Origin of the sequence: Mycobacterium sp. DL440 (genome assembly GCF_011745145.1) — a bacterium.
In the GTDB taxonomy this organism is placed as follows: Bacteria; Actinomycetota; Actinomycetes; order Mycobacteriales; family Mycobacteriaceae; genus Mycobacterium.
On record NZ_CP050191.1, the window covers coordinates 5,870,975 to 5,927,658 of the forward strand.

Sequence of the window (56,684 nt, forward strand, 5' to 3'; positions counted from 1 at the left end):
CACCGATCAACTGGCGGACCTGGCGCCGAAGCTGACCGCATTGCTCCCGCAGACGATCGCGTCGATGGAAACCAGCCGAGACCTCTCGCTGGCGTCGTACAACTCGCAGAAGGCACTGATCGACCAGATGCAGGCGATGAACGACACCGCGCTGTCAATGGGTGCGGCCTTCGACGACGCCAAGAACGACGACCTGTTCTATCTGCCCCCGGAAGCCTTCACGAACCCCGATTTCGAGCGCGGCCTCAAGATGTTCCTGTCGCCGGACGGTAAGTCCGCCCGCATGTTCATCACCCACCAGACCGACCCGGCGACGGTGGACGGGATCGCACGAGTGGAGTCCGAGCGCAAGGCTGCGCAGGAGGCCCTGAAGATGTCGTCGCTGTCGGACGCCAAGATCTATCTCGGCGGTGTCGCGGCGACCTACAAGGACATGTCCGACGGCGCCCGTTACGACCTGATGATCGCGGTGGTGTCGGCGCTGACGCTGATTTTCATGATCATGCTCATTCTGACGCGCAGTGCGGTGGCCGCGTTGACCATCGTGCTGACGGCCGGCAGTTCGATCGCCGCGTCGTTCGGCATCTCAGTGTTGCTGTGGCAGGACCTGTTCGGGATGCCAGTGCACTGGCTGGTCATGCTGATGTCGGTGATCATCCTGCTGGCGGTCGGATCTGACTACAACCTGCTGCTGGTATCCCGGTTCCAGGACGAGATCCACGCGGGCCTGAAGACCGGCATCATCCGGTCCATGGCCGGCACCGGTGGAGTGGTCACCTCGGCCGGGCTGGTGTTCGCGGCCACGATGGCCGGCATGATGGCGAGCCAGCTGATTGTGCTGGCGCAGATGGGCTCGACCATCGCGATCGGCCTGCTGATCGACACGTTCATCGTGCGGTCACTGCTGATGCCGTCGATCGCCACCCTGCTGGGTAGGTGGTTCTGGTGGCCACAGGTGGTGTATCCCCGCGGGGACAACCACTTCCGCAAGCCGGCGTCGCGGCGCCCGCCCCGGTCGGATGATGAGGACACGGCGGCCATCCCGGTGACCACCGGCTAGATTCAAGCGTCACCAGTTCGTCAGTGGCCCACCAGCATCGGTCATATCGGCCAATTGTCCAGGGAATTCGGGCGATTGAGGGGCGCCGCGGCGGGCAGCGGTCGTGGCCGCGGGGTGGTGATGGCATCCAGGATCAGGACCACGTAGCGGCGCCACCCGTCGCTGCCGAGGTCCATCGTCCACAGCACGCTGTTGAGCATCGCAACGATCCGCGGCAGATCCTCGGCGACAAGGTCGCCGCGAACGAGGCCGTCCTGCTGCGCTCGGTTCGTGAGTTCCTGCATGGCGGCTTCGAGGCGGTCCGCGATGTTGGCGAGCGCGTCGGCGCGCCTGGCCGCAGCCAGGATGTTGTGCTCGGCGGCGCCGAGTGCAGTGGCGGCCTCGATCAGTTCGGTCAGCCCGCGTAGCGGATCCTTCCGGGTGAGAGCTTTTTCGATTGCAGGCGAAAGGTTTTCATCGATGCTCTGATCGAGCGCGGCTCGCAGGAGATCAGCTTTCGTCGGGAACCTGCGGTACAGAGTTCGTTCACCGACTCCGGCGCGGCCGGCGATCGTCTCGATTTGCGCATCGGGGCCGAGCTCGGCAAACACTTCACGAGCGGCCCGCAGGATGCGGTCGGCATTGCGTGCCGCATCGGTGCGCAGCGGGCGTTCGGCTGTCGACATGGCCTCAGCCTATCTGACAGTTGACTGTCAGATCAGCTCGATCTAACCTCGCAGAAATTGGCAGTCGACTGTCAGTTGACGCCCCAAGACTGTGAGGATCGCCGATGACCCTGCCTCGTCCTGACGTGTCGGTGGAAGCCGGACTTCCCGCGATCCCCGCTCCACGCGCCGACGGATGCCCATTGGCACCCGCCCCTGTGTTCGCCCGATGGCGGGAGGCCGAAGGGCTGCAGGCCGCGGTCTGGAAAGGCAAGCCGGTATGGATGATCAGTCGCTACCAGGACATCCGGGCGGCGCTTGTCGACGAACGACTCAGTGCCAACACGGGGCTGTACGGCGTTCCGACCGAGAGCGGCGAGATTGCCCTGATCTTCCCGCGCCTGGACGATCCCGAGCATCAGCGGCTGCGTCGAATGTTGACCAGGGACTTCACTTTTCGGCGCGCAGAGGCAATGCGGCCGCAGATTCAGGAGTTGGTCGACGGCTTCCTCGACGAGATGATCACCGGTGGTCCGCCGGCAGACCTCGTGAGCAAGTTCGCGCTGCCGGTGCCGTCGATGGTCATTTGTTTGCTCCTGGGGGTGCCGTACGAGGATCATGAGTTCTTCCAGAAGCAGAGTGCCGCCGGACTCGACTCGAACGCATCCGAGGAGGAGCGCACACAAGCCCAACTGGCGTTGTTCACCTACATGTTCGACCTGGTGGCCCGCAAGGAGCGGGAACCGGGTGACGATCTGATGAGTCGGCTGATTGCCGACCATGTCGCCACGGGTGAACTCAACCGCGAAACCGCCGCCATGAACGGCCAGATGTTGTTGGCCGCCGGCCACGAAACCACCGCAGGCATGATCGCTCTGGGCGCGCTGACGCTGTTGCAGCATCCCGACGCTGCCGCGCGCCTGCGGGAGACCGATGACCCGGCCGTGATGGCCGGCATCGTCGAGGAGTTGATGCGTTATCTGTCGATAGTGCACAGCCTCGTCGACCGCGTCGCGCTGGAGGATGTCGTCATCGGCGGCCAGCTCGTCCGGGCCGGTGACACGGTTCTCATGAACCTGCCTGCGGGCAACTTCGATACCGGGTTCGTCGATCAGCCCGATGCCTTCGACGTAAATCGCAACAGCCGAGGGCATCTCGGCTTCGGTTACGGCGTGCATCAGTGCCTCGGCCAGAACCTCGCGCGCGCCGAACTGCAGATCGCCCTGACCGCGTTGGTGCGCAAACTGCCCGGAATGCGATTGGTGGTCGAGCCGGAAGAGTTGAGATTCCACAACGACAAGGAGATTTACGGTGTTGTGGAGCTGCCGGTCGCCTGGTGACTGCCGGAGCACTCCTATTGCTGCCGCGACGTGGACGGATCGTATTTACAAATGACGACGAAAGTGTCACGGTGTGCTGATGGACTTCTCCTATGTCGAGCTCGCCGAGGAGGACGCGGCCTTCCGTGACGAGCTGCGCGCCTTCCTGGCCCGCGTCGTCACCGACGAGGTGATCCAGCGTGACCGCGAGACCGGCGAGAACTTCGACGAGGCAGTGCATCTGGCCCTGGGCAAGGCCGGGTATCTGGCCGGCGACTACCAGGCCGAAACCGACGGCGGATTCAGCGCGGTCCGGCGCCGCATCTGGGAACTGGAGATCGGTCGCGCGCACACCCCCTGGTTCCACTGGGGAACGACCGCCATGGTCGCCCACACCGTGGAGAAGTTCGCCTCGGCCGAGCTTCTCGACGAGGTACTGCCGGGTGTGTTGGACGGGCGGCTGCGGCTGTGTCTGGGCTACACCGAACCTGAAGGCGGGTCCGATGTCGCGACCTGCAAGACCCGCGCGGTGCGGGACGGGGACAGCTGGATCATTAACGGCTCCAAGATGTTCACCTCGAATGCGCACAACGCCCAGTACGTGTTCCTGCTGACCAATACAGATCCGTCCGCCGCCAAGCACAAGAGCCTGACGATGTTCCTGGTGCCGCTGGATTCCCCCGGCGTCGAGATCCAGCCGATCCGCACCGTCGACGGAGACCGCACCAACATCACCTATTACAGCGACGTCCGGGTCGGCGACCGCTACCGCGTGGGTGAGGTGAACGGTGGCTGGACGGTCCTGCGCGGTGCCCTCGAACTCGAACACGGCACCTTCGAACGCGAGACGCGCGGTCTGCAGAAGCTCGCCACCATGACCGAGCACATCAACTTGATGGCCGAGGCGGTGGACCATGTCGCGGCCGTCGCCCCCGATGACGCGGCGTCGCGCTACCGGCTGGGCCGGGGCGTCGCCCGGCTGGAAGCCGCCCTGAGCAGTCCCGACATGTACGGCCGCGTCGCGATCGCCCAGACCATGCGCGACGTGTCCCCGGACCTCATGGACCTCCTCGGATCGGCCGGTGCGCTGCCGGTCGGCGCGACCGGGGCGGCCGACGACGGGGGCGCCGAGTACATCTTCCGGCTGGCCGGCCCGACCGGCATCTACGGCGGAACCCTCGAGGTGTTCCGCAACATGATCGCCCAGCAGGCGCTGGGGCTGGGCCGGCCGAACTACTCGCCGGCAAAGTGAGTGATACCGCGTCGGTACTGTGGCCGGGTGCATCCCTTCGATAAGGCCCTGGAGCTCGAACCGTCCGGCGACGATCTCCTGCGCGGGCGGACGATCCCGGAGTGGGCCAACATGGTGGGTCCGTTCGGCGGCATCACCGCGGCCGCCGTGCTGCGGGCGGTTGAGCTGCACCCGAAACGGCACGGCCAGCCGATTGCCCTGACCGTCAACTATCTCGCCCCGATCGTCGACGGCGAGTTCGACATCGTGACAAGGGTCGTCAAGACCAACCGATCCAATCAGCACTGGATCGTCGAACTCAGCCAGGACGGCGACGTCAAGACCACCGCGACGGCCATTTTCGGGCTGCGCCGCGACACCTGGGCCGACACCGAGGTCACACCACCGCCGGCCCCGGCGCCCGAGGACATCGTGCCGTCGGCCCCGCCGTTCGGTGTGGTGTGGTTCGACAACTACGACATGCGTTTCGTCGACGGAGCCATTCCTGACGTCGGTGCGCCTTCCGACTCGTCGACTACGACGTTGTGGGTGCGTAACAATCCTGCCCGGCCAATGGATTTCGCAGCGTTGGCCGCGGTGAGCGATATCTTCTATCCGAGAGTGTTCCTGCGCCACGGCCAGTTCGTACCGGCCGGAACGGTGTCGATCACGACGTATTTCCATGCCGTCGACACGCAGCTCACGGCTCAGGGCGACGACTTCGTGCTCGCCACGGCACGGGCACAGCGGTTTTCGAGCGGTTACTTCGATCAGACCGCGAACCTGTGGGGCCGTGACGCCACCCTGCTGGCCACGAGTCACCAGATCGTCTATTTCAAGGGCTGACGGTCCTCCGGGACCGATTGCAGAGCGATCCACGCACTCACCCGGGTCTGCGGATCGTCGAGCTTCCCGGGCAGCACCGCCTCGATGGCGGCGAGCCGGTTGCGCACCGTGTTGCGGTGCAGGCCGAGTTCTTCGGCGACCTTGAGCCGGGATCCGTGGTGGCGCAGGAAACAACGCAGAGTTTCCAGCTGCTCGGAATCGAGCCCGCGCAACCAGGATTCGGCGAAAGCCGCGGCGTTCTCGGGATCGATCAGACCGAGGGGACCGTTGTCGATCACCCGGTCCCACACCACTGCGCCGGACACCTCGGTGGCCTGGGCCAGCGCCAGTCCGGCCGTGCGGTACCCCGTTCCGCCGTCACCGGGTGCCACCGAGTTCCCGACGCCGACCTGCAATCCCTCGCCGGCCAGGCGGGAGCCGGTCGCTTCGGCGCGTGCAGGTTCGACGACAGCGCACAGCTCGCCGGCGTACAGCCCGGCGAGGATGCCGCGCCGGTCCAGCGCGGCCGCTGCGTTCTCGATGGCGGAGCCGTCCCCGGTAGCTCGCAGGAAGCGGATGTGCCTCGGCAGCTCGGACGGCGGATGATCCACCTCCAATACCAATTGTGCGGTGCGGTAATCGCTTTCAGCGAGCAGCTCCAGGGCCCGGCTGCGAAGGCGCTGTCGGGTCGTGGCGCGGCTGCGGTCCTGCTCGTCGATGAGCCCCAGCAGGGCCACCGCGGTCGTCACGGCCTGGCGCTGTCCTTCGGTGGCCCTGGCCGGCGCCAACGCCGCCAGGTATGCCGATGCCCGGCCGCTCAGCCCGATCGGGTGGACCGACACCGAGAGCGTCGGATTGGACTGTGCTGCAGCCGAACGCAATCCGTGAGCCTGCAACCGTTTGACGTCGTCGGCGACCTCATCGAGCGGAAACTCGGCGCGGCGGGTACCAACCGGACCCGTCACGACCCGTCCGTCGGGATTCATCAGGCACGTCGCGCCGTCGAGCGCCGCGGCCAGCGCCGTGATGACCGCGACGGCAGGGTCCGGCTTGGCCGCAGCCGAGATGAGCTTGCGCTGCGTCTGCAGTGACTCGCGTGTCGCGGTGGACTCCTGTTCCTCCAGGAGATGCGCGACGTGCCGGCTGATCGCGACGAAGGTGGTGCGGCGTGGCACCTCGAACAGATTCACCTGGTGTCTGAGGCAGGCGGCTGCGAGTGCCGCCGGAGTCTCGGCGTGGGTGAGTCCGACGGCGAACCCCACGGCCGCCACGCCGGCGTCGCCGAGTCGGTGCACGTAGCCATCCCACTGGTCGTGCCAGGCGCCGGTTTCGAGGCCGGTGGTCAGCAGGATCTCCCCGCCTTCGAGGAATGGCCCCGGATCGGCAAGTTCACTCGTGGCCACCCAGCGGACTGGTGCATCGCGGCGAGGAACCTCGACGGCGAGCAACCCGAGCGTGCGCACATCCAGGACATCGCCGACCAGAACCATGTGTGCCAGTTTTGCACATTATCTGTTTGTTCATATGTGCGTTCCCGACCTGCCGATGAGGCCCGCGGTTCCCTAGCGTGATCACAAACAACCGCCAGCAGCAGGAGGAACACGTGACCATCGCCGAGATCGCGGGTGCGGCCGTCGCCCAGGAACGCCGGCTCGTCACTGCCATTCCGGGCCCGGTTTCCCAGGAGCTGCAGGCGCGCAAGACCGCTGCGGTGGCCGGCGGCGTCGGAACTACGCTGCCCGTCTACGTGGTGGCCGCAGGCGGCGGAATCCTCGTCGACGCCGACGGCAACCAGCTCATCGACTTCGGCTCCGGCATCGCCGTGACCACCGTGGGCAACAGTGCGCCCGCCGTGGTGGAGGCCGTCACCCAGCAGGTAGCCGCGTTCACCCACACGTGCTTCATGGTCACGCCCTACGAGGGCTACGTGCGGGTGGCCGAGGAACTCAACCGGCTCACCCCCGGCGACCACGACAAGCGCAGTGTGCTGTTCAACTCCGGCGCCGAAGCCGTCGAGAACGCCGTCAAGATCGCGCGGGCCTACACCCGCAGGCAGGCTGTCGTGGTGTTCGACCACGCCTACCACGGCCGGACCAACCTCACCATGGCGATGACCGCCAAGAACCAGCCCTACAAGAACGGTTTCGGGCCGTTCGCCGGTGAGGTGTACCGGGTGCCGACATCGTTCCCGTTCCGTGACGGCGAGACCGACGGCGCCGCTGCGGCCGCCCGCGCCCTGGACCTCATCGACAAGCAGGTCGGCGCCGACAACGTCGCCGCCGTCGTGATCGAGCCCATTCAGGGTGAAGGCGGATTCATCGTTCCCGCACCGGGATTCCTGCGCGCACTGCAGAACTGGTGTACCGACAACGGCGCGGTTTTCGTCGCCGACGAGGTGCAGTCGGGCTTCGCCCGCACCGGCGCGATGTTCGCCGTCGAGCACGACGATGTCGTGCCCGATCTGATCGTCACCGCCAAGGGCATCGCGGGTGGCCTGCCGCTGTCGGCGGTCACCGGCCGCGCCGAGATCATGGACGCGCCGCATGCCAGCGGGCTCGGCGGTACCTACGGCGGCAATCCGATCTCGTGTGCCGCTGCCCTCGCGGTCATCGACACCATCGAGCGGGAGGGACTGCTGGCCCGCGCGGTGGAGATCGAGAAGACCATGGTCGGCCGCCTCGACGCGATCGCCGCCGAAGACTCCCGGATCGGCGAGGTCCGCGGCCGCGGCGCCATGATCGCCGTCGAACTGGTCAAGGCTGGCACCACCGAGCCCGACGCCGACCTGGCTAAGCAGGTTTCTGCCGCCGCCCACGCCCAGGGCCTGGTGGTGCTGACCTGCGGGACCTACGGCAACGTGCTGCGGTTCCTGCCGCCGCTGTCCATGCCCGATCACCTGCTCGAAGAGGGGCTGGACATCCTGGCCGCCATCTTCGCCGAGACCCGCTGACCGCTCGCCCGTTCGATCCCTGGGAGACCTGAGTGAACACGCAGAATGCGATCGCCGAACTCGACGCCAAGCACGGCATCCTCATCGACGGGCAAGCCCGTGGTGCCGCCACGACGTTCGAGGTGCATGACCCGGCCACCGGCCGAACCATCGCCGAGGTCGCCAACGGCACGGTGGCCGATGGCCGCTCGGCCGTCGACGCTGCGCACCGGGCCTTCGGTGACTGGGCCAGGACCAGCCCGCGGCAGCGCAGCGACATCCTGCGCCGCGTGTTCGAGCTGATGGTCGCCGACACCGAGCGGCTGGCCGCCCTGATCTGTGCGGAGAACGGCAAGTCGCAGGCCGACGCCCGTGCCGAGGTGGGTTATGCCGCCGAGTTCTTCCGCTGGTTCTCCGAGGAGGCGGTGCGGACCGACGGCGCCTACGGTGTCAGCCCCGCGGGTGGCACCCGAACGTTGGTGACGCACAAGCCGGTCGGGGTTGCCGCGCTGGTGACGCCCTGGAACTTCCCGGCAGCGATGGCGACCCGCAAGATCGCCCCGGCGCTGGCCGCGGGATGCACCGTCGTCCTCAAGCCGGCCGCCGAGACGCCCCTGACGGCGTTGGCGATCGCCGGGATCCTGTCGGCCGCGGGCGTCCCCGACGGTGTGGTCAACATGGTGCCCACCACCGATGCCGCCGCCGTGGTCGAGAACTGGTTGAGCGATGACCGGGTCCGCAAGGTGTCCTTCACCGGTTCCACCGGCGTCGGCCGGGTGCTGCTCAAGCAGGCCGCCGACCGGATCGTCAACGCGAGCATGGAACTCGGCGGCAACGCCCCGTTCGTCGTCACCGGCGACGCCGACGTCGAAGCGGCCGTCGCGGGTGCGATGGTCGCCAAGTTCCGCGGCGGCGGTCAGGCTTGCACCGCGGCCAACCGGTTCTACGTACATGCTTCGGTCGCCGACCAGTTCGTCGCCGGTTTGGGCGCCGAGGTCGCGGCGCTGAGGGTAGGCCCCGCCTCAGATCCGGCATCGCAGGTCGGCCCCCTGGTGAGCGAGCGCGCCGCGCAGCGGGTGGCGGCCGCGATCGATGCCGCGGTAGCCGACGGCGCCGTGGTCGCCGCGACGGCCGATGTGCCGGCCGAGGGCTGGTTCGTCGCCCCCACGCTGTTGACCGGAGTTGCCCCGGATGCCGCGATCCTGGCCGACGAGATCTTCGGACCTGTCGCTCCGGTGGTGGTGTGGGAAGACGAGGCGGACCTCCTGCGTTGGGCTAACGACACCGAATACGGCTTGGCCGCATACGTTTACGCCGGTCGGCTGCAGGATGCGGTGCGGCTCGCGGAATCCTTCGACGCCGGCATGGTCGGCATCAACCGGGGCGTCGTGTCCGACCCGTCGACCCCGTTCGGCGGGATGAAGCAGAGCGGTCTCGGTCGCGAAGGCGCACGTGTTGGCCTTGAGGAGTTTCAGGAGACGCAGTACTTCAGCGTGGCCTTCGACTGAGCGGTCCGCTCAGAACGGCGCCGAGTGCTGCATCAGGCTCAACATCAGCACGACCATGCACAACAGTGAACTGAACATGATCAGCCCCATGACGACGACCACGAACCACGACGCGCAGCGCTGCTTGCCGCGTGCCAGCTTCGCTATCCGCGCATCGTGCATGAGTTCGTCTGCGACGAAGGCGAATTGGACGCGTTCCAACTCGGCATCGGCAGCAGGGACCCCGGAGGAGATTTCACGAAGGCGGGCCGCGGCGATGCCCACGCCGACCCGGTCGAACCGCCGACTCATCTGACGCGCCTGTCTGCGGGAGAGGCGGTGATCGAGCGCATCTAACGAATGCGGCCGCTGTCCCCATCCGCGGCCGTGCGCGTTTGACGGGGTCGTCATAACCCATTGAGTCTACGAGCGTCGCGGGTCGTGAGGAAGCCTGCGCGCGTGGATTGTTCACGTCTGCAATTACTTGGTTCACCGGATAACCCGGTGCACGTCCTCGGTCACGTCGCCGCCCTCCTGGGCGATCCACGGTCCTTCGATCGACGGATCGATGATCCCGGCCTCCAGCCACGTGTACCGACTGCCGAGCACGTCATGCGCCAACGTTCGGTCAGAATCGTCGCTGTTGTCCCAGAGTTCGGTGAACAGCCGCTCAGCCCGCACCCGGGATTGGCGGCAGAACGCGTCGGCGAGCTCGACCGCGGAGTCCGGCGCGTCGTTGTGGGCCCGGACGCAGGCCGCCGTCATTGCGAACAGTTCCGCCCCGATATCCACGATCCGGCCCAGGAAGCGCTGCTTGTGTTCCAACTTGCCCTGCCATCGGGACATCGCATAGAACGTGCTGCGGGCGAGCTTGCGGCTGGCCCGTTCGACATAGCGCAGGTGTTCGCCGAGCACTCCGAATTCGGTGAATGATGTTGGTAGTTGACCTTTTCCGGTGACCAGTGTGGGTAGCCAGCGCGCATAGAACTTGCCGGCCTGCGCGGCTGCTCTCGCTTTGTGCTTGAAGTCGGCGTCGGGGTCGATGATGTCGCCGGCCACCGACAGGTGGGCGTCCACCGCCTCGCGGGCCAGCATCAGATGCATGATCTCGGTGGAACCTTCGAAGATGCGGTTGATCCGCATGTCACGCAAAACCTGCTCGACGGGCACGCCACGCTCGCCGCGGGCCGCCAGCGATTCGGCGGTCTCGAAGCCACGACCGCCGCGGATCTGCACCAGCTCGTCGGCGATCAGCCAGGTCATTTCCGAGCCGTAAAGCTTGGCCAGCGCGGCCTCGATCCGGATATCGGTGCGGCCGGCGTCGGCGAGCTCACTGGCCAGCTCGACCATCGACTCGATTCCGTAGGCGGTGGCCGCGATGAACGCCACCTTGCCGGCCACCGCGTCGTGCTCACCCACCGGCCGGCCCCATTGGACGCGCTCCTTCGACCATTCCCTGGCGATCTTCAGACACCACTTCGCCGTGCCGGTACACACCGCCGGAAGCGACAACCGTCCGACGTTGAGCGTGGTCAGGGCGATCTTAAGGCCTTCGCCTTCGCGCCCGATACGGTTCGCCGCAGGCACCCGCACGTCGGTCAGCTTGGTCAGGCCGTTCTCGATTCCGCGTAGCCCCATGAATGCATTGCGGTTGGTGACGACGATGCCAGGGGTATCCGCGTCGACGACGAACGCGGTGATGCCACCCTTGTGCCCGTCGCTCGCGGGCACCTGGGCCATCACCACCAGCAGGTCGGCGATGACTCCGTTGGTGGTCCACAGTTTGACCCCGTTGAGCAGGTAGTCGTCGCCGTCGGGGGTGGCTGTGGCGTGCAACCGGGCCGGGTCACTGCCCACATCGGGCTCGGTGAGCAGGAATGCGCTGATCTCCCGCGTGCACCGAGGCAGCCAGGTCTGCTTCTGCTCGGCCGTCCCGAACATCGACACCGGCTGCGGTACGCCGATCGACTGGTGTGCGGACAACAATGCGCCCAGTGCGGGATGGACCGAGCCGACCAGGGCGAGCGCCTTGTTGTAGTAGACCTGCGACAGACCGAGCCCGTCGTACTCGGTGGAGATTTTCATGCCAAACGTGCCGAGTGCCTTCAATCCCTGGATGACCTTGTCGGGGATCTGCGCATCGCGTTCGATGACCGCGGCGTCGATCTGGGTCTCGCAGAACTGCCGGAGCTTGGACAGGAATGCCTCACCCCGCTCCGTCGCCTCGGCCGGACCGCGCGGGTGCGGATGGACCAGGTCCAGCCGCAGTCTGCCGAGGAACAGTTCCTTGCCGAAGCTGGGCTGGTGCCACTGCGCTTCCCGCGCATCCTCGGCGACCTGCCTGGCCTGTCGTTCGTTGACTTCTCCGGTGGCGGTCATCGCCTGCCTCCATACGTCGGACCCGGTGGTGGCATACCCGCGCAAAATTTCGCCGAAACGGCATTCCAGCAGGCTGCCTCTCGCACTTCTTCTGCCGGAATGCCGTTTCGGCGGGGAAGGAATCGTCTGATTACACTTACCGTAAGTGCAACAGTGAGGAGCCGCGTTGATCAAGGTCATGCAGGGCGTGCGAGTGCTCGAGGTCGCGCAGTTCACCTTCGTACCGGCGGCGGGGGCCATCCTCGCCGACTGGGGTGCCGACGTCATCAAGGTCGAGCACCCCGTGCGCGGGGACACCCAGCGTGGGTTCATCAACATGGGCGGGTTCCAACTCGACCCGAACCGGCATCCGCTCATCGAGCACCCCAACCGCGGCAAGCGCAGCGTCGGTATCGACGTCTCGACCCCCGGCGGGCAGGAGGTGCTGTACGAGATCGCGAAGACGGCAGATGTCTTCCTGACCAATTACCTTCCCGCCCAACGGCAGAAGAACAAGTTCGATGTCGAGCACATCCGGGCGGTGAATCCGAACATCATCTACGCCCGCGGCAGCGCGTACGGCGACAAGGGTTCGGAGCGTGATACCGGCGGCTTCGACGGCACCGCTTTCTGGACCCGCAGCGGTGTCGGTCATGCGCTCACCCCCGAGGCAATCAACGGTGCACTGTCCCAGGGCATTCCGGCGTTCGGCGATTCGATCGGCGGGATGAACATCGCCGGGGGTATTTCCGCAGCCCTGTTCCACCGCGAGCGGACCGGAGAAACCTCCGAGATCGACGTGTCGCTGCTGAGCACGGCGTGGTGGGCGGCCGGCGCCAGCGTCACCCAGGGCATGGAGACCGGTGAGACGATGCGCTCGCTGATGCCCGATGACGCGACCTCGGTGAACCCGTTCATGGCCAATTACCGGACTTCCGACGGCGGCACCATCAACCTGTGCATCGTCAGCCCGACCGGCTACATCCGCGACGCCTTCGAACATCTCGGTCTGCCCGAGCTGGCCGATGACCCGCGGTTCTCCGATGTGCTGCCGCTGATCGAAAACGCCTCGGAGGGCGTCGAACTCATCGCACAGGCGATCGGCAGCAAGCCGTTCGAGTACTGGCGTCAGCATCTCAAGACGATGAAGGGCCAGTGGGCGCCGTTCCAGAGCCTGGTCGACCTCGCCGGCGATGACCAGGCCGTGGCCAACGACATGGTCGTTGAGGTGGAGGCCGCCGACGGGGGCAAGCCGTTCCGGGTCGTGCGCGGGCCGGTGCAGTTCAATCACGAACCGCTGGAGACCACCCGGGCACCCCAGGCCTCCGAGCACACCGAGATCGTGTTGATGGAGCTCGGCATCGACTGGGACCGGATCGAAGAACTCAAGGACTCGGGAGCGATCGCCTGAGCTAGTTGCAACCGCCTGCGTGGACCCACCGGCCGTTGTAGCCGATGCAGCCGCTGACGTTCGAACCCGGCGGGGGCGGCGGCGGTGGCACGTCCTCCGGGAGCGGGGCGTAGTAGGCCGGCGGCGGCACGTACGGGGCAACGGCGTCGGCGACGTTCACGCACCCGCCGACCGAGATCCGGCGTCCGGCACTGGCGCACACGTCGGCGTTGGCGGTCCCCGCCGGGGCGGCCAGGACGATGGCGCCGGGCAGGGCGGTGAAGGCGAGCACGACCGTGGCCGCGCGGAGCCATGATGACCGAGGCATGGGGATGTTCATCATTGTCCTAACGGCTGATCAGGTGGCTTGATCCCGCAGCGGGCGCGAAAGTCGGTCAGCGGCTGACGGATTCCGACCAGGTCGGCGTGCGCTTGGGGGTTGGCGTCGAAGAAGGTCCGGGTCGCGTCCGGCACTTCTTCCTGTGGGCGGCCGTGCAGATTTGTGTAGAAATCGTTGACGTCCGGATGGGTCCACAAGTATGTGGACGTCGCGGCGGCGACCCCGGAGGCGATTCCGGCGAGATCGGCGGCCGTGCAATTGGGCGGGCGCGGGGGAGGCTCGGCCGCCGCTGTCGCGGGGCTGAACAGACCGACTACTACCCCGACGGCACCGGCGGCGAACGCCGGCACCATTCCGTAGCGCGCGGTGGTCAGTGTGCGGGACACAGCGGGACTCCTTCCCGAGGCGGGCAGGTGCCGATTGCATCGCCCGGCGGGCCGAACTTTAGCAGGTGGGACGGGGTGTGTGCGACGAATCGTTCGCGCGGCAAGGACGTGGTTTGCCTTGACGTATCAGCGTTTAGGGTCGCGGCAGATACGCGAGCCCAAGATAGCCACCGGCAGTCACGAAAGTCCGGTGACAGGGATACGCCACCAATAGCGAAACGGCTGCCAGACCAAGTCTGGCAGCCGTTTCGGTATCTGTCTGGTGTGCGTAAGAACTAGATGCGCACCGCCCGGTGGCGATGACGAAGCAGGCGGGTCAACCAGCGGACATCGATCAACATTGCGTTGGCCTTTCTCTCAGGCGCTCTTGGTAAGCAGGGGTAGCAACCGGCGGCGTGCCGTGTTGCCTTCGGCGAAGTGATGCAGGGCTTCTGGCACCGACGAGCTGAGCGGGACGCCCACCTCCTGGTGGTGGATCTCGGCGACGACGGACTGGCTGGCGATTGCCGCCCAGTCCACACCGAGTGCGCCGCATCGTTCGTCGATGTCGTAGAACAGTGAGATCGCCTGTGGTGCAAAGCTGTTGACGCCACTCAGATCGAGCGCCAGCGGCTTCTCCGCAAGAATGAATCGATTCACATACGACGCGATCTGGTCGATGTTGTTGCTGTCGATATCTCCCTTGACGGTCACCACTGTCGCCAGCTGGCGGCACTGCGCGCGCATCGATGCGCCTTCGCAGATAACTGCCGAGTTCCCGTACCGAAAGTGTCGATCCAATGCCGGGGTGTTGTTCGTGATTGCCATGATCAGCCTCCCGCCGTCTTTCCTGAGCTCTGGCTGAGCTCCGTCGCGTCAACCTGTTCATGACGTTATGCGGGCAATCTAAGGCGGCTGGGTGCCAGCGTTAATACTTTGCTAAGAACCCAACGGATCTACCCGCCGGTAGGGTCCTCCACGATCAACACGTCCAGAGTTCGGGGCCCGTGGACGCCTTCCACACGCTGCAGCTCGATGTCACTGGTGGCGCTGGGGCCGGAAATGAAGGTCAATGGCCTGGTCGCCGCCAGCTCGGCGAATGCCTGGGGCACGGTGTCGACGATCTGCTGTGCACGGACCACACAAAGGTGATGGTCGGGCACCAGGGTCAGCGTCCGCCGCCCCTGCCCGGGGCCCGCGTCCAGCACGATGGTGCCAGTCGCGGCGATCCCCAGCGCGCATCCGGTCAGCACCGCGTCGGCTCGATCGAGTTGCTCGACACCCAGTGCCGGCGCGTCGGGGACCGTCGTCAGCCCGGTCACCCACTCCGGCGGCAGATCGGCCGGGATGACCACGGTGGCCTCCGGGCCGACCAGTCCGAGGACAGTCGACGCGATCGCGTCGACCCCGATGCGATGGACCCGCGCCCGGTACTCGGCGACTGTCTCGGCGAACCGCTCGACGTCGCCGGCGCCGGTCAGTGGCTCACGGTGGTAGTCCCTCGGTACCGTCACCGCCTGCGGCGGTGCGGCGGCCAGGGCGCCGCGGATCCGGCCGAGCACCGTGGCCCGGGCTGCGTCGGGGGTCGGGCCGGTCACCCGCGGCCTCCCTCATGGGTTCGGTTCCACCACTGCCGGAACGTCTCGGCGGGCGGCTCGGGAATGTCACGGCTCGCCGTCCACTTGGAGGCGGGCCAGGGCAGCGCCGAGATGCGGTGATCGCGCCCGGCGATCAGTCGCCCGGCGCCCAGCACCTTTTCCGCCAGCGCGAACCGGCCCGCGCCGGACATCGCCCAGCCCGCGGCTTTCATCGCGAGATCCTGCCCGCCGGGCAGGCCGTGACGTTCGGAGTCCACCTGGTTGGCGCGCAGGTGCACCAGGATCGTGGGGATGTCGATGCGCACCGGGCAGGCTTCGAAGCACGCTCCGCACAGTGACGAGGCGAACGGCAGGCTGGCGTTGGGATCGTCGTGACCGGTGGTGCCGGTGAGCTGAGGGCTCAGGATCGCCCCGATCGGCCCCGGATACACCGAGCCGTAGGCGTGCCCGCCCGTGCGTTCATACACCGGACAGACGTTCAGACAGGCACTGCACCGGATGCAGTGCAGCGCGGCGCGCCCCACCTCATCGGCCAGCACGCGGGTGCGGCCGTTGTCGAGCAGGATCAGGTGAAATTCCTGGGGCCCGTCGCCGGGATGCACACCGGTCCACATGGAGGTGTACGGGTTCATCCGTTCCGCCGTCGAGGAGCGCGGCAGCAACTGCATGAAGACCTCGAGATCGGTGAACGACGGCACGATCTTCTCGATACCCATCACCGTGATCAGGGTCGGCGGCAACGTGAGGCACATCCGGCCGTTCCCTTCGGACTCCACCACCGCCAGCGTGCCCGTCTCGGCGATGCCGAAGTTCGCCCCACTGACCGCGACCTTCGCGGTGAGGAATTTGCGCCGCAGATGGGCCCGGGCCGCCATGGCCAGCACCCGCGGGTCGTCGGTGAGCTCACCCGCGTCGGGCATCTCCCGGTTGAAGATCTCGCGGATCTCTGCCCGGTTGCGGTGGATGGCCGGCACCAGGATGTGGCTCGGTTTGTCGTGGCCGAGTTGCACGATGAGCTCGGCCAGGTCGGTTTCGAACGCGGCGATGCCCTGCGCTTCCAGGTACTCGTTGAGGCCGATTTCCTGGGTGGCCATCGACTTGACCTTGACCACTTCGTCGGAGCCGGTGGCGCGGATGAGGTCGGCGACGATGCGATTGGCCTCGTTGCCGTCGCGGGCCCAGTGCACCACGCCACCCCGCCGGGTGACGTTGTCCTCGAGCTGCTCGAGCAACTCGGGCAACCGTGCCATGACGTCCTGCTTGAGTGCGCTGCCCGCGGCACGCAACTGCTCCCAGTCGTCGCATTCGGCCACGGCGGCCAGCCGTTTGGTCCGGATGGTGTGGGTGGCGTGGCCGATGTTGCGGCGCAGTTGGGAATCGGCGAGCGCGGTGCGGGCGGCTTTCGGGAAGGGTTCGTCGCCACGGAGGTTGCCGACGCCGGGGGTGCCCAGGAATGTGGTCATGCCTCGGCCGCCAGGATCTCGGCCAGGTGCACTGTGCCCACGCCGGAGCGCAGCCGGGTCAGCCCGCCGCCGATGTGCATCAGGCACGAGGAGTCTCCTGCACTGCAGACCTCGGCGCCGGTCTCTGCGATGTGGGCCATCTTGTCGGCCAGCATCGCGGTGGACGTATCGGAGTTCTTGATCGCGAAGGTTCCGCCGAACCCGCAGCAGGAATCGGCCTCAGGCAGCTCCACCAGTGTCAGGCCCCGAACATTGCGCAGCAGCCGCAGCGGCTTGTCGCCCACCCCGAGCATGCGCAGTGAGTGGCAGGTCGGGTGATAGGTGACGCGGTGCGGATAGTAGGCGCCGACGTCGTCGACGCCGAGGACGTCGATCAGAAATTCCGATAACTCGTAGGTCTTTTCGGCCAGTCTCTCGGCGCGCGTGGCCAGGTTCTCGTCGCCGGCTCGGCGGGCCACCATCGTGTGCTGGTGGCGGGCCGAACCCACACACGAGCCCGACGGTGCCACCACTGCGTCGCAGCTCGCGGATTCGAAGGCCTCGACGTGATTGCGCACCAGCGCGGTGGCTTCCTTGAGATAGCCGGTGTTGATATGCATTTGGCCGCAACAGGTTTGACCGGGCGGGAACACCACCTGATGACCGAGGCGCTCCAGCAACTGCACCGTGGCGATCGCGACCGGCGGGAACAACGCGTCCGCCAGGCAGGTCGCGAACAGGGCGATTCGCATGGACACTCCTAGGACGTGATGTGACCAGGGTACCGACCGTGTGATGGCACCCCTTACGTTTCGGGCGGCGAAGATGCCGGGAATCCGAACGGGAGGGCCGCTGTTGTTGGGGGGTGCCTACGAAAGGAAACGATGTCGGCGACGAAAAAGACCGCTGCGGCAGTCCGCGAGGTCCAACGTCCGCACGAGACCACGATCCGGTACACGGTCACCGGCCCCGCCGGCGGGCTGACCCTCGTGTTCATCCACGGCTGGGGTTGTGACAGAACCGATTTCGATGCCGTCGCCGTTTTCCTGCCGGATCGGTACCGCGTCGTGGCGATCGATCTCGCCGAACACGGCGAATCCCGGTCCGCACGCGATCTCTGGACGATAGGGGAGTTCGCCCGGGACGTTGCTGCTGTCCTGAGGGCCGAGGCCGTGGCAAGTGCCGTCGTGGTCGGGCATTCCCTGGGCGGTGCGGTGGCCGTCGAGACCGCCAGGATATTGCCCGACGTGGTCTCACAGGTCGTCGCACTCGATGGCCTGCACTACCTGTCGTTGTATCCCGCCCAAGACGCTCCGCATGCCCGGGCTGTCTTGCAACCCTTCTATGACGACTTTGAGGCGGCGACACGGGACCTGGTCGATGGCGGATCACCGGAGGGCGTCGATCCGGCGCGCACGGACGCCTACTTCGCGAAGATGTCGGCCGTGCGGCAACCGGCGGGGTTGCGCGCCGTCGAGGGCCTGGTGCATTGGGACATGGACGCCGCCCTGCGTGAGATTCACCAGCCGATCACCCTGTTCGCGGTGCGCTCGCTCATCAGGCAGGAAGCGATCGACCGCTATCGCGACCGAATCGACATCGTGCCGGTCGATTTGGGAAGCCACCACTTCCACATCGAAACACCCGAGGGCACAGCAGAATTGTTGGCCGGCGTGGTTTCCGGTCAAGAACGCGACGCCGTTCCGGGCAGCTGACGCAAATCCAGGGCAAAGGAGGGCCAAGCATTGGAAAACAACGCGATAGCGGTGCTGCAGCGGTTCTACGAAGCAGAGACGGCGTACCTGGAATCCGACCCGAAGGACTTCGCGGTTGTCGCTGCCGTGCTGCATCCGGATTGTGTGATGCACCGGCCAGACTCACTTCCCTATGCGGGTCAGTGGCGTGGTCACGAGGGTTTTGAGCGCTGGATGGCGGCGTTCTCCGCGGTATGGGCCTCCTTGACGTACTTTCAAGCAGCTCCAGCTAGTGCCACTGCCTACCGCGGTAGTGCTCCCACGGGTTGTAGTCGGCGAGTAGCTCTTCCTGCGGCGGGCGCTCGGCCTCGGGCACGTGCTGCAGGTTGATCCGCACCCGATACCAGATCGAACTCGGACCCCGCATCCCGTCTAGCAGGACATCGACGGGCTCCAGCCGCCCGGCCACCGCGGGATAGCGCTCGCGCCACCCGTCCAGCGCTGCCATCGCCTCGTCTTTGGTTTTGGTGCGGGCGATCTCGATCAGCGGCATGCTCGACTGTCTGCGCCCATCGTGGGAAGCGGCCTTGGGTGCCTTCTCGGCTGGGCCGAGATCCTTGGCGAGGGCGAGCAAAGGGTCCAACTCGCCGACCGCGAGATCCATGCCTTCCCACGGGTCGCCGATCTCGGCGAACCGGCCGGGCACGGTGGCGACCGTGAAAGCCTCGGGGTGGCAACCGTCGACCTCGTCCCAGCGCAGGGGGGTGGACACCCGGGCATCGGGGGTGGCGCGCACGGAATAGGCCGACGCCACCGTACGGTCCTTGGCGTTCTGGTTGAAGTCGACGAAGACCCTGGTGCCCCGTTCTTCCTTCCACCAGCGCGCCGTCGCGAGGTGCGGCGCCCTCAGTTCTACCGCCCGGGCCACCGTCTCGGCGGCCAGCCGAACTTTGGTGAACGGCCACCGCGGCTGGATGCGCGCGTAGATGTGGAAGCCGCGCGAGCCCGATGTCTTGGGCCACGCGGTCAGGCCGTACTCCTCCAGCACAGCGCGGGCGACCTGAGCGACATCAACGATCTGCGACCAGCCGACCCCGGGCATGGGGTCGAGGTCGACCCGTAGTTCGTCGGGATGATCGAGGTCGTCGGCCCGCACGGGATGGGGATTGAAGTCGACGCACCCCAGGTTCACCGCCCACGCCAAGCCCGCGGCGTCGCGAAGCACCGCTTCCTTGGCCGACGTGCCGGACCGGTACTTCAGTTCGGCGACGTCCACGTAGTCAGGTCGCTTCTCCGGCGCCCGTTTCTGGAAGATGGCTTCGGTGGCGATGCCTTTGACGAACCGCTTGAGGATCATCGGACGTTCGTAGACCCCGCGCAGCGCACCGTCGGCCACCGAGAGGTAGTAGTTGATCAAGTCCAGCTTGGTGACGTGGGCGTCAGGGAAAACCACCTTGTCGGGGTTGCTGATGGCCACCTCGCGGCCTTCGATCTCCAGCGACATTGCACCGGCCATGACCACATGTTAGTTACCGCCCGCAGTGCGATAGATGTCACTTATTGTGACGACATGCCAAGTCTGTCTGATCTGCCGGCGAACCTCACCGCGAAGGCCAAGCAGTACGCGGAGCGCGGCGCCGCCGAATTGCACTACGCGCGCAAGATGTTCGAAGCGGGTGCGCTGCGGCTGGAACCGCCGCAACATATCGCGGCCATGCTGAACGACATCCGGACCTGGGGCGAGATCGGGATGATTCCCGCGCTCAACGCGCGTCGGCATCCCCACCGTGCCGCGGTCATCGATGACGAGGGTGAGTTCACGTTCGGTGAGCTCGACGCCGCGGCGCACGCGGTGGCCAACGAACTGCTCACCATGGGCGTGCGAGGCGGCGACGGGGTGGCCATCCTGGCCCGCAACCACCGTTGGTTCCTGATCGCCCAATACGGCGCGGCGCGCGTCGGGGCCCGGATCATCATGCTCAACTCCGAGTTCTCGGGACCGCAGATCAAAGAGGTTTCCGAGCGCGAAGGCGCCAAGGTGATCATCTACGACGACGAATACACCGCCGCCGTGGCGCATGCCGAACCGGAACTCGGCAAACTGCGGGCGCTGGGCGTCAACCCAGATTCCGACAAACCGTCGGGCAGCACCGATGAGACCTTGGCCGACGTGATCGCGCGCAGCCACGGCCGGTCCGCGCCCAAGGCCACCAAACATCCCGCGATCATCATCCTGACCAGCGGCACCACCGGAACGCCCAAGGGTGCCAACCGGGCCGCCCCACCGTCACTGGCCCCGATCGGGGGAGTGCTGTCGCATGTCCCGTTCAAAGGCGGTGAGGTGACCTCACTGCCCGCCCCGATGTTCCACGCGCTCGGGTTCCTGCACGCCACCCTGGCGATGATGCTGGGCTCGACGCTGGTGCTCCGTCGCCGGTTCAAGCCGGCCACCGTGTTCGAAGACGTCGAGAAGCACGGAGTCACCGGCATGGTGGTGGTGCCGGTGATGCTCTCGCGCATGCTCGACCATCTCGATCAGATGCAGCCCAAACCCAATCTGTCGTCGTTGCGGATCGTGTTCGTCTCCGGCTCCCAGCTCGGTGCGGAACTGGCGTCGCGCGCACTCAAAGAGCTCGGGCCGGTGATCTACAACCTCTACGGATCGACCGAGATCGCCTTCGCGAGCATCGCGCGCCCCAAGGATCTGTCGATCAATCCGGCGACGGTCGGGCCGGTGGTCAAGGGCATCACCGTCAAGATCATCGACGACAACGGCAAGGAGCTCCCGGCGGGGCAGGTGGGCCGCATCTTCGTGCGAAACACCTTCCCGTTCAAGGGATATACCGGTGGTGGGGGCAAGGAAATCATCGACGGCATGCTGTCGTCGGGCGACGTCGGATACTTCGACGAGCATGGCCTGCTCTACGTCAGCGGCCGCGACGACGAGATGATCGTCTCCGGCGGGGAGAACGTTTTCCCGGCCGAAGTCGAGGATCTGATCAGCGGGCATCCCGACGTCATCGAGGCCACCGCGCTCGGCGTCGAGGACAAGGAATGGGGCGCCCGGTTGCGGGCATTCGTGGTGAAGGCCGAGGGTGCCACCATCGACGAGGACTCGATCAAGACCTACGTCAAAGAGCATCTGGCGCGGTACAAGGTGCCGCGTGAGGTGGTGTTCCTCGACGAGCTGCCGCGCAACCCGACCGGCAAGATCCTCAAGCGTGAACTCCGCGACATGGAATAGTTCGCGCCGATCGGTGGTAATACCTGCTCGTGAACATCGACCTGACTGGAAAGACCGCGCTCGTCACCGGCTCGACCCAGGGCATCGGGCTGGCCATCGCAGAGCAATTGGCCCGCAGCGGCGCCCGCGTCACGATCAACGGTCGGACCGCCGTGCGCGTCGACGAAGCCGTCGCCAAGCTGGGGGACGTCGACGTGATCGGTGTCGCGGCCGACGTGGCGACCGAGGAGGGCACCGCCGAACTGCTGCGGCAACTGCCCGCTGTGGACGTGTTGGTCAACAACCTCGGCATCTTCGGGGCGGTGCCGCCACTGGAGATCACCGACGAGCAGTGGCGCACCTACTTCGACGTGAATGTCCTTGCCTCAGTGCGACTTATCCGCAGCTACCTGCCAGGGATGACCGAGCGGGGCTGGGGGCGGGCGATCCAGATCGCCAGTGACTCGGCCATTGTCACGCCCGCGGAGATGATCCACTACGGGGTGTCCAAGACAGCGTTGCTCGCAGTGTCGCGCGGTTTCGCCAAGCAGGCCGCGGGTACCGGCGTGACAGTCAACTCGGTGATCGCCGGGCCGACCCACACCGCCGGTGTTGAGGACTTCGTCTACCAACTCGTCGACAAGTCGTTGCCGTGGGATGAGGCGCAGCGGGAGTTCATGATCAAGCACCGGCCGCAGTCCCTGATCCAGCGCCTGATCGAACCCGAGGAGATCGCGAACATGGTGACCTATCTGGCGTCGCCGTTGGCGTCTGCTACGACCGGCGGGGCCTTGCGGGTCGACGGCGGCTACGTCGATTCGATTTTGCCCTAAGAGCGGAAACTCCCGACGGGGCCGCGAGGTCGAACGTAATCTGCGGCCATGGGGTCAAGTGCGACAGGCAAGATTGCTCTCATCACCGGTGGTGCCTCCGGGATCGGTGCCGCCTTGGCGACCAGATTGGCCGGCGACGGCGCCGAGGTTTGGATTGCCGACCGGCAGACCGACGTCGCGCAGGAGCTCGCGCAGCGTCTCAGCGTGGGTGGCACCCCGGCACATGCGATCGAGCTCGACGTCCGCGACTACGAGTCGTTCGAACGCGCGGTCGCCCAGATCGTGGAGCAGTCGGGGCGCATCGACTATCTGTTCAACAACGCGGGCATCGGAGTGGGCGGCGAGGTCGACACGTACACGCTCGATGACTGGAACGACGTGTTCGATGTGAACCTGCGCGGTGTCGTGCACGGCATCCAGGCGGTCTATCCCGTCATGATCCGACAGCACAGCGGGCACATCGTGAACACGGCGTCGATGGCGGGTCTCATGACGGGCGCGGGCCAGGCGAGCTACTCCGCCACCAAACATGCCGTCGTGGCGATCTCGCGGACATTGCGAGTCGAGGCCGATCGCCACAACGTGCTGGTTTCGGCGCTGTGCCCGGGCGTGATCCGGACCCCGATCCTGAGCGGCGGCAAGTTCGGCAGACTCAAGGGCCCCGGTGTCCGCGACGAGGACTTCGTCAAGAAGGTGTGGGAACCGTTGCGGCCCATGGCTCCTGACGTGTTCGCCGATCGCGTGGTGCGGGCCGTGATGCGAGGTGACGCGATGATCATCGTGCCCGCGTGGTGGAAGCTGTTCTGGTACCTGGAACGGCTTTCACCGCGGTTGTCGTTGCGCCTCGCGAAGGTGGCGCTCGACCGCAATCGCGTTGTACAAGACGAGCTCGACAAAGGTGCCCTAGGAGAGCAGCGCTGAGCCCGGCACCGCCAGGCACATCAACGACAACGCCAGCAGGAACCAGCCTGCGCCCTGCCAGATCGGCCAGGTGCCTTCGGCTTTCCACACCTGGTAGGTCCGGATGAACGCTCCGACGCCGCCGACAAACAGAATGGTCGGAACCAGCGTTGCCGAGAGGGTGGAATGATCAAAGGCGTAGAACGTCAGTGCCAGACCCGCAACGGCGACGACGGCGACTACGTAACCCACCGCGGCGCGGAACATCTGCGGATCATGCCAACGCTTTTCGACATCGTCCTCATCGCTGCCCATAATCTTCGCTCACACCGTCACGGCGGCCCGTTGATGTACCAGGCCAGGCAACCCGGTCGGTCGCGGCACGCGATGATGGCGCCGGCGTCGGGGGCGGACCCGCGCACCCGCGGCGGCCTGGGTTGCAGATTGCAGTTCACCACGTAGGGATTCCACGGAATCACTCCGTTCACACATGGATCGGCCTGGATTTCGGCGGGCCCTTGGGTGGCCTGACCCCACACAGCCGTCGGCGCGAATACAACCGCCGCCGCCGCTGCGCCCAGTGCCACCGGACGCAGAATGCGTTGTAGTGACGTTCTCATCGTTGAGTGCCAACCGTTTCTGTTAGCCGTCTATTTCGACGGTACGCCTGACACCTGGCGAGCAGACGTAAACCTGCCCCTTTTCCGGCGAAAAAGGGCCGGTTTACGTCTGCTCGCGGGAGAAAGGTTACGGGTCGCGGGGCAGGCCGAGCAGCCGTTCGGCGATGATGTTGAGCTGAACCTCGGTGGTACCGCCGTAGATCGTGGTGGCACGGCTGGCCAGCAGATACTCGGCCCAGCGGCCGAATTCCTGTTCGGGATCACCGACGGCGCCGTCGGTGCCGAAGGAGGCCACTGCGAACTCCGCATAGCCTTGGCCGGTCTTCATCGACAGCAGCTTGGAGATCGCGGCGGCAGGCATGGGATCGCCACCGGCCAGCGTCAGCAGGGTGGAACGTAGGTTGAGCACCTTGGCGGCGTGCCCCTCCGCGATCAGCTGGCCCGCACGATTCTGGTCGATCTGGTCGAATTGGCCCGCACCGAGGAACGCCACGAACTGCTCGAGGTTGGCCAGAAACGGCGGCTCGCTGCTGCCGATCGACACCCGCTCGTTGGTCAGGGTGTTTCGGCTGACCTCCCAGCCGCGGTTGACCTCACCGAGCACCATGTCGTCGGGCACGAACACGTCGTCGATGAACACGGTGTTGAACATCGCGTTGCCGGTCAGCTCGCGCAGCGGCTTGACCTCCACGCCCGGAGCCTTCATATCCAGCAGGAAGTACGTGATGCCTTGATGCTTTGGAGCGTTTGGTTCGGTGCGTGCCAGCAGGGCGCCCCACGCCGAGTACTGAGCGCCCGTCGTCCAGATCTTCTGCCCCGTGATGCGCCAGCCACCATCGACCTTGGTGGCCTTGGTGGTCAGGCTGGCCAGATCCGAACCCGCACCCGGCTCGGAAAACAGCTGGCACCAGATCATCTCGCCGCGGAACGTCGGCGGCAGGAACCGCTGCTGCTGCTCATCGGTGCCGAACGCCACGATCGACGGGATGATCCAGGAGGCGATACCCATCTGCGGACGCCGCACGTGGCCGGTGCTGAATTCCTGGGCGATGAGGATCTGTTCGATCGGCTCGGACGCGCGGCCCCACGGCTTGGGTAGGTGCGGCTGCACCCAGCCGCCCTCGGCGATCGCGGTATTGCGTTCGGCACCGCTCGGAATCGCTTTCAGCCCAGCGACTTCCGCGCGGATCTCGGCACGCAGTTTCTCGGTGTCGGGATCGAGGTCGACATCGACCGGACGCATCCCGGTTGCCGTCGCGGTGTCGACCACCAACTGCGGGTAATCCGATGCCCGGCCGAAGCAGGCGGCCAGGACGAGCGCGCGCCGGTAGTACACGTTGGTGTCGTGTTCCCAGGTGAATCCGATACCGCCGTGCACCTGGATGCAATCCTGGGCGGTGTGTTGCGCGGCAGCAGGTGCCAGGGTGGCGGCCACCGCCGCAGCAAACGCGAAATGGGTTGTCGCCGAGGGGTCTTCCTGAACGTCGTCCAACGCCCGGGCGGCGTCCCAGACTGCGGCGGTAGCCCGCTCGGTGTCGGCGATCATCCCGGCGCACTTGTGCTTGATCGCCTGGAACTGGCCGATCGGCCTGCCGAACTGTTCGCGGATCTTCGCGTACGCGGTGGCCGTGTCGGTGGCCCAGCGTGCGACGCCGATCGCCTCGGCCGACAGCAGTGTGGTGATCAGTGCCCTGGCGTGGGCGCCGCTCAGGTTGGACAGCACCCGGTCGGATTCGACCTCGACGGCGTTGGCCCGCACGTGGGCCAGTGGGCGCAACGGATCCACGCTGCGAACCGGCTCGATCTCGAGCTGGGCGGCGTCCAGTACCACCCATTGGACGCCGGATTCGATCGCGACCGGGAGCACCAGGATCGATGCCTGCGCCGCGGCGGGCACCGCCCGGGCCTCGCCGCGGATGACCAGGCCGTCTCCGTGGCGGGTCGCGGTCAGGCCGGAGTCGATGGCGTACGCCGCGATGGTCTCGCCCGAGGCCAGGCCACCGAGGACCTTGGCTTCCGGGTTGCCGGCGGAGATCAGCGCGCTGGCGATCGCGGACGGGACGAAGGGTCCGGGGACCGCACCGTAGCCGAACTCGGCCAGTGCGATGGCCAGCTCCAGGATGCCGAAGCCCTGCCCGCCAACGGATTCCGAGAGGTGGACGCCCTGCAGCCCCTGCTCGGCCGCGGCTTTCCAGTACGGCGGGGGGTTTGGGATCGGGGTCTCGAGTGCTTCGTGGAGCACCTCCGAGGGCGCCACTTTCGTGACGAGGGACCGGACCGAGTCGGCCAGGTCGCTGTGCTCAGACGTGATCGCAATGGGCATGCGGTTCCTCCATCCGGGGCATATCCCGATTAACCGGTCGGTTGGGCCGAGGGTACCCCGGCGTGACCGGCGCCACTCCGGCGGCCTATCTCACCCCGTTAACTACGTGGGCCAACGGTTCGCCATCACGAATGCGCCGGCAGTTGTCCACCGCCATGGTCAGATACCGCCGCATGGTGTCGGCTGTGTACCAGGTGACGTGCGGCGTCAGCACCACATTGGGCAGCTCGAGCAGGGGGTTGCCGGGCGGTACCGGCTCCTCGGTGAACACATCCAGTCCGGCCGCGGCCAGCTGCCCGGTGCGCAGTGCTTCCACCAGGGCGGGCTCGTCGATGATGGGACCTCGCGCGGTGTTGACGACGACCGCACCGCGCTTCATCGACGTCAGGGCTTTCTGGTCGAGCAGGCCGCGGGTGGCATCGGTCAGCGGGAGATGGAGCGAGACGATATCGCTGGCGGCCAACAGGTCTGGCAGGCTGCGCCACCGTGGGTGTCCGGTGTCGCGGGTGCTGGTGTGCAGTACCTGTGACGGCTCGGCGCCCATGGCGACGACGATTTTCTCAACCCGCTTGGCGACGTTGCCGTAGCCGAGCAGGCCCACCGTGCACCCACTGATGTCACGGACGGTCTCGCCCAGGCTGTGATCCGACGGCCAGCCATTGCCGTCCCGGGTGGCTCGGTCGAGTTCAGGCAACCGGCGTAGCGCGGCCAGCATCAGCAGCACGGTGCCCTCGGCCACCGAAGGGGCATTGGCGCCAGGCATGTTGGCCACCAGGATGCCGAGCTGGCTGGCGGTGTCGACGTCGATGGTGTTCACTCCGGCACCCAACTTGTGCACCAACCGCAGCCGCAGACCGCGCTGCAGATCGTCACCGGAGACCGGCCGTAACACATGCCAGAGCACCTCAGCGGAAGGAAGCTCACGGTAGAAGGCGGCGTCGTCGTCCTCGGCGCAGAACGTTACGTCGAGCCAGTCCTTATGGGGTGCAAGAAAATCCAGAACCTTGTCGCCGGGGGTGAAGTGTGCGAGGACCCTGATCGGGCCGGGGTTCACCGCCACCGTTTCGCGATCCATCCGGCGATGGTATCGGCCTGTTCGTCGCGGGCGCCGGAAGTGGTGAAGTAATGGTCGGTGTCGATCGAGCACTGTGTCTTGTCGGTGCTCGCCAGCGCGTCGTGGATGCGCTTGGCGTCGGACGGGTACACGCCGGTGTCCTGGCCGGCGTTGATCACCAGTGCCGGGCAGGCGATCCGGGCCAGGTGCGGCTCGGCCCGGGTCTGGGCGTGGCGCAGGCTCCACATGCCGATCCAGTTCCGCACGGTGGTGGCCGCGGCGATACCCCGGGCCGACCGGTTGGCCTTGATCGGTACCCCGGCGTAACAGAGGTTGGCCTGCCTGTTGGTCGGCTCGACGGTCGGGTCGACCATTCTCGGGTCGGCCCAGGTGCGCATGACGGTGAAGGGACGGTCCGAATACCCGGCCGCCTGAACCCTTTTGAGCTCGGCTTCGGCCCAATCGGTGATCTTCTCGTTGCGTGCGACCTGTGCTGCGCGGTACCGCGCCACGAACTCGGCCGAATAGGGTGCCGGGTTGCGCTCGTCGAACAGGTCCAGTTCCGGGTCGCTGCCAACGGCGTCGTTCTCGTCGACGACGGAGGCATCCATCCACGCGGTCAGCACGTCCGGGCGGCCCGGGTGGGCCGCGCTCGACACGTAGCCATCAGCGGGCAGTAGTTCGGTCAGGCCCGCCGCCGGCCGCATGCCCTCGAGCGGCCGCACGCTCGGCTCGACGGCTTGGGACTGGTAGGCCGCCATCAGCGATCCGCCACCGGAGTTACCCAGCAGCACAACAGTTTCGATTCCCTGGACCTCGCGCAACCAGCGCACCCCCACGCCGATGTCGACCAAGGCATGGTCGAGCAGGAAGCTGCTCTCGAAGCCGCGGAAGCGGGTGTTCCAGCCGAGGAAGCCGATGCCCCTGCTGGCCAGGTAGTCGGCGATGTAGTGCTCGGAGAAGTCGATCTGATAGTGGGTAGCGATCACCGCGACCGTGGGCTTGTGCCCCGCGCCGCGGTAGTAGAGGCCCTGGCACGGGTATCCGCCGGCGCCGGCGCGCTGGGCTGTCGGAGATGCCAGCCCGATGAATTCGCGGACCACCTCCGGTGAGGCTGTACTCATGAACGCGGGGTCTCCTCGTGGTAGATGGTCCGGTAGAACACGTTGGCCAGGGTGGTGACGCAGGCGTCGTCGTCGGCGATGGCGTCGCGGCCGCCGGACAGTTGGACGTAGCAGAACTGGTTGAGCATCGACACCAACGCGACAGCGGTCAGGTGGGCGTCGTCGTCGGGACAGAATCCTTGCTGCTGAGCATGTTTGACCATCTCGGTGATCATGGAAATCGGCAGCTGGCAGATCTCGTCCCAGTATTCGGCGAAGTCGTCGTCGATCATCGCCATCTGGGACACGCTGATGATTTCCGCCAGGCGGTGCCGGTAGGTCGTCCAGTGGGCGGAGGCCGCCTGGTGACAGCGTTCCCAGCTGGTCAGATTCGGTCCGGTAGCCGGAAGTGCGCGTTCGCGGGCCTCGTTGCGAAATCGCAGGGCCCATTCGCGCACCATGGCTTCTTTGGAGGCGTAGTAGTTGTAGAACGACGCGGCCGACCGGCCTGCCTCGGAGGCGATATCGGAGATCGTCGTGGCCAGGATGCCCTTGCGGGCGATCACCGCCCGAGCTGCGTTGTCGATCGCCGCCTGGGTCTGGCGGCCGCGCGCGGTCGGCAGCGGGGTGCGGGGGCTGAGGGTCACGGATTTCCTCACTCCCGGCGGGCCGGGAAATTCTGGCACGGCCATTGATCACATCTGAATCTGATGTTAGATTCAGATTCGCAGCTGCGCCAGTCCTTGGTGTGTTCGCCCCGGAGGTTTATCGACGTGATCAAGCCCAACAATCCCAACTCGGAGTTCGAGTTCGGCGGAATCAACCATGTGGCACTGGTGTGCGCGGACATGGCGCGCACGGTCGACTTCTACACGAACGTGCTCGGGATGCCCCTGATCAAATCGCTGGATCTGCCCGGGGACATGGGGCAGCACTTCTTCTTCGACGCAGGAAGCGGGGACTGCATCGCGTTCTTCTGGTTCCGTGACGCCCCCGACGGGGTGCCCGGGATCTCGGCGCCCGCTGCCATTCCCGGGATCGGCGAATTCGTCAGCGCCACCGGCTCGCTGAACCATATCGCCCTGCATGTGCCCGCCGAGAAGTTCGACGAGTACCGGCAGAAGCTCAAGGCCAAGGGTGTTCGCGTCGGCCCGGTGCTCAACCACGACGACAGCCCGATGCAGGCCTCGGCTACGGTGCACCCCGGCGTCTACGTCCGGTCGTTCTACTTCCTCGACCCGGACGGCATCACCCTGGAATTCGCTTGTTGGACCAAGGAATTCACCGACAACGACGCACAGACGCCTCCCAAGACGGCGGCTGACCGACGTCCGCCGGTGGCTGTCGGGCGGTAGTTCTCGACAATGGCGACCGGGCCGGAGACCGCCGGTTATCGCTTGGTGGCGGTGACGAAGTAGCCGCGCGGTATCCCGGGGACGTCCAGTGGCACTGCGGGGGCGAACCACCGGCCCCACTTGTTGCCCGGCTCGGCCACGTCCGTGACGACAGCTGACCAGCCCAACGGTTCGCACAGTTGCTCGGGGGAATCGGTGCCGAACAGCCACGGCGCACCGTTGCGGGACATCTGTTCGCGGACCGCGGTCAGCATCAGACTGTCCAGCAGTGTCTTGCCGACGATGTCGTACAGCAGCACCGAGCCGGGCGCCGAGAGCGCGTCGACCCGCTCGAACACCGTGCGCACGGCGTCCTCGTCGAGATACTGCAGCAGCCCCTCCATCAACCACACCGACGCTACATTCGGGTCATAGCCGTTGGACCGCAACACATCGGTCCAGTCTTGGGTGAGGTCGACGCCGATGGCCACCCGCCGGCAGCGCGGTTCGTCGTCGGCGAGCGCGTCGGCCTTGGCCGCGATCACGTCGGGCTGGTCGAGCTCGAAGACTGTGGTGCCGTCGGGCCAGGGCAGCCGGTAGGCCCGCGCATCCAGACCAGCGGCGAGGATCACCACCTGCTTCACCGGGGGCGCGGCATTCAACAGCGCCTCATCCCAGTACCGGGTGCGCACCACGATCTGCACCATCGACTTGTCACCGGTGGCGGCGACCGCCTCGGCGAGCATCCGCTGCCCGGACTCACCGGCCAGCTTCTGCGCGAACGGATCTTCGAAAAGCCGGTCGGGACGGCGGGTTTCCTCGGCGCGGATGGCCGCCACCAGGGTGCCGGTATCGGCGACGGCCTGACCTGGGGGCTGTCCAGAGTTGGTCATGTCGCCATCATGCGCGCCCAGCCGTGCTGTGGGCTTGGATATTTTTGACCGGGATCGATTGCGCGAGCAGCTGCAGTGCATCCGCTGAGCTCGACCCGTCCGCGGTCGTCACGACGCACAGTGATTGATCGACGTCTCGGGCGAGTTTCAGATTCTGCATGGTGACGGTGAGTGGCCCGGCCAGTGGATGGTGCAGGTCGTAGGAATCGGCCTCGCACGGTTTGACCCGGTGATCGGCCCACAGCGCGACGAATTCCGGGCTCTTGACCGACAATTCACCGATCAGCGCGGACAGCAGCGCATCGTCGGGATATCGACCCGCCGCCAGGCGGAGGCTGCCGACCACCGTGCGCACCTTGCGGTCCCAGTCCAAATAGAGGTCTCGGGTGTGTGGATCGAGGAACAGCAGCCGGGCCAGGTTCGGCCGGGTGGCGGGATGGTCGACTGACGAGAAGTCCAGATGGCCGGCCAGCAGGGCGTGGCCCAGTTCGTTCCAGGCCAGCACATCGGTGCGGCGGCCGATCACCAGCACGGGCAGGTGTTGCAGCGATCGCAGCAGATCGAGGGTCAGTGTGCTGACCCGCTCGACCGGAGGCCGGCGAGGCGGCCGCGTGCGCTGTGACGCCAGCTCGCGCAGATGTGCCTGCTCGTGAACGTCCAGTTGTAGGGCTTGTGCCAGCGCATCGAGGATCGCCTCCGAGGCATTCACCGACTGTCCTTGTTCCAGCCGCGTGTAGTAGGAAACGCTGACCCCGGCCAGCTGGGCGACTTCCTCCCGCCGCAGGCCGGCCACACGTCGTCGTTCGCCGTACCGCGACAGCCCCACATCCTCCGGATGCAGCCGCCCGCGTCGGGCCCGCAAGAACTCGCCGAGTTGTCCGGTCGTCATAACCCCACTATGCCCACGGGACCGCCGGCCCTGCCTATCCCTGCCAGTGGTAGGCACCGTCTGGTCTGGTTGGCCCGCTGCCTCGCCGCGAGGCTGGGGACATGAACGAAATCGTGTTGGGTGACGTCACGGTGACCCGGGTCATGGAGTATTACGGCTCGGTCCGGCTGTCGCCACAAGAGTTTTTCCCGGAGAGCCCGGCCGGGGCGTGGCAGCGCAACGAGGATTGGCTGGCGCCCGATTTCTACGATCCCGGCGCCGACGCCTGTGTATCGGCCATCCAGACCTGGCTACTGCGCAGCGAGGATCGGATCATCCTGGTCGACACCGGGGTGGGCAACCACAAGGACCGCCCCCACGCCCCGGTGTGGCATCACCTGGACACCGATTTTCTCGGCAACCTGGCCCGGGCCGGTGTTGCTCCCGAGGACGTCGACGTGGTGATCAACACCCATCTCCACGTCGACCATGTCGGCTGGAACACCCATCTCGATGACGGCGACTGGATACCGACCTTCCCGAACGCCACCTACCTGATGCCGCGAGCCGACTTCGATTTCTGGAACCCGGCCAACCGCGGCGGACCGGTCCCGGGGCGGGACAACGTTTTCGTCGACAGCGTCGCCCCGGTCCACGAGGCCGGACAAACCACGTTGTGGGAGGACACTTTCCAGCTCGACACCAACCTCACGTTGGAGTCGGCTCCCGGACACACCCCGGGCTCCGCGGTGCTCACGCTGCAGTCGGGCGGTGACCGCGCGGTATTCGTAGGCGACATGATGCACACCGCGTTGCAGCTCGTCGAACCCGACACCAACAGCTGCTACTGCGAGGACCCCGGACAGGCGCGGGAAACCCGGCGGCGGGTACTGACTCACGCCGCCGACACCAACACCCTGGTGATACCAGCTCATTTCGGTGGGCACGGCGCAGTCGAGGTGATGCGGGACGGTGACCGGTTCGCGGTCAAGGAATGGGCAGCTTTCGACCGGGCGACCCGGGTGTCCCACGATGGCTGAACCGATCGTCGACACCACCGGAGGCCCCATCCGGGGGCTGGAAACTGCGCACGGACGGGTCTTTCTCGGCATTCCTTACGCCGCACCGCCCACCACCGTGGGGCGCTTCGCGGCGCCCGAGACACACGAACCGTGGCGTGACGTGCGCGAGGCGACCCAGCGCGGGCCGACCGCACCGCAACCACTACGGAACGGCTTCGGGCGCTTGGACATGTCGCCATTCTTCGGGCCGGGGTGGGTGCGTGGCTCCGACTACCTCACGGTCAACGTCTGGGCTCCACCGGACACACGAAGACGTCCGGTCATGGTGTTCGTCCACGGTGGTGGATTCGTGGCGGGCTCCACCGGTTCACCGCTCTACGACGGCACCTCCTTCGCCCGCGACGGCGTGATCCTGGTGACGATCACCTATCGGTTGGGCATCCTGGGATTTCTGGATCTGCCCGGTGCGGTGTCCAACCGCGGCCTACTCGACGTGGTGGCCGCACTGGGCTGGGTGCACGACAACATCGAGGCATTCGGCGGTGATCCCGGCAATGTCACCCTGTTCGGCCAGTCCGCCGGTGCCACGATCGTCGCCGGAGTTCTGGGCACACCTGGCGTGGAGCGGCTGATCTGTCGGGCAATCATGCAGAGCGGCAACGGCTTCGGTGCGTTCAATCCGGAACAGGCCGGCCGGGTCACCCAGGCCGCTGCTGGTGTCTTCGGCGTGGAGCCCACGGCAGCCGGATTCGACCGGCTTACTGACGAACAGCTCGTCGAGGCCGTGCCCACACTCACGGGGTTGGATCTGCGCACGGACGAGGCCTTCGACCCGTTACTGGGCTTGAGTCCGTTCAGCCTGGTCCTCGCCGAACAGCCGGCGCTGCAACTCAATCCCGATGTGGGTCTGCTCATCGGGACCAACACCGAGGAGGGCAACCTGTACCTGGTTCCTCAGGGACACCTCGACTCCTCGACGCGCGCCGACGTCGAGCAGCTCGCCGCACAGGTGGACACCGACCCTGCCACGCTGGTCCAGCGGTACCGTTCGCGCCTTCCCGAGGCGGGCTGGGGTGAGCTGCGCTCGGCCATTCTGGGTGACGCGCTGTTCCGCACCGGAAGCGACCGGACGGCCCGGGCCCACGAACAGCTGGCCGGCGCCGCGACGCACCGTTACGAATTCTCTTGGCGCTCAGCAGCGGTGGACGGGCTGCTGGGCGCGGCCCACGCGGTTGAGCTGCCGTTCGTCTTCGACCGCGCGGGCCTGGAGGTACTGCGAGGCCCGGGCGCGTTGCTCGGGCCAGGTGAACCACCGGCTGCCTTGGCTGCTGAGATGCACGGCGCCTGGGTTCGTTACGCCACCACTGGAGATCCGGGCTGGGCGGCGCCGGTGACCCGCAGATTCACCGCGGCGGGCTGATTCCGACGTGACTCGGCAGCCAGGTGCGGCGCTGTGTGTACTGCGTGGGCGTCATGGCGGTGAACGAACGAAACTCCCGGACGAGGTGCGCCTGGTCGAAGTAGCCCAGATCGGCCGCGATCCGGGCGCCGCTGGCGTCGTCGGCGTCCAGCTGCCGCATCGCCGCCTGGAAGCGTCGCACCCGCAGGTACGTCTTGGGAGTCAGACCCACTTCGGCCCGGAAGGACGCGATCAGCCGTCGGGCCGACAACCCGGTCAGCGCGCAGGCCTCGGCCACCCGCAGTGAGGGCTGATCTTCGGCCGCGAGCAGGACCGCGCCCACCGCCGGATCGCGGGGTCTCATGCGCGCCAGCAGAAATGACTCAACCAGTGCCACCCTGGCCCGGACCGCGCGGGCCCCGATCAGCCGGGCGCGCAGGGCCGACGCGTCGCGGCCCCAGACCGTGTCCAGGTCCACGCAGGTGTCCTCGAGGTCCCCCAGCGGTACCGGCAGAAAGGCCGAGGCGCCACCGGGACGGAAGTGGATGGTCAGCACGGTTTGCGATCGGTCGATCTGGGTGACGTACGAGGTCACCCCGGCCCCGGCGATGAAGGCGGCGCCGACGTCGAGGCGGGTGGTGGCGTCGGCGGCGTAGAAATCGACCCGGTCTCGGGCAGCGAGGTCGATGATCACGGTCGCCGCGCCGCGGGGGAGGGCACGGCTGTGATGGGTCGTGGCCTGCGTGTTGTGCCAGTATCCGAAGAACTGAACGTGGGCGGCCAGCGGTGGGCTCGGCCGTAGCAATACCGGGCCGGCCGCGCCTCGTCCGGAACTCTGCATATCGCCATCATCCAAGGTCTGACGGGCGCCTGCCCGCTTGACGGGCACCTGGTCGACATATAACTTGTTGAACAACAAGCAAGTAAGAGGAAGTCCATGAGTGAACCCGAACCGCGCCGCAGTCAAGAGCAACGCCGCGGGGAGGCCGAACGCAGGCTGATCACCGCGGCCGCCGAATTGGTGGGTGAGCTCGGCCCGTCGCGGGTCACGCTGGCCAACGTCGGGGAGCGCGCCGGCTACAGCCGGGGCTTGGCCACCCATCATTTCGGCTCCAAAGGTGCCTTGATGCAACGCCTGGTGGAGACGGTGACCCACCAGTTCCGCGAGGCCATGTTCGACCAGCCGGGTTCCGACGCTCTCGATGAGCTGCGCGCGTTCATCGCCATCTACTTCTCGGTGCTGTCGAATCCGCTGCCGGTCAACCGGGCCCGGCTGGTGCTGTGGGCCGACGCGGTGACCAACCCGTCCGAGGAGATCCGGCCCGCGATGGTGGCCACGGACCGGGAATTCCGTGAGGAGATCGAGAAGCGACTGCACTTGGCCGTGGCATCCGGTCAGGTCGCCCCATCGGTCGACGCCCACGGATTGGCCACCGTCATCATCGCCATGCTTCGTGGTGTCGCCCTGCAGGCACTCGTCGATGAACACGTCGACCTGGCCGCAGCCCGGTCGGAAATCGAACAGTTACTGACCATCCGACTGACCCGGGAGGACCCGTCATGAGCCGAATCTTCGGAAATATCAACCAGATCGGATACGTGGTGCCCGATATCCACGCCTCGATGGACCACTGGGCCCGGTGCGGTGTCGGACCGTGGTTCTACATCGAGAACGTCGTCACCGACTACTTCCGCTACCGCGGAGAGGATTCGGCGATGACGATGAGTGTCGCGCTGGCCAACTCCGGAGATGTCCAGCTCGAACTGATCCAACCCACCAACGACGCCCCGTCGATGTACCGCGACTTCCTGAACTCCGGACGCGAAGGCGCTCAGCACCTCGCCTACTGGAGCACTGACTACCAGGCGCTCTATGACCGTGCGCTGGCCGCCGGCTACACCGTCGGCCAGGAAGGCAGCATCGGCGGAGACCAAGGCCGGTTCGCCTATCTCGAAACCGAATTCGGCCAAGGTACGGTCATCGAGATCAGCGACATCAGCGGACCCAAGGGGCAGATGTTCGCCTACGTCCGCGAGGTTGCCGCCAACTGGGACGGTACCGAGCCGATCCGGGTACTCGGATGACCACTGAATTCACCTACCCGGACCTCGACGCGCTCACTCCGGAACTGCGCGAGGCTGTCACCAGCCGGGCATCGCTGAACATCTTCCGCATGATCACTCACACTCCGAACCTGGCGCCGGGCTTCCTGTCCATGGCAGCTGATGTGCTGCAACACAACTCGTTGCCGGCAACGTGGCGGGAGCTGGTGATCCTGCGGGTCGGGTACCGCTACGACGCTGGTTACGAGACCTATCAGCACGTCAACATCGGGCGCGCGATCGGGATGAGCGAGGATGCGATCGCGGCCGCCGAGTCGGGATCGGCGGACAGGGTCGATGAGCAGGAGGCCCTGCTGCTGCGGTTGACCGATGTGCTGCTCGACAACCACACCCTCACCGATGCCGAACGTGATGAAGCGCTGACATTCCTGACGGTCAACCAGCTGGCGGATCTCACGCTGACCGTCGGCTTCTACCAACTGGTGTGCAACTTCCTCAACACCTTCGGTGTCCGGCCCGAGGATGCGGACCGCTGAGACCCTCGTCAGTTTCCGGGTTGCTGCGTGCCGGCCAGTGCGTCGAGCATCGAGCGCAACTGGCCGATGAGCTGCTCCGGGGAGAGGGTGACCTCGCCGGACAGCCACGCACTGATCGTCTGTGTCACCCCGCCGACGGCGAAATGCGATGTGGCCCTGAGATAGTCGTTCGTGCGCAGCTGTAACGCATCGCCGGCGTGCTGACCGAGCAGCGCCGCGAAGAGCGCGGTGGATTCGACGCGCTTGCGGGTCAGTACGTCGTTGGACAGTTTGACGCTGAACAGCAGCCGGCCGATCCGCCGGTCCTGGGCGATCAGATGCACGATGTTGGCCATCCCGGCAGTGGTCTGGTCGGCCAGCGGAACGGCGGCGACGGCAGCCTGTGTCGAGGTCGCGATATCAGCGATCACCCAGTCGTAGACGGCGGCGATGAAGTCATCTTTGTCGGCGAAGCTCTCGTAGAAATACCGGGCGGCCAGCCCCGCGCTGCGGCACACGGCGCGCACGGTGACCTCGGCGTCTTCGGCTCCCAGCAGGTCCAGACCGGCCTCCAGCAACTGGCTGCGGCGCTGCGCCAGGCGGTCGGCGGCTTCGACGCCGCGGTAGGGGCGGACCTGCTTCACCCAGATATCTTGACACCTGTCAGTCCGGCAGGCCAGTATCAGGAAACAGAGGTTCTCAGTTTCTGGAAGGGGTGGCCATGACGGTCAGCGAACCGATCCCGCACGTCGAACGGCCGATGAACGAGTCGGCGCGTCCCGGCCCCGTACCCAAGCGCCGGCGGGGCGCCGGCTTCGACGACGGGCTGATGGGTGTGGCGCTGCTGGCCGGCCCGGCCAACGTGATCATGCAGCTGGCCAACCCCGGCGTCGGCTACGGCGTCGTCGAGAGCCGCGTCGAGAGCGGCCGCACCGACCTGCACCCGATCAAGAGGGCCAGGACCACCTTCACCTACCTGGCCGTGGCCACCCGGGGCAGCGACGCGCAGAAGGCGGCCTACCGGCGTGCGGTCAACAAGGCGCACGCGCAGGTGTACTCCACCGAGGACAGCCCGGTGAAGTACAACGCGTTCGACAAGAACCTTCAGCTGTGGGTGGCCGCGTGCCTCTACAAGGGCGGGGTCGACGTGTTCCGGATGTTCATCGGCGAATTGGACGACGAGACCGCCGACCGGCACTACCGTGACAGCGTCACGATGGGCACCACACTGCAGGTGCCCGAGGACATGTGGCCGGCCGACCGGGCCGCGTTCGACCGGTACTGGGACGAATCCCTGGAACAGCTGCACATCGACGACACCGTGCGCGGCTATCTGTATCCGATCGCCGCGGGCCGGCCCAAGAATCCGAAACTGCCCCGCTTCGTGCAGAGCCGACTCGATACCGTCGCCCTGCTGATCACCACGGGATTCCTGCCGCAGCGGTTCCGGGAGGAAATGCGGTTGCCGTGGGATGCCAAGAGCCAGAAGCGGTTCGACCGGCTGATCTCCGTGCTGCGCACGATCAACGACGCGCTGCCCTCGTTCGTGCGGCAGTTCCCCTTCAATCTCTTGCTCAAGGACCTCGACTGGCGAATCCGGACCGGGCGTCCGTTGGTTTGATGCCGGTCAGTCCAGATCCGGCCTGATATGGCGGATAGAGGTGAACCGGGCAAAGTCCCGGTCGAGGCTGACCACGGAGCAGTGGTGTTCGGTCGCAATGGCGGCCAACACGGCGTCGGGGATCAGGTCGCCCACGGCGTCGGCTTCTTCGCACAGCTCCTGCAGCAGTGTGAGATGGCGCGGTCCCGGCCCGATCTGCAGATGGTTGGGTTGCGCATCCACAGCCGTGATGAACGAGAACACATCGCTGCGGGGCGTGGGGACGTCGAAGATTCGCCTGTTGGTGGCCAATCGTAGAAACGATGCCCAGACCAAGGTCGGGACGGCGAAGGGCTCGTCCCTGTCGAGGAGGTGGTCGAACCAGCCTTTGACCGATTGGTGATCCGGATGGTCGGCGCGGTGCGCGGCGAGCATGACGTTGACATCGAGCAGGAACATAGGTGGCTACCGGAGCGAGTTGAGTTCGATGGTCTCGTCGAGAGTTTCGTGTAATGCCCGGTTCGACCGCAGGTCGATGCCCGGGCGGGGGCCACTGCCACCGGTGAACACCGGAATGTCGGGCCGCGGCGCGCGGATTTGCTCGGCTGCCAGTTCACGGCGCAGCGCGTCCTCGACAAGCGAGCCGAGTGACTGCCCCCGCTGTCGAGCGCGACGCTTGGCCGCGGCCAGCAGCTCATCGGCGATTGCGATGGTAGTGCGCATGATGTCATGCTACGTGCATCACGCGCATCACCCGGTGGAGCTGCCAGAATCGGGGCGTATCCTCGCGCCGGTGAGCACCGGACGCACAGACACAGACAACTGGGATATCACCACGAGCGTAGGTTCGACAGCGTTATTCGTCGCTGCCTCAAGGGCATTGGAGGCGCGAAAGCCTGATCCCCTCGCCATCGATCGGTATGCCGAGGCGTTCTGCCGCGCGGTTGGCGGCGAGTGGACGACCGCGGTCGAGGGCACCGACCCCGACCATCCGTTGCAGACCGAATTCGGCGAGAGCTTCGTCAACTTCCAGGGCGCCCGGACCAAGTATTTCGACGAGTACTTCACCCGGGCCATCGACGCCGGGGTCAAACAGGTTGTCCTCTTGGCGGCCGGTCTGGACTCGCGGGCCTACCGCCTGCCGTGGTCCGACGGCACCGTGATCTACGAGTTGGATCAGCCCCGCGTGCTCGAGTTCAAGCGCGAGACCATCGACCGGCTCGGCGAGGCGCCGACGGCGGAGCGGCGCGAGGTGGCGATCGACCTCCGCGAGGACTGGCCCGCGGCGCTGCGCGCGAGCGGCTTCGATCCGTCGCGGCCCTCGGCGTGGATCGCCGAGGGGCTGTTGATCTATCTGCCTGCCACAGCACAGGAACAGTTATTTGCTGGAATCGATGCGCTGGCCGCGCCGGGAAGCTTCGTCGGCATCGAGGAAGCGACGCCGATGCCGGACGAGGCATTCGAGGCCAAGCGCGCCGAAGCGGTGTCCTCCGGCGAGGAGAACGCGTTCTTCACGCTGGTGTACAACCAGCAGCACGCGCCCGCGGCGCAGTGGTTCGGCGAGCAGGGCTGGGATGCCGCTGCGACACCGCTGCATGACTGCCTGCGCCGGGCGGGACGACCCGTGCCCGCTCCAGACTCCGAAGCAGGCCTGATGACGGGAACTATCACCCTCGTGTCTGCGACCAAAAGGTGAGGCAGTTCACGACCTAGCTCGAGTACGTGCCTCTCGACACTTAAGTTATGCAATGCTAACTTCAGCAAAAGTTAGCTTAGCCATACATAAGGGAGAGATTCGGGGGCTTAGTCGCTCCCGTGCACGCATATGGGTAGTGACACGCTTGCGGCTCCGCCTCAGGGAGCGCCCCGGCTCGATCGCGATGTGATCAGCCGCTTCGCCACATGTTGTCGTGCGCTGGGCTTGACGGTGAACGACCGGCAGCGGCCGGCCGACCTCACCGCAGCCCGGTCCGGCTTTGCCGGATTGGCACACATCGCGCACGACCACTGTGACGCCTGGACCGGCCTGGCCGCCGCGGGCGACGTGTCCGGTGCGGTCATCGACGCGGTCTGGCGGACCCGGGCCAGTGCCGGTCTGCTGCAGCGCCAGATCGATCTGGCTGCCGGCGACCTGGGTTTCACCTATGACAGTGGGCTGTACCTGCAGTTCCGCGCCAGCGAGGTGGACGACTTTCAGCTGGCCTACGCCGCGCGCCGGGCTGCCGAGGGTCAGCTCGCCGAGGCCGACGCGCTGGTGGGCGAGCTGCTCGCCCGCCGGCCGGGGTGGCTGAACGCCACCTGGCTGCGGGTGGCGGTCAACCACCGCGCCCAGCGCTGGAACGACGTGGTGCGGCTGCTCACCCCGGTCGTCACCGACCCGTCGCTCGACGAGATCACCGGGCACGCCGCGCGGATCACCCTCGGCATCGCGCTGGCCCGGCTCGGCATGTTGGCACCCGCCCTGTCGTACCTGGAGGACCCGTCCGGCCCGATCGCGGTGGCCGCGCTCGACGGCGCACTGGCCAAGGCGCTGACCTTGCGTGGGCAGGGCGAGGACGAAGACGCCGGCGAGGTGCTGCAGGACCTCTTCGCCGCGCACCCGGAAAACAAGCAGGTCGAAGAGGCGCTGTCAGATCCGACCTTCGGGCTGCTCATCACCACGGCCGCCCGTATCGACGCCCGCACCGACCCGTGGGACTCGGAGACCGAACCGTCGGAGTCCGACTTCGTCGACCCGGGGGCCAAGGAGCGCAAGGCGCACCTGCTGGTCGAGGCCGAAGCCGAGCTCGCCGAGTTCATCGGCCTGGAAGAAGTGAAGTTCCAGGTGGCGCGGCTGAAGAGCTCGGTCGCCATGTCGATCCGGCGCCAGGAGCGTGGGCTGGCCGTGGCGCAACGCACCAACCACCTCGTGTTCGCCGGTCCGCCTGGAACGGGTAAGACCACCATCGCCCGCGTGGTCGCCAAGATCTATTGCGGCTTGGGGCTTCTCAAGAAGGAGACGGTCCGCGAGGTTCACCGCGCCGACCTGATCGGTCAGCACATCGGTGAGACCGAAGCCAAGACCAACGCCATCATCGACAGCGCGCTGGACGGCGTGCTGTTCCTCGACGAGGCCTACGCGCTGGTGTCCACCGGCGCCAAGAACGACTTCGGTCTGGTCGCCATCGACACCCTGCTGGCCCGCATGGAGAACGACCGTGACCGGCTCGTGGTGATCGTCGCGGGGTACCGCAAGGACCTCGACATGTTCCTGGACACCAACGAGGGTCTGCGTTCGCGCTTCACCCGCAGCATCGACTTCCCGTCGTACTCCTCGTCCGAACTCGTCGAGATCGCCGAGCGGATGGCCGAGAAGCGCGACAGCACGTTCGAGAAGGCCGCGCACGACGACATGGAGAAGCTGTTCGGTTACCTGGCCGAGGCCACCATGCCCGACGCCCAAGGTGTGCCGCGGCGCTGCCTCGACATCGCCGGTAACGGCCGCTTCGTCCGCAACCTGGTCGAGCGTTCCGAGGAGGAGCGCGAGTACCGCCTCGATCATTCCGACAACGACGACTTCACCGACGAGGAAATGATGACGATCACCGCCGGTGACGTGAACAATTCGGCCGGCCCGCTGCTGCGCGGCCTGGGTCTGACGGTGCCCGCATGACCGCGCCCGATCCGGACCGGCGCTCGTTCGCGTCCCGCACACCGAACAACGAAAACCCCGATCAGGTGTCGTACCGGCGTGGCTTTGTCACCAAGAACCAGGTGACGGGCTGGCGATTCGTCATGCGCCGCATTGCTTCTGGCGTGGCGCTGCACGACACCCGCATGTTGGTCGACCCGCTGCGTACGCAGAGCCGAGCGGTGATGACCGGTGCCCTGATCCTGGTCACGGGTCTGATCGGTTGCTTCCTGTTCTCGTTGTTCCGGCCGGGTGGGACTGCAGGTAACGATGCAGTGCTCGCCGACCGGTCGACGGCTGCCTTGTATGTCCGGGTTGGCGAGCAGCTGCACCCCGTGCTCAACCTGACCTCGGCGCGGTTGATCGCCGGCAAGGCGGACAACCCCGTCACCGTCAAGACCAGCGAGATCGACAAGTTCCCGCGCGGCAACCTGCTGGGCATCCCCGGCGCGCCGGAGCGGATGGTGCAGAGCGCCGGCACCGACGCGGATTGGACTGTGTGCGATGCGGTTTCCGGCACCAACGCCGGTGTGACGGTCATTGCAGGCACACTCGCATCGGGTGGTGAGCGTGCCCTGACGCTACCGTCGGATGCGGCCGTCCTGGTGCACAACAGCGAAGGCCCGACCCCGGGTGACTGGCTGCTGTGGGACGGAAAACGCAGCCCGATCGATCTGGCCAACCGTGCCGTCACCGATGCACTCGGCCTCGGCGGGCAGATCCCGACGCCGCGGCCCATCGCGGCCGGCCTGTTCAACGCCATCCCCGAAGCTCCGGCACTTGCGGCGCCGCACGTCGCCGACGCGGGTGCGCCGACGAACTACGAGCTGTCGACTCCTGTGCCCGTCGGTGGTGTGGTGGCGGCCTACGACGCCGACAACACCGCCCGCTACTACGCGGTGCTGAATGACGGTCTGCAGCCGGTCTCGCCGGTCCTGGCCTCAATCCTGCGGAACACCAACTCCTATGACCTGGACCAGGCTCCGCGGATCGGGCCCGACGAGGTGTCGCGGATGCCTGTCTCACGTGCCATCGACACCACCGGCTATCCGGGCGCACCGGTCAAGCTGGTCGCGTCGTCGACCGCCCCGGTGACCTGTGCCCAGTGGATCAAGCCGACGGGTGCCACCGAGAGCAAGTTGTCGGTCCTCTCGGGTGCGGCATTGCCGGTGCCGGACGGCCTGCACACCGTCGATCTGGTCGGAGCGGGCAGCAACGGCGCCGCCAACCGGGTCGCGTTGACCCCGGGCAGTGGCTACTTCGTCCAGACCGTCGGGGCCGAACCCGGCTCGCCGACCGCAGGCTCGTTGTTCTGGGTGAGTGACACCGGCGTCCGGTACGGCATCGACACCGCGGGTGACGGCAAAGTGGTTGAGGCGCTTGGCCTCACCTCGCCGGCCCTGCCCATTCCGTGGTCGATCCTGACGCAGTTCGCTGCCGGCCCGACCCTGTCCCGTGGCGACGCCCTGACCGCACATGATGCGCTGTCGTCCAACGCAAATGCTGCACGCCTGGAGGCGACCCGATGAGCCGGCTGATCTTCGAGCACCAGCGCAGGCTGGCCCCGCCGTCCACCCGCAAGGGCACCATCACGATCGAGCCGCCGCCCCAGCTGGAGCGGATGGTCCCGCCGTCGCTGCTGCGCCGGGTGCTGCCTTACCTGATCGTCATCCTGATCGTGGGCATGATCGTGGCGCTGTTCGCCACCGGCATGCGGATGATCTCGCCGACCATGCTGTTCTTCCCGTTCGTACTGCTGCTGGCCGCCACCGCGCTCTACCGCGGCGGCAACAAGATGCGCACCGAGGAGGTCGACGCCGAGCGCGCCGACTACCTGCGTTACCTGTCGGTGGTCCGCGACAACGTCCGGGCCCACGCCGCCGAGCAGCGTGCGGCGCTGGAGTGGTCGCACCCGGAGCCCGAGGCTCTGGCCACCGTTCCGGGCACCCGCCGGCAGTGGGAGCGTGACCCCCGGGACCGCGACTTCCTGGTGCTGCGCGCCGGGCTGCACGACGTGCCGCTGGATGCCGCCGTCAAGGTCAAGGACACGGCCGACGAGATCGATCTGGAACCGGTGTCGTACAGCACTCTTCGCGGTCTGCTCGACGTACAGCGGACCGTGCGCGATGCCCCGACCGGCATCGACGTCACCAAGCTCGCCCGGATCACCGTGATCGGTGAGGCCGAGGAAGTCCGCGACGCGCTGCGGGCCTGGATCGCGCAGGCCGTCGCCTGGCACGACCCGACAATGCTCGGAGTTGCCCTGGCCTCTGCCGACGTCGACTCCGATGCGTGGTCGTGGCTGAAATGGCTTCCGCACGTGGATATTCCGTCCCAGGCCGACGGTGTCGGCCCGGCTCGGTACCTGACCACCGGCGTCACCGAGCTGCGCGGACAACTCGATTCCGCCCTGGCCGGCCGGCCCGCCTTCCCCACGGAAGCGGACCAGGTCCTCAAGCATCTGCTGGTCGTCCTCGACGATCCGGAAGCCGATCCCGATGACATCGCGCGGCGGCCCGGCCTGACCGGCGTGACCGTGATCCACCGAAGCGACAAGCTGCCCAACCGCGAGCAGTACCCGGATCCCGAGCGGCCCATCCTGCGGGTCACCGAAGGCCGGATCGAGCGGTGGCAGAGCAGCGGATGGCAGCCCTACGTCGACAAGGCCGACGCGATGTCGGCCGCCGAGGCGGCTCACATCGCGCGGCGGCTGTCTCGCTGGGACTCCAATCCCGGTTACGTGCGGTCCACCGCCACCGGCGGTGCCACCTTCGGCACGCTGCTCGACATCCCGGATGCCTCGTCCCTGGACGTGGCGAGCCTGTGGGCCCCGCGCAACCGCGATGACGAGCTGCGGGTGCCGATCGGCGTCACCGCCACCGGCGAGCCGCTGTACTTCGACCTCAAGGACGAGGCCGAGGGCGGCATGGGCCCGCACGGCCTGATGATCGGTATGACGGGCTCGGGCAAGTCCCAGACCCTGATGTCGATCCTGTTGTCGCTGTTGACCACTCACTCCGCTGAGCGGCTCATCGTGATCTATGCCGACTTCAAGGGTGAGGCCGGAGCCGACATCTTCCGCAACTTCCCGCAGGTCGTCGCGGTCATCTCGAACATGGCGGAGAAGCGGTCGCTGGCCGACCGGTTCGCCGACACCCTGCGCGGTGAGGTGGCCCGCCGTGAGCAGTTGCTCAAAGAGGCCGGCCGCCGGGTTCAGGGCAGCGCCTTCAACTCGGTCACCGAGTACGAGGCCGCGATTGCCGCGGGCCATGACCTGCCGCCGATGCCGACGCTGTTCGTGGTTGCCGACGAGTTCACGCTGATGCTCGCCGAGCATCCCGAGTACGCGGACCTGTTCGATTACGTTGCGCGCAAGGGTCGCTCGTTCCGGATCCACATCCTGTTCGCGTCGCAGACTCTCGACGTCGGCCGGATCAAGGACATCGACAAGAACACGTCGTACCGGATCGGCCTGAAGGTGTCCAGCCCCAGCATCTCTCGTCAGATCATCGGGGTCGAGGACGCCTATCACATCGAATCGGGTCGCGAGCACAAAGGCGAGGGCTTCCTGGTGCCCGCGCCGGGTGCGGTGCCGGTCAAGTTCCGCAGCACCTATGTCGACGGCATCTACGACCCGCCGCGGGCCGAGAAGTCGATCGTGGTGCGGGCACTGCCACAGCCGCAGGTGTTCACGGCTTCCCGGGTCGAGCCCGAGCCTGACACTGTCATCGTCAGCAACGAGCCAGAGTTCGACGCCGCACCGCCGCGCAAGCTGATCGCCACCATCGGTGACCAGTTGGCCACCTACGGTCCGCAGGCACCGAAGTTGTGGCTGCCGCCGCTGGACGGCGCGATAGCCCTGGACGACGTGTTGGCCCGCACCGAGATCGAGCCCGGTCAACTGCGTTGGCCGCTGGGCGAGATCGACAAGCCGTTCGAGATGCGCCGCGACGCATTGGTGTTCGACGCCAACTCGTCGGCAGCCAACGTGCTGATCCACGGTGGCCCGCGCTCGGGCAAGTCGACCGCACTGCAGACCTTCGTTCTGTCGGCTGCGGCGCTGCACTCGCCGAGCGAGGTGAGCTTCTACTGCCTGGATTACGGCGGCGGGCAGCTGGCCGGCCTGGCGGATCTGGCGCACGTCGGCAGTGTGGCCACGCCGCTGGAGCCCGAGCGCATCCGCCGTACCTTCGGTGAGCTCGAGCAGCTGCTGCGGGCGCGCCAACAGCAGGGCGCGGTGAGCCGTCAGCGCGGTGGTTATTCCGATGGCTACGGCAACGTATTTTTGGTCGTCGACAACCTGTACGCGTTCAGCCGCGACAACACCGACACGTTCAACACACGTAATCCGTTGCTGGCCAAGGTGACCGAGCTGGCCAACACCGGGTTGGCCTACGGCATCCACGTCGTGATCACCACCCCGAACTGGCTCGAAGTGCCGCTGGCGATGCGTGACGGCCTGGGCCTGCGCCTGGAGCTCAAGCTGCACGACAGCCACGACAGCATCGTGCGGGTGGTGGGTGCGCTGCGCCGTCCGGCCGAGTCGGTGCCGGCCGATCAGCCGGGCCGCGGCCTGACCATGGCCGCCGAGCACTTCCTGTTCGCCGAGCCGGAACTGAGCGACATCGCCGTCATCAACTCCCGCTACCCGGGTCAGAGCGCACCGCCGGTGCGGTTGCTGCCCACCGCGTTGGCCCCCGCCGCGCTGGCGCCGCTATACCCGGCCCCGGAGCGGGTGGTCATCGGGCAGCGCGAAGAGGACCTGGCGTCGGTGGTGCTCGACTTCAAGGACAACCCGCTGCTGGCGGTGTTCGGCGATACGAAGTCGGGGAAGACCACGCTGCTGCGTCACATCATCCGGACAATCCGGGAGAACTCCCGGCCGGACGAGGTGGCCTTCACCGTCGTCGACCGACGGCTGCATCTGGTGGAGGAGCCGTTGTTCCCGGACAACGAGTACACCGCCAACATCGACCGCGTGCTGCCCGCGATGCTGGGTCTGTCGGCACTCATCGAGAAGCGCCGTCCGCCGGCCGGTTTGAGCCCGCAGGAACTCAGCGCGTGGAATCAGCGGACGGGACCCGACGGCCACATCCACTACCTGATCATCGACGACGTCGACCAGATCCCCGACGGCCCCGCGGTCAGCGGTCCGTTCGCCGGGCAACGCCCGTGGACGAACATCGTCGGATTGTTGGCCGAGGCGACCGATCTGGGTCTGCGCGTCATCGTGACGGCCCGGGCGACTGGATCGGCGCACGCCGTGATGACGGCACCGCTGCTCCGTCGCCTCAATGATCTGCAGGCGACCACGCTGATGCTGTCGGGCAATCCGGCCGACAGCGGCAAGCTCCGCGGTCATCGGTTCGCCCGGTTCCCCGCGGGACGCGGCATGTTGCTCGGCGGCGGCGACGCGCCCGAGTTCGTCCAGCTCGTCAACCCACTCATCGATGACACGGCACTTTCCGTGAACAACGGGAGAAAGGAATTCTGATGACATTGCGAGTAGTCCCAGAAGGATTGACCGCGGCCAGCGCGGCCGTGGAGGCGCTCACCGCGCGCCTGGCCGCGGCTCACGCTGCGGCCGCCCCCCTCGTCTCGGCGGTGATCCCGCCGGCGGCCGACGCGGTGTCGCTGCAGACTGCGACGGGGTTCAGCGTCCACGGTGCCCAGCACTCGGCGCTGGCGGCTCAGGGTGTGGAGGAGCTCGGACGCTCGGGCGTCGGCGTCGGCGAGTCCGGTGCCAGCTACATCACCGGTGACGCGATGGCGGCTTCGTCCTACCTGACTGCGCGCGGCATCTGAGATGACTGCCCCCATTTGGATGGCCCTACCACCCGAGGTGCACTCGACGCTGCTTGCCAGTGGTCCAGGCGCCGGGTCGTTGCTGGCCGCCGCGGGGGCCTGGCAGTCGCTGAGCACCGAATATGCCTCGGCGGCAGCAGAACTCACCAGCGTGCTCGGTGCAGTGCAGGCCGGGTCCTGGGAGGGGCCGAGCTCGGAGCAGTACATCGCCGCGCACGGGCCCTACCTGACCTGGCTGGCGCAGCAGAGCGCGAACAGCGCTGCGGTGGCCGTGCAGCACGAGACCGCGGCCGCGGCGTACACCACGGCGGTGGCGGCCATGCCAACCATGCCCGAGCTGGCCGTCAACCATGTGGTGCACGGTGTCTTGTTGGCGACGAACTTCTTCGGCATCAACATGATTCCAATCGCGGTCAACGAGGCCGATTACGTCCGGATGTGGATCCAGGCGGCCACCACCATGGCCACCTACCAGGCCGTCTCCGGGGCTGCGGTGATGGCGGCTCCGAGCAGCATGCCTTCGCCGATGCTGCTCAAGCCGGGGGCGGGGGAGGCCGGCGCCGCCTCGGCCAACGCGCAGCAGATGATGGCGCAGGGCACTGCGACGGATTCGGGTTCGGCGCTGACCAACGCCGACGCGACCGCCACCAACGAGTACCCGAACCTGCCGCAGTGGCTGGTGGACTACCTCGGCAATGACTCGATGATCGGCGGCAAAGAGCTGCTGACGTTCCTCAACGATCCGCTCGGAACGATCCAGCAGATGCTTACGGACCTGATGACCAACCCGGCGGGCTTTCTGACCACCTGGGGTCCATTCTTGGCCGGTGTGCTCTATCAGTTGATCCTTCAGCCGGTGGGTTGGGGAACGTGGATCGGCGTTGCGCTGACGCCGTTCCTGGCCCCGCTGCTCGGCATGGGCCTTGCCGCACTGGGATTCCTCGGTCTGCTGCCCACCGACGACGTTGCGCCGGGCGATGTTCCGGCCGACGGGGATGCTCCGGTGGCACCGGCGCGGGGCGATCAGGGGCTGCCCATGGCAGGCCTGTCCCCGGCCGGTATCGGTGGTGGCGCCGCGGCCGCTCCTGCTCCGGGCGCTGCGCCCGCCTCGGCGGGGGTTGCCGCGCCGGCCCCAGTCGCCGCCGCGGCGTTCGCGCCCTATGCGGTGATGGGCAGCGACCCCGACGAGGGTTTCAGCCCGACGGTGGGCGGCAAGTCCAGTGCACACGCACCGGCCGCCGGCATTCCTGCGGCGGCCTCGGGGGTTGCCGCGTCGCTCGCGGCACGGCGCAAGCGTCGTCGGAAGCGTGGTGCGGCACTGGAAGACCACGCCTATGCCGACGCCTACATGGATTACGAGCAGCCCGACCCAGACCCCGCGCCGCCGTCTGAGCCACGGGTGCGGGCATCCGAAAGTGGTGCCGACGCCATGGGATTCACCGGAACCGGGACCAAATCCGATTCCACCGCGGCCGGGCTGACCACGCTGGCCGGCGAGAGCTACGACGAAAGTCCCGCCTCGCCGATGCTGCCCGGTTCCTGGGAACCCGGCGATTCGCAAGGGGGTACCCCCAGCTGACCAGATCATCTTCACGACGTTCGACGCACCGCCAAATGTCTACGATCCGAAAGGAAAATCCATGAGTCTGTTGGATGCTCACATCCCCCAGCTGATCGCTTCCGAGGCCGCCTTCGGCGCCAAGGCCGCACTGATGCGCAGCACCATCGCGCAGGCCGAGCAGGCCGCCATGTCGTCCCAGGCCTTCCACATGGGCGAGGCCTCGGCCGCGTTCCAGGCCGCACACGCCCGATTCGTCGAGGTGTCGGCAAAGGTCAACGGGCTGCTGGACATCGCGCAGCTCAACCTCGGTGACGCCGCGGGCACCTACGTCGCCCAGGACGCCGCCGCTGCCAGCACCTACACCTCGGTCTAACCGAATCACCCCCGGATACAGGAGTTTTCATGTCTCAGATCATGTACAACTACCCGGCCATGCTGGCTCACGCCGGTGAGATGAACACTTACTCGGCTGCCCTGCACGCCGTCGGTGCCGACATCGCCAGTGAGCAGGCCGCGCTGAGCAGTGCCTGGCAAGGTGACACCGGTATGACCTACCAGGCCTGGCAGGCCCAGTGGAACCAGGCCATGGAAGAGCTGACCCGGGCCTACCGTGCCATGGCGTCCACTCACGAGATGAACACCATGTCGATGAGCGCGCGCGACGCCGCTGAAGGCGCCAAGTGGGGCTGATGCCGGTGGCTTTCTGGAGCCGGAGGCTCCGCATTGAACACCGGAGCTAACGCCGTCGAGCTCACCACCGATCAGGCCTGGTACCTCGCCGAGGTACTCGGCGCCGGGGCGTACCCGTGGGTGCTGGCCATCACGCCTCCCTACAGCGAACCGGCACAGCAGCCCGGCTTTGCCGCCGAACAGGCCGCTGAACTGACCCGGATGGGCGTGCTCGACGCCGGTGGTGGAGTCAATCCGCGGGTGGCGCAATGGGTTCGGCTGGCCTGCCGACCGACCCAATGGCTGGACCTGCGGTTTGTCTCCGGGCCGGGGGATCTCCTGCGCGGCATTGTGGCCCGTAGAGACGGTCGCACGGTTGTGGTCTTGCGAAACGCGCAGTTGGTGACGTTCACCGAAATGGACATCACCCACCCGCACGGCCTGGGTCCGGTGCTCACGGCTGGGCTGTCGCAGCGCAGGCCGGCGCGGTTCGACGAGTTCGCGTTGCCGGCCGCGGCCGGCGCCCGTGCCGACGAGCAGATCCGCAACGGCAGCCCGCTGACCGAAGTGCTGGGATTCCTCGGAGTCCCGGCCTCGGCCCGCCCGATCGTGGAGGCGGTGTTCGACGGACGGCGGACGTACGTCGAGATCGTGGCCGGCGAGCACCGCGACGGCCACCGGGTCACCACCCAGGTGGGGGTCAGCATCATCGACACCCCCGGGGGCCGGATTCTGGTCTCCCCGTCGAAAGCCTTCGACGGGGAGTGGATTTCGACCTTCACGGCGGGAACTGCCGACGCGATCGCGATGGCGATCGAACGGCTCACCGCCTCCCTGCCGAGCGGCTCGTGGTTCCCCGACCAACCGCTCATCCGCGACTTCGACAGCGAAGTCGTCAACAACGATTTATCCAATCGCGATGTATCCCATCGAGATTCGCGCTCCATGAGAAGAACCCAGAAAGCATAGGAATGTCCGACAACACTGTGATGCCGATCGTCCGGGTGGCCGTGCTGGCCGCTGGAGACGACGGTGGCCGGCTGACCGAGATGGCCCTGCCGTCCGAGCTGCCGCTGCGCGAGATTCTGCCCGCGGTCCAGCGCATCGTGCTGCCCCCCAACGCCGGGGGCGACCGTGCCGGTAGCGGCGACAACGGCGCCGACGACCCGGTGCGGCTCAGCCTGGCCCCGGTGGGCGGTGCGCCCTACAGCCTGGACGCCACGCTCGACACCGTCGGTGTGGTGGACGGGGATCTGCTTGCGCTGCAGGCCGTTCCTGCCGGCCCGGCTGCCCCGCGCATCGTCGAGGACATCGCCGACGCGGCCGTGATCTTCTCGGCTTCCCGCCGCCGCCCTTGGGGCGCCGCGCACATCGCGCGGGGCGCGGCACTGGCCCTGATCGGGCTGATCCTGGTGGGCACCGGCCTGGCCGTCGCCCACCGCGTGCTGACTGGTGAGCTGCTCGGGCTGTTCGTGGTCGGCGGTATCGCCATCGCCACCGTGCTCGCCGCGCTGTCGACCCGGGGCCGGTCGGGGGCTCTGGCCACCGCGTTGGCTGTCACCGCACTCGTCCCCGTCGCCGCGGCATTCGCACTCGGTGTGCCAGGCGATTTCGGTGCGGCCAGCATCCTGCTCGCCGCGGCCGGAGTGGCCGCATGGTCGTTGATCAGCATGGCCAGCTCGCCCGACGATCGGGGCATCGCGGTGTTCACCGCGACCACGGTGGCCGGAGTCGGGGTGTTGTTGGTGGCCGGTGCGGCCTCGCTGTGGGAGATCAACTCGACCGTGATCGGGTGTGCCCTGATCCTGATCGCCCTGGTGGTCACCGTGCAGGCCGCGCAACTGTCCGCGATGTGGGCCCGCTTCCCGCTGCCGGTCATTCCGGCGCCGGGTGATCCGTCTCCGTCGGCACATCCGCTTTCGGTGCTGGCCGACCTGCCGCGCCGGGTCCGGGTGAGCCAGTCGCATCAGACCGGCGTGATCGCCGCGGGTGTGCTGCTCGGTGTCGCCGGATCGGTGGCCCTGGTCGCTTCGCCGACCGCCTCGCCGTGGGCTTGGTATGTCGTGGTCGCTGCCGCGCTCGGCGCCGTCCTGCGGGCTCGCGTGTGGGACTCGGCTTCCTGCAAGGCCTGGCTGTTGGGGCATCCGTACCTGCTGTCCGTTGTCCTGTTGGCAGCCTTCGCGATTGACGGCCGGTACCAGGCCGCCTGGTTGGCGCTGGCGGTGCTCGCGGTGCTCGTCGTGGTGTGGGTTTTCGCCGCACTGAATCCGCGGGCGGCGTCGCCGGACACCTACTCGCTGCCGATGCGGCGCCTGGTGGGCTTCCTGGCGACCGGGCTCGACGCTTCGCTGATTCCGGTGATGGCCTTCCTCATCGGGCTGTTCAGCCTCGTTCTCGACAGGTGATGAATCGGTGATCCACAAAACCCTGGGTGTTCTGGCCACAGCCGGTCTGGTGCTGTTGGTCGGCTCCCCGTCGGCGGGTGCGGTCAGCCCGCCCGAGGTCGACCCGCAGATCGCCCCACCGGCCGGCAGCGCCGGCCCGGTGGAAGCGATGGCGCAGCGTTCGGCATGCGTCACCACCGAGGCGAGGCCGGGTACCGATCCCGGAGCAGTCAACCCGAATCAGCTCGCGCTCAACCTGTCCGGTGCGTGGAAGCAGAGCCGCGGACAGGGCCAGACCGTCGCCGTCATCGACACCGGGGTACAGCCAGGACCACGGTTGCCCCCCGTCGAGGGCGGTGGAGACTTCATCGAATCCACTGACGGCCTGACCGACTGTGACGGCCATGGCACCGCGGTCGCCGGGCTCATCGCCGGCCAACCCGGAGCCGACGGATTTTCTGGGGTGGCGCCGGAAGCCCGGTTGATCTCGATCCGGCAGAACTCACCGCGATTCGCCCCGCGCACTCCGAGCGCCGATGCCGCTCAGACCCGCGCCGCAGCGGATGTGGCCAGTCTGGCCCGGGCCGTGGTGCGCGCCGCCGACATGGGTGCGCGCGTCATCAACATCTCGGTGGTGACGTGCCTGCCCGCCGACAAACAGATCGACCAGACCGAACTCGGTGCGGCACTGCGTTATGCGGCGCTCGAGAAGGACGCGGTCATCATCGCGGCCGCGGGCAACACCCAGGGCGGGGTCACCACCGGGTCCGCGTGCGGGTCCAATCCGCTGTCCGGAACTCCGAACGATCCGCGCAACTGGGCCGGCGTTTCCTCGGTGTCGATCCCGTCGTGGTGGCAGCCCTACGTGTTGTCGGTCGGCGCACTCAACGCCACCGGCCAGCCGTCGGGATTCACCATGGCCGGACCCTGGGTGGGGATCTCGGCGCCGGGCGAGAACATCTCCTCGGTGAGCAACGCACCCGGCGGAGGGTTGGCCAATGCGCTGCCCACCGACCAGGGCAAGCTGATTCCGCTCAGCGGCACCAGCTACGCCACGGCCTACGTGTCCGGCGTTGCGGCCTTGGTGCGCAGCAAGTTTCCCGATCTGAACGCACGCCAGGTGATGCACCGGTTGACCACGACGGCCCAGGGCGCCGCCCGCTCGCCGTCGAACGTCATCGGCGCCGGCGGTGTCGATCCGGTGGCCGCACTCACCTGGGATGTCGCCGACATGCCGCTGGACGGACCGGTGGCTCCCGCAGGCAAACCCATTGCCGCACCACCAGAACCAGCTCCGCGTGACAACACCGGCCGAATCGTCGCCTTCGCCGGCACCGGAGCACTTGCGCTGGCGGCCATCGCCGTCGCCTTCGCCGCATACCGACGGAAGGACCCCACCACATGACCGCCCGACTCGCGCTGGCGTCGCTGTTCATCGTCGCAGCCGTCCTGGCCCGGCCATGGCAGACCAACACCGAACGGTGGGTGCTCGGAGTCTCCGTGGCGGCAGTGGTGCTGTTGCTGGCCTGGTGGGGCGGGTTGTTCCTGACCACCAGGCTCGCCCGGCACCTGGGGATGTGGCGTCGCAACCACTCCAAGAACGACGCGGCCGAGCAGTCGGACGCGGAGACCGTCACGCTGCGCGTCGATCCCGCGGACCCGGCCCAGTTGCCGGTGGTGGTCAGCTACCTGGACCGCTACGGCATCCGCTGCGACAAGGTCAGGATCACCCACCGCGACGCCGGCGGCGCCCGCCGCAGCTGGATCAGCCTGACCGTGGCAGCTGTGGACAATCTCGATGCGCTCCGCGCTCGTTCGTCGCGAATCCCGTTGCGGGACACCACCGAGATCGTCGGGCGCCGGCTCGCCGATCACCTGCGTGAGCAGGGCTGGACGGTCACGCTCGTCGGCGGGGTGGATTCCCCGCTGCCCGACCCGGGCAAGGAAACCTGGCGCGGGGTGAAGGACGATTCGGGATTCGTTGCGGCCTACCGCGTCAGCGTCGGCGACAAGCTGGACGCCGTGCTGGCCGGGATCGGCGCGCTGCCGGCCCAGGAGACCTGGACGGCCCTGGAGTTCACCGGATCTCCCACCCAACCGCAGCTGACTGTGGGGGCGGCGATCCGCACCGAGGACCGGCCCGCACGCAAGGCGCCCCTGGCAGGCCTGAAACCGGCAGGCGGCCGGCACCGTCCGGCGTTGGCGGCGCTCAACCCGTTGTCCGCTGACCGTCTGGACGGCACTCCCGCCGAGCCGCCGCAGGCGCTGCTGCACCGGTCAGTCGAACATGAAATCCCGCAGGAAGCGGGTCATCCGGCGTAGGTAGTCCGGCTGGCTCACATGCATCAGGTGGTTGCCGGGGAACCAGTGGAACGCACAGCGATCCCAGTGTTCCCACAGCGTTTCGGCCTGCTGCGGTGGAGCCAGCCGGTCGCCGAGGCCGGCGATGATCATTCGTCGCTCCTTCGGCACCAGCGGTCGGTAGTTCAGCGGTGAGGCATACCGCGCTGCCGCTGCGGTCAACGCAGGATCGGTTCTGGCCACCCGGCGCTGCAGGGCCACCAGCTTGTTGGCCGGGAACCACTCGTCGACCGTGCGATCCGGCGTCACCACAGGAACATTCGGGACCACGGCCTGAATCCGGTCGTCCACACTGGCCAGCAGGGCCGAGGTGAACCCACCCAGCGAGATACCGGTCAGGGCGATCCGGTCGACACCGGTGTACTCCAGATAGTCGATCACCGAACGGAAGTCGTGCACGGCCTGGGCCATGGCCTCAGAGAAGCCGGCGAACCCGTGGGAGAAGTATCCGTAGCCGCTGAACGGTGAGAACCGTTCAGCGCGTTGACCGTGAAACGGCAGGGTGTACAACAGCACGTCGTAGCCGGAGCGGTAGAACCACGGCAACGACAGGAACAGGCCGTTGGCCAGATACGGCGATCCCATGAAACCGTGGATCACACACAGAGTGGGGTGCGGTCCGTCGTCGTGGCGCCAGTGTTGGGCCCGCACCACGTTGTTGCGGGTGAACCCGTCACACATTTCGCGCAGTGCCGGATTGATCGCGGTGAAGCTGCTGTCGAACCGGACGTTCTCCACCCGGCCGTGGGCGATCATCTCGGCCACCGGATTCGCCTGGCGGGTGGATACCCGGGGCGGCCGGGTGGGCGCCGGAAATGACACCGCGGGATCCTGTGCGGCCGCCAGATCCGCGTAGAACCGCATGTGGTCGTGCTCGGCCCGCGACGCGGAAGGGTGCAACATCGACGCCAGCGTGGTCGGCACCATCGACGTGGCCACGATCGAGGCGACGCCCGTGCGCAACGCGATGTCGGCGATCGCGGAGGTGTCGACGATGGCCCGCTGCTTCAGCGTCAGGTCGGAGCGGCGTGGCAGGCCGCACGCACCGGCTTCACCGCCGGGAACGTCGGGAACAGGGATCGGGGGTTCGACCGGATCTGCGCTGGACGGCTCCACGCTTCCCGATGCTAGCCAACTGCTCAGCTCAGTCCGAACAACTTCGCGGCGTTGTCGTGTAGGACATTGCGGCGCCAGGCGTCGTCGACGCCCGGCAGGTCGATCAGGTGGTGGATGGCCTCGGCGTAGCCGTAGGGGATGTTCGGGAAGTCGCTGCCGAACAGGATGTGCTCACCGAGTCCTATCAGCCGGTCTGTCTCCGAGGTGGGAAACGGCATCGTCTCCTCGACGAACGGGGTGAACGCCATCGTCGTGTCCAGCCTCACCTGCTCGAACTGCTCGGCGAGATCCAGGAAGGCGGAGTACTCGGGCATCCCCATATGCGCGACGATCAGCACCAGTCGCGGATAGCGGCCCAACAGCTTGGCAATCGGGTCCGGGCCGGTGAACTGGCCGGGAAGCGGGCCGGAACCGCAGTGGATGATCACCGGGACGCCGGCGTCCTCGATCAGCCCCCAGACCTCGTCGAGCAGGGGATCGTTCGGGTCGTAGTTGCCCACCTGGATGTGCGCCTTGAACACCTGGGTACCTGCGGTGATGGCATCCGCGACGTACTTGGGGGCCTCGGGTTCCGGGAAGAACGTGGCGGTGTGCAGGCAGTCCGGGGTGTCCTCGGCGAAGCCGACCGCCCACTGGTTGAGCCAGACGGCCATCTCTGGCTTGTGCGCGTAGATCAGTGAGGAGA

Annotated in this window: 55 protein-coding genes (2 of these 55 running past the window's edge); 30 read left to right on the top strand and 25 right to left on the bottom strand. The window is 67.0% G+C overall.

Annotation, left to right across the window (positions count from 1 at the left end; translation table 11 throughout):
- A protein-coding gene (locus tag HBE63_RS28570; protein WP_166908306.1) for an RND family transporter crosses the window boundary here: on the top strand, positions 1-1,060 show its final stretch. Its footprint begins 1,850 nt before the window's first position; 1,060 of the gene's 2,910 nt are visible here — the last part of the coding sequence; its start codon lies off the left edge, out of view; its stop codon occupies positions 1,058-1,060.
- 41 nt (positions 1,061-1,101) lie between these two features.
- Here HBE63_RS28570 and HBE63_RS28575 read toward each other — a convergent pair whose 3' ends face one another.
- Positions 1,102-1,725 carry a TetR/AcrR family transcriptional regulator gene (locus tag HBE63_RS28575; RefSeq protein ID WP_166908308.1) on the bottom strand — a complete coding sequence of 208 codons (624 nt, stop codon included), beginning with the start codon at positions 1,723-1,725 and terminating at the stop codon, positions 1,102-1,104.
- A 104-nt stretch (positions 1,726-1,829) separates the two neighbouring features.
- On the opposite strand from HBE63_RS28575, the gene HBE63_RS28580 reads away from it, so the two are divergent.
- The 3 genes from HBE63_RS28580 (at position 1,830) to HBE63_RS28590 (ending at position 5,100) form a co-directional block, all read left to right on the top strand.
- Entirely contained in the window at positions 1,830-3,044 is a 1,215-nt protein-coding gene (locus tag HBE63_RS28580; RefSeq protein ID WP_166908310.1) for a cytochrome P450, read from the top strand.
- 79 nt (positions 3,045-3,123) lie between these two features.
- Positions 3,124-4,275, top strand: a complete 1,152-nt coding sequence (locus tag HBE63_RS28585; RefSeq protein WP_166908312.1) for an acyl-CoA dehydrogenase family protein — start codon at positions 3,124-3,126, stop codon at positions 4,273-4,275.
- Between the two features lie 27 nt (positions 4,276-4,302).
- Positions 4,303-5,100: an acyl-CoA thioesterase II gene (locus HBE63_RS28590; RefSeq protein WP_166908314.1), complete on the top strand. Its 798-nt coding sequence runs from the start codon at positions 4,303-4,305 to the stop codon at positions 5,098-5,100.
- Here the strand turns inward: HBE63_RS28590 and HBE63_RS28595 are convergent.
- On the bottom strand, positions 5,085-6,569 hold the full coding sequence (locus tag HBE63_RS28595) for a PucR family transcriptional regulator (protein ID WP_166908316.1): 1,485 nt from the start codon (positions 6,567-6,569) through the stop codon (positions 5,085-5,087). The two genes, HBE63_RS28590 and HBE63_RS28595, sit on opposite strands and share 16 nt — an antisense overlap.
- Before the next feature lie 113 nt (positions 6,570-6,682).
- Here HBE63_RS28595 and gabT point away from each other — a divergent pair, with 113 nt between their 5' ends.
- Positions 6,683-8,029: a 4-aminobutyrate--2-oxoglutarate transaminase gene (gene gabT / locus HBE63_RS28600; RefSeq protein ID WP_166910340.1), complete on the top strand. Its 1,347-nt coding sequence runs from the start codon at positions 6,683-6,685 to the stop codon at positions 8,027-8,029.
- A 32-nt stretch (positions 8,030-8,061) separates the two neighbouring features.
- Positions 8,062-9,516: an NAD-dependent succinate-semialdehyde dehydrogenase gene (locus tag HBE63_RS28605; RefSeq protein ID WP_166908318.1), complete on the top strand. Its 1,455-nt coding sequence runs from the start codon at positions 8,062-8,064 to the stop codon at positions 9,514-9,516.
- A gap of 9 nt (positions 9,517-9,525) precedes the next feature.
- Here HBE63_RS28605 and HBE63_RS28610 read toward each other — a convergent pair whose 3' ends face one another.
- Both HBE63_RS28610 and HBE63_RS28615 read right to left on the bottom strand, forming a co-directional pair.
- The gene (locus tag HBE63_RS28610) at positions 9,526-9,807 is read right to left on the bottom strand and encodes a hypothetical protein (RefSeq protein WP_243858357.1); all 282 of its coding nucleotides are present in this window, start codon (positions 9,805-9,807) and stop codon (positions 9,526-9,528) included.
- 177 nt (positions 9,808-9,984) lie between these two features.
- Positions 9,985-11,874: an acyl-CoA dehydrogenase family protein gene (locus HBE63_RS28615; RefSeq protein ID WP_166908322.1), complete on the bottom strand. Its 1,890-nt coding sequence runs from the start codon at positions 11,872-11,874 to the stop codon at positions 9,985-9,987.
- A 178-nt stretch (positions 11,875-12,052) separates the two neighbouring features.
- Between HBE63_RS28615 and HBE63_RS28620 the strand changes: the two genes are divergently transcribed.
- Positions 12,053-13,264: a CaiB/BaiF CoA-transferase family protein gene (locus HBE63_RS28620; protein ID WP_166910342.1), complete on the top strand. Its 1,212-nt coding sequence runs from the start codon at positions 12,053-12,055 to the stop codon at positions 13,262-13,264.
- Position 13,265: 1 nt separating this feature from the next.
- On the opposite strand, the gene HBE63_RS28625 is transcribed toward HBE63_RS28620, so the two are convergent.
- The 6 genes from HBE63_RS28625 to HBE63_RS28650 all read right to left on the bottom strand — a co-directional run bounded on the left by HBE63_RS28625 (position 13,266) and on the right by HBE63_RS28650 (position 17,740).
- The gene (locus HBE63_RS28625) at positions 13,266-13,571 is read right to left on the bottom strand and encodes a hypothetical protein (RefSeq protein ID WP_243858358.1); all 306 of its coding nucleotides are present in this window, start codon (positions 13,569-13,571) and stop codon (positions 13,266-13,268) included.
- An 11-nt stretch (positions 13,572-13,582) separates the two neighbouring features.
- Positions 13,583-13,936 carry a heme-binding protein gene (locus HBE63_RS28630; protein ID WP_166910344.1) on the bottom strand — a complete coding sequence of 118 codons (354 nt, stop codon included), beginning with the start codon at positions 13,934-13,936 and terminating at the stop codon, positions 13,583-13,585.
- Between the two features lie 390 nt (positions 13,937-14,326).
- The gene (locus HBE63_RS28635; protein WP_166908326.1) at positions 14,327-14,776 is read right to left on the bottom strand and encodes an STAS domain-containing protein; all 450 of its coding nucleotides are present in this window, start codon (positions 14,774-14,776) and stop codon (positions 14,327-14,329) included.
- A gap of 128 nt (positions 14,777-14,904) precedes the next feature.
- Positions 14,905-15,546 (bottom strand): lactate utilization protein C, encoded by a 642-nt coding sequence (locus HBE63_RS28640; RefSeq protein WP_208301237.1) that lies wholly within the window; start codon positions 15,544-15,546, stop codon positions 14,905-14,907.
- Positions 15,543-17,009: a LutB/LldF family L-lactate oxidation iron-sulfur protein gene (locus HBE63_RS28645; protein ID WP_166908328.1), complete on the bottom strand. Its 1,467-nt coding sequence runs from the start codon at positions 17,007-17,009 to the stop codon at positions 15,543-15,545. The genes HBE63_RS28640 and HBE63_RS28645 overlap by 4 nt, the downstream gene beginning before the upstream one ends.
- On the bottom strand, positions 17,006-17,740 hold the full coding sequence (locus HBE63_RS28650; RefSeq protein ID WP_166908330.1) for a (Fe-S)-binding protein: 735 nt from the start codon (positions 17,738-17,740) through the stop codon (positions 17,006-17,008). Before HBE63_RS28650 ends, HBE63_RS28645 begins: the two co-directional genes overlap by 4 nt.
- A gap of 132 nt (positions 17,741-17,872) precedes the next feature.
- On the opposite strand from HBE63_RS28650, the gene HBE63_RS28655 reads away from it, so the two are divergent.
- The gene (locus HBE63_RS28655; protein WP_166908332.1) at positions 17,873-18,703 is read left to right on the top strand and encodes an alpha/beta fold hydrolase; all 831 of its coding nucleotides are present in this window, start codon (positions 17,873-17,875) and stop codon (positions 18,701-18,703) included.
- 268 nt (positions 18,704-18,971) lie between these two features.
- Here the strand turns inward: HBE63_RS28655 and ligD are convergent, their stop codons facing one another.
- Positions 18,972-20,198 carry a non-homologous end-joining DNA ligase gene (gene ligD, locus HBE63_RS28665; RefSeq protein ID WP_166908336.1) on the bottom strand — a complete coding sequence of 409 codons (1,227 nt, stop codon included), beginning with the start codon at positions 20,196-20,198 and terminating at the stop codon, positions 18,972-18,974.
- Positions 20,199-20,252: 54 nt separating this feature from the next.
- Here ligD and fadD2 point away from each other — a divergent pair, with 54 nt between their 5' ends.
- The 3 genes from fadD2 to HBE63_RS28680 are packed head-to-tail and all read left to right on the top strand — an operon-like array spanning position 20,253 to position 23,659.
- Positions 20,253-21,926, top strand: a complete 1,674-nt coding sequence (fadD2, locus tag HBE63_RS28670) for a long-chain-fatty-acid--CoA ligase FadD2 (RefSeq protein ID WP_166908338.1) — start codon at positions 20,253-20,255, stop codon at positions 21,924-21,926.
- Between the two features lie 29 nt (positions 21,927-21,955).
- On the top strand, positions 21,956-22,738 hold the full coding sequence (locus tag HBE63_RS28675; RefSeq protein ID WP_166908340.1) for an SDR family NAD(P)-dependent oxidoreductase: 783 nt from the start codon (positions 21,956-21,958) through the stop codon (positions 22,736-22,738).
- Between the two features lie 48 nt (positions 22,739-22,786).
- The gene (locus HBE63_RS28680) at positions 22,787-23,659 is read left to right on the top strand and encodes an SDR family oxidoreductase (protein ID WP_166908342.1); all 873 of its coding nucleotides are present in this window, start codon (positions 22,787-22,789) and stop codon (positions 23,657-23,659) included.
- Here the strand turns inward: HBE63_RS28680 and HBE63_RS28685 are convergent.
- From HBE63_RS28685 to HBE63_RS28710, 6 genes are all read right to left on the bottom strand, one after another.
- On the bottom strand, positions 23,642-23,953 hold the full coding sequence (locus HBE63_RS28685) for a hypothetical protein (protein WP_166908344.1): 312 nt from the start codon (positions 23,951-23,953) through the stop codon (positions 23,642-23,644). The genes HBE63_RS28680 and HBE63_RS28685 overlap by 18 nt on opposite strands.
- 17 nt (positions 23,954-23,970) lie before the next feature.
- Positions 23,971-24,225, bottom strand: coding sequence for a hypothetical protein (locus HBE63_RS28690; protein WP_371814835.1), 255 nt, complete (start codon positions 24,223-24,225; stop codon positions 23,971-23,973).
- Positions 24,226-24,385: 160 nt separating this feature from the next.
- Positions 24,386-26,581: an acyl-CoA dehydrogenase gene (locus HBE63_RS28695; protein WP_166908347.1), complete on the bottom strand. Its 2,196-nt coding sequence runs from the start codon at positions 26,579-26,581 to the stop codon at positions 24,386-24,388.
- An 85-nt stretch (positions 26,582-26,666) separates the two neighbouring features.
- Positions 26,667-27,656 (bottom strand): 2-hydroxyacid dehydrogenase, encoded by a 990-nt coding sequence (locus HBE63_RS28700; RefSeq protein WP_208301238.1) that lies wholly within the window; start codon positions 27,654-27,656, stop codon positions 26,667-26,669.
- Entirely contained in the window at positions 27,632-28,759 is a 1,128-nt protein-coding gene (locus HBE63_RS28705; RefSeq protein WP_166908349.1) for an alpha/beta hydrolase, read from the bottom strand. The genes HBE63_RS28700 and HBE63_RS28705 overlap by 25 nt, the downstream gene beginning before the upstream one ends.
- The gene (locus HBE63_RS28710; protein WP_166908351.1) at positions 28,756-29,385 is read right to left on the bottom strand and encodes a TetR/AcrR family transcriptional regulator; all 630 of its coding nucleotides are present in this window, start codon (positions 29,383-29,385) and stop codon (positions 28,756-28,758) included. Before HBE63_RS28710 ends, HBE63_RS28705 begins: the two co-directional genes overlap by 4 nt.
- A 126-nt stretch (positions 29,386-29,511) precedes the next feature.
- Between HBE63_RS28710 and HBE63_RS28715 the strand changes: the two genes are divergently transcribed.
- Positions 29,512-30,093, top strand: a complete 582-nt coding sequence (locus HBE63_RS28715; RefSeq protein ID WP_166908353.1) for a VOC family protein — start codon at positions 29,512-29,514, stop codon at positions 30,091-30,093.
- A gap of 35 nt (positions 30,094-30,128) precedes the next feature.
- Here the strand turns inward: HBE63_RS28715 and HBE63_RS28720 are convergent, their stop codons facing one another.
- Both HBE63_RS28720 and HBE63_RS28725 read right to left on the bottom strand, forming a co-directional pair.
- Positions 30,129-30,965, bottom strand: a complete 837-nt coding sequence (locus tag HBE63_RS28720) for an SAM-dependent methyltransferase (RefSeq protein ID WP_166908355.1) — start codon at positions 30,963-30,965, stop codon at positions 30,129-30,131.
- A gap of 7 nt (positions 30,966-30,972) precedes the next feature.
- Positions 30,973-31,854 (bottom strand): helix-turn-helix transcriptional regulator, encoded by an 882-nt coding sequence (locus tag HBE63_RS28725; protein WP_166908357.1) that lies wholly within the window; start codon positions 31,852-31,854, stop codon positions 30,973-30,975.
- A gap of 101 nt (positions 31,855-31,955) precedes the next feature.
- On the opposite strand from HBE63_RS28725, the gene HBE63_RS28730 reads away from it, so the two are divergent.
- A complete protein-coding gene (locus tag HBE63_RS28730; protein WP_166908359.1) occupies positions 31,956-32,873 on the top strand; it encodes an MBL fold metallo-hydrolase in 918 nt (305 codons plus the stop codon).
- The gene (locus HBE63_RS28735) at positions 32,866-34,275 is read left to right on the top strand and encodes a carboxylesterase/lipase family protein (protein ID WP_166908361.1); all 1,410 of its coding nucleotides are present in this window, start codon (positions 32,866-32,868) and stop codon (positions 34,273-34,275) included. Before HBE63_RS28730 ends, HBE63_RS28735 begins: the two co-directional genes overlap by 8 nt.
- On the opposite strand, the gene HBE63_RS28740 is transcribed toward HBE63_RS28735, so the two are convergent.
- A complete protein-coding gene (locus tag HBE63_RS28740) occupies positions 34,259-35,095 on the bottom strand; it encodes an AraC family transcriptional regulator (protein ID WP_166908362.1) in 837 nt (278 codons plus the stop codon). The genes HBE63_RS28735 and HBE63_RS28740 overlap by 17 nt on opposite strands.
- A 96-nt stretch (positions 35,096-35,191) precedes the next feature.
- Between HBE63_RS28740 and HBE63_RS28745 the strand changes: the two genes are divergently transcribed.
- From HBE63_RS28745 to HBE63_RS28755, 3 genes are read left to right on the top strand one after another with little or no spacing between them, the layout of a single operon-like run.
- Positions 35,192-35,818, top strand: coding sequence for a TetR/AcrR family transcriptional regulator (locus HBE63_RS28745; protein WP_166908364.1), 627 nt, complete (start codon positions 35,192-35,194; stop codon positions 35,816-35,818).
- On the top strand, positions 35,815-36,339 hold the full coding sequence (locus HBE63_RS28750) for a VOC family protein (RefSeq protein WP_166908365.1): 525 nt from the start codon (positions 35,815-35,817) through the stop codon (positions 36,337-36,339). Before HBE63_RS28745 ends, HBE63_RS28750 begins: the two co-directional genes overlap by 4 nt.
- Complete coding sequence (locus HBE63_RS28755) at positions 36,336-36,854, top strand: carboxymuconolactone decarboxylase family protein (protein ID WP_166908367.1); 519 nt, start codon at positions 36,336-36,338, stop codon at positions 36,852-36,854. The genes HBE63_RS28750 and HBE63_RS28755 overlap by 4 nt, the downstream gene beginning before the upstream one ends.
- An 8-nt stretch (positions 36,855-36,862) precedes the next feature.
- On the opposite strand, the gene HBE63_RS28760 is transcribed toward HBE63_RS28755, so the two are convergent.
- The gene (locus HBE63_RS28760; RefSeq protein WP_166908369.1) at positions 36,863-37,477 is read right to left on the bottom strand and encodes a TetR/AcrR family transcriptional regulator; all 615 of its coding nucleotides are present in this window, start codon (positions 37,475-37,477) and stop codon (positions 36,863-36,865) included.
- A 77-nt stretch (positions 37,478-37,554) separates the two neighbouring features.
- Here HBE63_RS28760 and HBE63_RS28765 point away from each other — a divergent pair, with 77 nt between their 5' ends.
- Complete coding sequence (locus tag HBE63_RS28765; RefSeq protein ID WP_166908371.1) at positions 37,555-38,454, top strand: oxygenase MpaB family protein; 900 nt, start codon at positions 37,555-37,557, stop codon at positions 38,452-38,454.
- Between the two features lie 6 nt (positions 38,455-38,460).
- Here the strand turns inward: HBE63_RS28765 and HBE63_RS28770 are convergent, their stop codons facing one another.
- Together HBE63_RS28770 and HBE63_RS28775 are read right to left on the bottom strand one after the other, a co-directional pair.
- Entirely contained in the window at positions 38,461-38,892 is a 432-nt protein-coding gene (locus HBE63_RS28770; RefSeq protein WP_166908372.1) for a type II toxin-antitoxin system VapC family toxin, read from the bottom strand.
- Between the two features lie 6 nt (positions 38,893-38,898).
- Positions 38,899-39,156, bottom strand: coding sequence for an antitoxin (locus tag HBE63_RS28775; protein ID WP_166908374.1), 258 nt, complete (start codon positions 39,154-39,156; stop codon positions 38,899-38,901).
- A gap of 70 nt (positions 39,157-39,226) precedes the next feature.
- On the opposite strand from HBE63_RS28775, the gene HBE63_RS28780 reads away from it, so the two are divergent.
- From HBE63_RS28780 to eccE, 12 genes are all read left to right on the top strand, one after another.
- Positions 39,227-40,129 (top strand): class I SAM-dependent methyltransferase, encoded by a 903-nt coding sequence (locus tag HBE63_RS28780; protein ID WP_243858360.1) that lies wholly within the window; start codon positions 39,227-39,229, stop codon positions 40,127-40,129.
- 186 nt (positions 40,130-40,315) lie between these two features.
- Complete coding sequence (gene eccA, locus HBE63_RS28785; protein ID WP_166910352.1) at positions 40,316-42,085, top strand: type VII secretion AAA-ATPase EccA; 1,770 nt, start codon at positions 40,316-40,318, stop codon at positions 42,083-42,085.
- Entirely contained in the window at positions 42,082-43,632 is a 1,551-nt protein-coding gene (gene eccB / locus HBE63_RS28790) for a type VII secretion protein EccB (protein WP_166908376.1), read from the top strand. Before eccA ends, eccB begins: the two co-directional genes overlap by 4 nt.
- Positions 43,629-47,597: a type VII secretion protein EccCa gene (gene eccCa / locus HBE63_RS28795; RefSeq protein ID WP_166908377.1), complete on the top strand. Its 3,969-nt coding sequence runs from the start codon at positions 43,629-43,631 to the stop codon at positions 47,595-47,597. The genes eccB and eccCa overlap by 4 nt, the downstream gene beginning before the upstream one ends.
- Positions 47,597-47,908 (top strand): PE family protein, encoded by a 312-nt coding sequence (locus HBE63_RS28800; RefSeq protein ID WP_166908379.1) that lies wholly within the window; start codon positions 47,597-47,599, stop codon positions 47,906-47,908. Before eccCa ends, HBE63_RS28800 begins: the two co-directional genes overlap by 1 nt.
- 1 nt (position 47,909) lies before the next feature.
- On the top strand, positions 47,910-49,487 hold the full coding sequence (locus HBE63_RS28805; protein WP_166908381.1) for a PPE family protein: 1,578 nt from the start codon (positions 47,910-47,912) through the stop codon (positions 49,485-49,487).
- Between the two features lie 61 nt (positions 49,488-49,548).
- Positions 49,549-49,842 carry a type VII secretion system protein EsxG gene (esxG, locus tag HBE63_RS28810; protein ID WP_003880382.1) on the top strand — a complete coding sequence of 98 codons (294 nt, stop codon included), beginning with the start codon at positions 49,549-49,551 and terminating at the stop codon, positions 49,840-49,842.
- A 29-nt stretch (positions 49,843-49,871) separates the two neighbouring features.
- Positions 49,872-50,159: a WXG100 family type VII secretion target gene (locus HBE63_RS28815; RefSeq protein ID WP_003880383.1), complete on the top strand. Its 288-nt coding sequence runs from the start codon at positions 49,872-49,874 to the stop codon at positions 50,157-50,159.
- Positions 50,160-50,192: 33 nt separating this feature from the next.
- The gene (locus HBE63_RS28820; RefSeq protein WP_166908382.1) at positions 50,193-51,107 is read left to right on the top strand and encodes an ESX secretion-associated protein EspG; all 915 of its coding nucleotides are present in this window, start codon (positions 50,193-50,195) and stop codon (positions 51,105-51,107) included.
- A gap of 2 nt (positions 51,108-51,109) precedes the next feature.
- Positions 51,110-52,543, top strand: coding sequence for a type VII secretion integral membrane protein EccD (eccD, locus tag HBE63_RS28825; protein WP_166908384.1), 1,434 nt, complete (start codon positions 51,110-51,112; stop codon positions 52,541-52,543).
- Between the two features lie 7 nt (positions 52,544-52,550).
- Positions 52,551-53,927, top strand: a complete 1,377-nt coding sequence (gene mycP / locus HBE63_RS28830) for a type VII secretion-associated serine protease mycosin (RefSeq protein WP_166908386.1) — start codon at positions 52,551-52,553, stop codon at positions 53,925-53,927.
- A complete protein-coding gene (gene eccE / locus HBE63_RS28835; protein WP_166908387.1) occupies positions 53,924-54,844 on the top strand; it encodes a type VII secretion protein EccE in 921 nt (306 codons plus the stop codon). The genes mycP and eccE overlap by 4 nt, the downstream gene beginning before the upstream one ends.
- Here eccE and HBE63_RS28840 read toward each other — a convergent pair.
- Both HBE63_RS28840 and HBE63_RS28845 read right to left on the bottom strand, forming a co-directional pair.
- Positions 54,800-55,999, bottom strand: coding sequence for a S9 family peptidase (locus HBE63_RS28840; RefSeq protein WP_166908389.1), 1,200 nt, complete (start codon positions 55,997-55,999; stop codon positions 54,800-54,802). The two genes, eccE and HBE63_RS28840, sit on opposite strands and share 45 nt — an antisense overlap.
- Positions 56,000-56,022: 23 nt before the next feature.
- On the bottom strand, positions 56,023-56,684 hold the 3' portion of the coding sequence (locus HBE63_RS28845) for an amidohydrolase family protein (protein ID WP_166908390.1). Its footprint extends 217 nt past the window's final position; the window shows 662 of its 879 coding nt (coding positions 218-879); the start codon falls outside the window, past its right edge; the stop codon is at positions 56,023-56,025.

Bases quoted from the DNA above. Each gene is read 5' to 3' on its own strand.
- HBE63_RS28775 (WP_166908374.1), bottom strand. From the start codon at position 39,156: ATGCGCACTACCATCGCAATCGCCGATGAGCTGCTGGCCGCGGCCAAG.
- HBE63_RS28695 (WP_166908347.1), bottom strand. From the start codon at position 26,581: ATGCCCATTGCGATCACGTCTGAGCACAGCGACCTGGCCGACTCGGTC.
- HBE63_RS28745 (WP_166908364.1), top strand. From the start codon at position 35,192: ATGAGTGAACCCGAACCGCGCCGCAGTCAAGAGCAACGCCGCGGGGAG.
- eccE (WP_166908387.1), top strand. From the start codon at position 53,924: ATGACCGCCCGACTCGCGCTGGCGTCGCTGTTCATCGTCGCAGCCGTC.
- HBE63_RS28575 (WP_166908308.1), bottom strand. From the start codon at position 1,725: ATGTCGACAGCCGAACGCCCGCTGCGCACCGATGCGGCACGCAATGCC.
- eccB (WP_166908376.1), top strand. From the start codon at position 42,082: ATGACCGCGCCCGATCCGGACCGGCGCTCGTTCGCGTCCCGCACACCG.
- HBE63_RS28655 (WP_166908332.1), top strand. From the start codon at position 17,873: ATGTCGGCGACGAAAAAGACCGCTGCGGCAGTCCGCGAGGTCCAACGT.
- ligD (WP_166908336.1), bottom strand. From the start codon at position 20,198: ATGGCCGGTGCAATGTCGCTGGAGATCGAAGGCCGCGAGGTGGCCATC.
- HBE63_RS28680 (WP_166908342.1), top strand. From the start codon at position 22,787: ATGGGGTCAAGTGCGACAGGCAAGATTGCTCTCATCACCGGTGGTGCC.
- HBE63_RS28700 (WP_208301238.1), bottom strand. From the start codon at position 27,656: ATGGATCGCGAAACGGTGGCGGTGAACCCCGGCCCGATCAGGGTCCTC.
- HBE63_RS28685 (WP_166908344.1), bottom strand. From the start codon at position 23,953: ATGGGCAGCGATGAGGACGATGTCGAAAAGCGTTGGCATGATCCGCAG.
- HBE63_RS28725 (WP_166908357.1), bottom strand. From the start codon at position 31,854: ATGACGACCGGACAACTCGGCGAGTTCTTGCGGGCCCGACGCGGGCGG.
- HBE63_RS28645 (WP_166908328.1), bottom strand. From the start codon at position 17,009: ATGACCACATTCCTGGGCACCCCCGGCGTCGGCAACCTCCGTGGCGAC.
- HBE63_RS28755 (WP_166908367.1), top strand. From the start codon at position 36,336: ATGACCACTGAATTCACCTACCCGGACCTCGACGCGCTCACTCCGGAA.
- HBE63_RS28595 (WP_166908316.1), bottom strand. From the start codon at position 6,569: ATGGTTCTGGTCGGCGATGTCCTGGATGTGCGCACGCTCGGGTTGCTC.
- HBE63_RS28770 (WP_166908372.1), bottom strand. From the start codon at position 38,892: ATGTTCCTGCTCGATGTCAACGTCATGCTCGCCGCGCACCGCGCCGAC.
- HBE63_RS28580 (WP_166908310.1), top strand. From the start codon at position 1,830: ATGACCCTGCCTCGTCCTGACGTGTCGGTGGAAGCCGGACTTCCCGCG.
- HBE63_RS28740 (WP_166908362.1), bottom strand. From the start codon at position 35,095: ATGCAGAGTTCCGGACGAGGCGCGGCCGGCCCGGTATTGCTACGGCCG.
- HBE63_RS28610 (WP_243858357.1), bottom strand. From the start codon at position 9,807: ATGAGTCGGCGGTTCGACCGGGTCGGCGTGGGCATCGCCGCGGCCCGC.
- HBE63_RS28705 (WP_166908349.1), bottom strand. From the start codon at position 28,759: ATGAGTACAGCCTCACCGGAGGTGGTCCGCGAATTCATCGGGCTGGCA.
- fadD2 (WP_166908338.1), top strand. From the start codon at position 20,253: ATGCCAAGTCTGTCTGATCTGCCGGCGAACCTCACCGCGAAGGCCAAG.
- HBE63_RS28615 (WP_166908322.1), bottom strand. From the start codon at position 11,874: ATGACCGCCACCGGAGAAGTCAACGAACGACAGGCCAGGCAGGTCGCC.
- esxG (WP_003880382.1), top strand. From the start codon at position 49,549: ATGAGTCTGTTGGATGCTCACATCCCCCAGCTGATCGCTTCCGAGGCC.
- HBE63_RS28720 (WP_166908355.1), bottom strand. From the start codon at position 30,965: ATGACCAACTCTGGACAGCCCCCAGGTCAGGCCGTCGCCGATACCGGC.
- HBE63_RS28800 (WP_166908379.1), top strand. From the start codon at position 47,597: ATGACATTGCGAGTAGTCCCAGAAGGATTGACCGCGGCCAGCGCGGCC.
- eccCa (WP_166908377.1), top strand. From the start codon at position 43,629: ATGAGCCGGCTGATCTTCGAGCACCAGCGCAGGCTGGCCCCGCCGTCC.
- HBE63_RS28750 (WP_166908365.1), top strand. From the start codon at position 35,815: ATGAGCCGAATCTTCGGAAATATCAACCAGATCGGATACGTGGTGCCC.
- HBE63_RS28730 (WP_166908359.1), top strand. From the start codon at position 31,956: ATGAACGAAATCGTGTTGGGTGACGTCACGGTGACCCGGGTCATGGAG.
- HBE63_RS28815 (WP_003880383.1), top strand. From the start codon at position 49,872: ATGTCTCAGATCATGTACAACTACCCGGCCATGCTGGCTCACGCCGGT.
- HBE63_RS28625 (WP_243858358.1), bottom strand. From the start codon at position 13,571: ATGCCTCGGTCATCATGGCTCCGCGCGGCCACGGTCGTGCTCGCCTTC.
- HBE63_RS28630 (WP_166910344.1), bottom strand. From the start codon at position 13,936: ATGGTGCCGGCGTTCGCCGCCGGTGCCGTCGGGGTAGTAGTCGGTCTG.
- HBE63_RS28805 (WP_166908381.1), top strand. From the start codon at position 47,910: ATGACTGCCCCCATTTGGATGGCCCTACCACCCGAGGTGCACTCGACG.
- HBE63_RS28620 (WP_166910342.1), top strand. From the start codon at position 12,053: ATGCAGGGCGTGCGAGTGCTCGAGGTCGCGCAGTTCACCTTCGTACCG.
- eccD (WP_166908384.1), top strand. From the start codon at position 51,110: ATGTCCGACAACACTGTGATGCCGATCGTCCGGGTGGCCGTGCTGGCC.
- HBE63_RS28585 (WP_166908312.1), top strand. From the start codon at position 3,124: ATGGACTTCTCCTATGTCGAGCTCGCCGAGGAGGACGCGGCCTTCCGT.
- HBE63_RS28735 (WP_166908361.1), top strand. From the start codon at position 32,866: ATGGCTGAACCGATCGTCGACACCACCGGAGGCCCCATCCGGGGGCTG.
- HBE63_RS28765 (WP_166908371.1), top strand. From the start codon at position 37,555: ATGACGGTCAGCGAACCGATCCCGCACGTCGAACGGCCGATGAACGAG.
- HBE63_RS28635 (WP_166908326.1), bottom strand. From the start codon at position 14,776: ATGGCAATCACGAACAACACCCCGGCATTGGATCGACACTTTCGGTAC.
- HBE63_RS28650 (WP_166908330.1), bottom strand. From the start codon at position 17,740: ATGCGAATCGCCCTGTTCGCGACCTGCCTGGCGGACGCGTTGTTCCCG.